Origin of the sequence: Prevotella sp. P6B1, from assembly GCF_000702825.1 — a bacterium.
In the GTDB taxonomy this organism is placed as follows: Bacteria; Bacteroidota; Bacteroidia; order Bacteroidales; family Bacteroidaceae; genus Prevotella.
The window spans coordinates 115,343-173,013 of record NZ_JNKF01000016.1 but is presented as its reverse complement, the minus strand read 5'-3'; the positions used below and the strand labels follow the sequence as shown (position 1 = coordinate 173,013).

Here is a 57,671-nt window from a genome sequence, read left to right as displayed (position 1 = left end):
TGAATGCTGACTTCAGCTTCCAGATTACTGAGATTCGTCACTTCCAGCCTGCAGAGGTTGACCAGAAACTCTTCGACCGTGTATTCGGTGAGGGTGAGGTGAAGGATGAGAAGGCCTTCCGCGCTAAGATTGCCGAGAGTATTGCTCCTCAGTTGCAGCAGAATAGCGACTTTAAGTTCCTGCTCGATGTTCGTAAGCACATGGAGAAGAAGGTTGGTAAACTTGAGTTCCCAGAGGCTCTGCTGAAGCGTGTGATGCTTCAGAATAATCAGGATAAGGGCGCTGATTTCGTTGAGAAGAATTTCGAGGGTAGCATTAAAGAGTTGGCTTGGCACCTGATTAAGGAGCAGCTGGTAGCCGCTCAGAGCATTAAGGTTGAGGAGGCTGATCTGAAGGCTGTTGCCAAGGAGGCTATCCGTGCTCAGTTCGCCCAGTATGGTATGAGCAATGTACCCGATGATGTTTTGGAGAACTATGCTAACGAGCAGATGAAGAAACGTGAGAATGTTGACAATTTCGTGGATCGCGCTGTTGACATGAAGCTGACTGAAGCTCTCAAAAATGTAGTTAAGTTGAATCAAAAAGAGGTTACTTTCGAGGAGTTTAATAAGCTTATGCAAGAAAAATAAGCTTTTTTAGGAAAAAATAACCCCTAAAATAGAAGGGTTATCGACTTTTTTATTATCTTTGTGTCCCAAATGAAGATGAGAAAGGTCGATAACCTTTTCTCTTATGTATAAGAAAGGATATAGAGTATGAATAATGAATTTAGAAAATATGCTACCCGGCATTTAGGTATGAACGGTCTGGTACTTGATGATGTTATCAAGGCTCAGAACCAGTATATGAATCCTTATATTCTTGAGGAACGCCAGTTGAACGTAACTCAGATGGATGTGTTCTCGCGTCTGATGATGGATCGTATCATCTTCCTCGGAACACAGATTGACGACTATACGGCAAATACGCTGCAGGCTCAGTTACTGTTCCTTGATTCGACCGATCCGGGAAAGGATATCTCTATTTATATTAACTCGCCTGGTGGTAGTGTGACTGCTGGCTTGGGTATCTATGATACTATGCAGTTTATTACCAGCGACGTGGCTACAATCTGTACAGGAATGGCTGCTTCAATGGGTGCTGTGCTGCTCGTAGCTGGTGCTGAGGGTAAGCGTTCGGCGCTACCTCATAGCCGAGTCATGATTCACCAGCCTCTGGGTGGTGTTCAGGGGCAGGCGTCGGATATCGAGATTGAAGCTAAGGAGATCCTGAAATTCAAGAAAGAGTTGTATACCATTATCTCAGAACATTCGCATACACCTTATGATAAGGTATATGCAGATTCAGACCGTAACTACTGGATGACGGCTGAAGAGGCCAAGGCCTACGGTATGATTGATGAGGTACTCACCAGGAAGAAGTGATAAGAAGATTAGATGAAGGACGTTTGTAGTTTTTGTGGAAGAAGCGATAAGGAAGTTGCGCTGTTGATAAGTGGTCTGAATGGACATATCTGTAGTGATTGTGTACGTCAGGCTTATCAGATTGTACAGGACAACTTGAAGGAGAACCCTAAGGCTGTTGCCAAGGATAAGAAAGGCGTAGCTGTGCCCGAACCAATGAAGGTGCCTAAACCTAAGGAGATTAAGGCGTATCTGGATCAATATGTGATAGGGCAGGACGATGCCAAGCGCTATTTGTCAGTGGCCGTATATAACCACTATAAGCGTCTGCAGCAGCCTGTCGATGATGATGTGGAAATTGAGAAGAGTAATATTATTATGGTGGGAAGTACTGGCACGGGTAAGACTCTGCTGGCACGCACCATCGCTAAGCTTCTCGATGTGCCTTTTACCATCGTTGATGCCACAGTGTTTACTGAAGCCGGCTATGTGGGTGAGGATGTGGAGAGTATTTTGTCGCGTCTGTTACAGGTAGCCGATTATAATGTAGAGGCTGCTCAGCGCGGTATTGTATTCATTGATGAAATAGATAAGATTGCCCGTAAGAGTGATAATCCCTCTATTACCCGAGACGTTAGTGGCGAGGGCGTGCAGCAAGGATTGCTGAAGTTATTAGAGGGTACCATGGTGAACGTGCCACCCAAGGGGGGGCGTAAGCATCCTGATCAGGATTATATCCATGTGGACACTCGAAATATCCTGTTCGTTTGCGGTGGTGCTTTCGATGGTATCGAGCGTAAGATTGCTCAGCGCATGAATACCCATGTGGTGGGTTATAACTCGGTGACTAACGTCAGAAAGATTGATAAGAACGATCTGATGCAGTATATTGTACCTCAGGATCTGAAGTCGTTCGGACTGATTCCTGAGATTATCGGTCGTCTGCCAGTGCTTACCCACTTGAATCCTTTGGATCGTGAAGCCTTGGAGAAGATTCTTACAGAGCCAAAGAACTCAATTATCCGTCAGTATAAGAAACTTTTCGAGATGGATGGTGTGGAGCTAACCTTTGATAAGGAGGCGCTGGAAACTCTCGTAGATAAGGCCGTTGAGTATAAGCTTGGTGCCCGTGGATTGCGTTCTATCGTTGAGAACGTGATGATGGATGCCATGTTTGATCTGCCATCTAAACGAACAAAGAAATTTAATGTGACTGCCGATTATGTGAAGAAACAGTTGGATAAGTCGCATCTCCAAAGCATGGAAGCCTAACTAACTAATAATATGAACGAAAAATTGAATCTCACTGCAGCCCTGAAGAAGTACTTTGGATTTGATACATTCAAAGGAGATCAGGAGCGTATTATACAGAACCTGATGGCTGGCAACGATACCTTTGTACTGATGCCTACCGGTGGTGGAAAGTCGCTGTGCTACCAATTGCCTTCGCTGCTGATGGAGGGTACGGCTATCGTGATATCACCATTGATTGCGCTGATGAAGAATCAGGTTGACGTCATCACTAGTATGAGCGAGGATGAGGGCACGGCTCACTATCTTAACTCATCGCTGAATAAGGCTGCTATCGATCAGGTGAAGTCTGACGTGCTGTCGGGACGTACGAAGTTGTTGTATGTAGCTCCTGAATCTTTGACAAAGGAAGAGAATGTGGAGTTTTTGCGATCAGTTAAAATTTCATTCTACGCTATCGATGAGGCTCACTGTATTTCAGAATGGGGACATGATTTCCGTCCTGAGTATCGTAAGATTCGTCCTATTGTTAATGAGATTGGGCAGGCGCCGATTATTGCCCTGACAGCTACTGCTACCGATAAGGTACGAACAGATATCAAGAAAAATCTAGGAATTGTTGATGCTGCAGAGTTCAAGAGTTCGTTCAACCGGCCTAACCTTTATTATGAGGTGCGTGCGAAGACCAAGGATGTTGACAAGGATATCATTAAGTTTATTAAACAACATCCAGGCAAGAGTGGTATCATCTATTGTTTGTCGAGAAAGAAGGTAGAAGAATTGGCTGCAATCCTGCGTGCCAATGATATCAAGGCTGCTGCCTATCATGCAGGTTTGGATAGTAATACCCGTTCGAATACACAGGACGAATTCCTGATGGAGAATATCGATGTGATTGTGGCTACCATCGCCTTTGGTATGGGAATCGATAAGCCCGATGTGCGTTTTGTGATTCACTACGATATTCCTAAGTCGCTCGAAGGCTATTATCAGGAGACTGGCCGTGCTGGTCGTGATGGTGGCGAGGGTATCTGTCTGGCTTTCTACTCGAATAAGGACTTGCAGAAACTTGATAAGTTTATGGAAGGTAAGCCTGTGGCAGAACAGGATATAGGTCGTCAGTTGTTGGTTGAGACCGCTGCTTATGCTGAGACGTCGGTTTGTCGCCGTAAGATGTTGTTACACTATTTCGGTGAGACCTACGAGAAGGATAACTGTGGTAACTGCGACAACTGTCTGCATCCAAAGACTAAAATCGAGGCTCAGGAACAGCTGGTTATTGTACTGAAGACGATCCAGGTTATCAAGGAGAACTTCCGCTCGGACTATGTGATTGACTTTATTATTGGCAAACCTACCGAAGAGATTCTGGCTCATCATCATGATGAACAGGAACTTTTTGGTGCAGGAGCTGACGATGATGAAAAGATATGGAATCCAGTGATTCGTCAGGCGTTGATAGCAGGCTACCTGCGTAAGGAGGTGGAAAACTACGGACTTTTGAAACTGACGGCTGCAGGAAAGAAGTTCCTTAAGGCTCCTAAGTCGTTTATGATTGTGAAAGATGCAGAGTTCAATGATGATTATGACTCGGTTGACCATGAAGGTGGTGTTAGTTCACTTGATCCTGTTCTGACTGCCATGCTGCGTGATTTGCGTAAGAAGGTGTCGAAGCAACTCGGCCGTCCACCTTATGTTATTTTCCAGGATGTGTCTATCGATCAGATGGCTACTGACTATCCTATCACCCTTGAAGAGTTGAAGAATATTCAGGGAGTAGGTGAGGGTAAGGTGAAACAACCTTATGCCAAGGAATTTGTTGAGCTGATCAAGACTTATTGTGAGGAGAACAATATAGAGCGTCAGGTTGACATGCGTGTGCGTACTGTGGCTAAGAAGTCGATGCTGAAGGTGAAGATTATTCAGAGTATCGACCGTCAGATAGCTCTCGATGATATCGCGGAGGCTCAGGGTATCGAATTTGAGGAACTGCTTGATGAAGTAGAGGCTATCGTTTATAGCGGTACGAAACTTGATATTGATTACTTCCTCGAGGAAGTGATGGATGAGGATCATGTCGATGATATATACGATTATTTCTCTGAGAGTGAAACAGATAAGCTGAGTGTTGCTGAAGAGGAACTTGGCGAGGATTACTCTGAGGATGAGATCCGACTGGTACGTATCAAGTTTATTTCTGAAATGGCAAATTAAAAATATAAGTAAGGTGAAGAGGATCGTATTAGCATTGTTGGGCATGTCGCTGGTTTGTCAGTCTGCCGACGCACAGTTCTTGAAGAAACTGTTCAAGAAGAAGGCCAAAACGGAGAAAAAGGCATCGAAGAAGTCTGATGCTATTGATGATGATGCTCAGACGGCTATGCTCGATATCGCAGCGTTGACTGATCATTCCAATAACCGTAATGCCTTTTTGGGTATCCCGTTGGGAATTAAAGGTGATCGTTTTGAGAAGTTGTTGCTGGAGAAAGGTTTTACCGAGCGTAAAGCAGAGATGAAGCAGACAGCTAAGGCTTATATTTATGATGGTGATGTATATGGTGTTCGTGCTACGGTGATGCTGGCGGTTTCGGATCTGACAGAACGTGTATATGCTGTCGACGTGACAGACGAGACTATTTATGGTTCTGAAGCAGAAGTCAAGGCGCGTTTTGCTCAGGTAAAGCGTGAATTGCAGAAGGTTTATGGTCTGGGCTATGTGGATAATCAAGGCGAAGCCTATACCATCCAAACTCAATTAGGTACCATCAATCTGCATTACGAGCGTGGTTCTCTTACCAGTAGCTATTCGTTGGGTTTCGCACTCGACGATGCTAAGGCTTACCAGATGGCATATTCGGAGATGGATGATAAGGAGTATGAGGCAGCTCCTCGGAAGATAGAGTCCGGCCTGGCTGCTCCTTGTAATCATACCGATCTGGTCGGGTTGGGTGTGCGCTTGTTACAAAATCGTACCGTTAAAGGTTCTCAGGCCGTATTGCGCAATTATGACTATACCTTAGGTAAGACAACGCTCAAAGTTGTTCCGGCTACCTTTAAGATGAACGACTATCAGGTCATCGCTTCGCTGACACGTCGTAAGCAAGCAATCACAGTCATCTCATTGTCGGCTACCGATGATCAAGAGGCTGTCTGTAAGGATTTGAGGACCTACGGTTTTACATCTGATGACCAGAAAACATGGCGCCAAGGAAAGATGACTGCTGTGGTTACAACCGATAAACAGGGTAAGGTTGTGCTTACACTACGTTAAATCCTATTAATAATAGGATAAAATGCTTGCTGTCTCGGAAAAAATGAGTAATTTTGCACGCAATAAATTTTAAAGGAGTATATTTATGTCATCATTTATTGCAGACAAGATTGTGATGGACGGCCTGACATTCGACGACGTCCTGTTGATTCCAGCTTATTCTGAAGTGCTGCCCAAAACGGTAGAGTTGAAAACCCGCTTTTCGAAGCACATCGAACTGAACGTGCCTTTTGTAACGGCAGCTATGGATACTGTCACCGAGAGCCAGATGGCTATTGCCATTGCCCGTGAGGGAGGTATTGGTGTAATCCATAAGAATATGTCGATTGACAACCAAGCTCGTGAAGTGGCTATTGTTAAGCGTGCCGAGAACGGTATGATTTATGATCCTATCACGATTCCTTTGGGTAGCACTGTAGCTCAGGCTCTTGACATCATGTCGGAGTATCATATCGGTGGTATTCCTGTAGTTGATGATGATAAGCGTCTGGTTGGTATCGTAACCAACCGCGACTTGCGTTTCGAGCGTCGTCTGGATCGTCCCGTTGATGAGATTATGTCAAAGGAGAACCTGGTGACCACCCATCAGCAGACTGATTTGACCGCTGCTGCACAGATCTTGCAGGAAAATAAAATTGAGAAGTTGCCCGTTGTTGATAAGGACAACCGTTTGATAGGTCTGATTACCTATAAAGATATTACGAAGGCTAAGGATAAACCTATGGCTTGCAAGGATGACAAGGGCCGTCTGCGTGTTGCTGCTGGTGTTGGTGTGACATTCGATACTCTCGACCGTATGCAGGCACTGGTGAATGCAGGTGTTGATGCTATTGTCATTGATACAGCTCACGGCCACTCAAAGAGTGTTATTGAAAAACTGCGTGAGGCAAAGGCTTCATTCCCCAATATCGATATCGTTGTCGGAAACATTGCTACAGGTGCTGCCGCAAAGATGTTGGTAGATAATGGTGCAGACGCTGTGAAGGTAGGTATCGGTCCAGGTAGTATCTGTACTACACGTGTAGTTGCAGGTGTGGGCGTTCCTCAGCTCAGTGCCGTTTATGATGTGTACAGCGCACTGAAGGGTACTAATGTACCTCTGATTGCCGATGGTGGTCTGCGTTATTCAGGTGACATTGTGAAGGCACTGGCTGCCGGTGGTAGCAGTGTGATGATAGGTTCGTTAGTGGCTGGAACAGAGGAGAGTCCTGGCGATACTATTATCTACAATGGTCGTAAGTTCAAGAGCTATCGTGGTATGGGATCGCTTGAAGCTATGGAACATGGCTCAAAGGACCGTTACTTCCAGGCCGATACCAAGGATGTGAAGAAACTGGTGCCCGAAGGAATTGCTGGTCGTGTACCTTACAAGGGAACCGTTCAGGAGGTGATTTATCAGATGGTGGGCGGTCTGCGCTCAGGTATGGGATATTGTGGTGCCCAGACCATCGAGAAGTTGCATGATGCCAAGTTCACCCGCATCACCAATGCAGGCGTGAACGAGTCTCATCCACATGATATCACTATCACCAGTGAGGCTCCTAACTACAGTCGTCCTAACGATTAATGATGAGAAAACTCACCATAGCCCTTTCTATGTTTGCAGCGATGACGTCGCAGCCAACATGGGCACAGACTACCGACCCGGTCATTATGACCGTGGCCGGTGTTCCTGTTTTGCGCTCGGAGTTCGAGTATTCGTATAACAAGAATAACGGCGAAGGGGTGATCGATAAGCTATCGGTCGATGAATACGTCAACTTATTTATTAACTACAAGCTAAAAGTGGCTGCGGCTCTTGATGCGAAACTTGATACATTGTCATCGTTCCGTCAGGAATATGTGATGTATCGTGACCAACAAGTGAAGCCTACCATGGTGACCGATGCCGATGTGCTGAAGGAGGCTCGCGAGATGTATGAGCGTACTAAGGCAATGGTTGGCCCACGTGGTCTGGTGCGCCCTGCCCATATCCTGTTGAAGTTGTCAACCAAGGCAACACCTCAGCAGCAGGAACAAATCAAACAGCGTATTGACTCTGTCTATCAAGCTTTGAAGGGTGGAGCCGATTTTGCAGAGATGGCACAAAAGTTGTCCGACGATGTCGGTTCGGGCAAGCACGGTGGTGAGTTGCCTTGGATTGCTCCTTCGCAGACCTTGAAGGAATTTGAGGACGTTGCTTTTGCCCTCGCCCCAGGTGAGATGAGTCAGCCTTTCTTGAGTCCGGTAGGCTACCATATTGTTTTGCTGAAGGAACGTAAGCAGCTGGAACCCTTCGACTCGTTGAAGTCTGCTATTGTAGCCTCATTAGAACGTCGTGGCATTCGTGAGGAGATTGCCGAAATGAAACTGCGTCGGAAAATGAGTATGTCGGCTGGTCAGCAAAATGCCGCGCAGGTTATGCAGCAACAAGCAGATTCGTTGGCTGCAGTTAATCAGGATTTGAAATATCTGTTTCAGGAGTATCACGACGGACTGTTGCTTTATGAAATCAGTAGCCGTGAGGTCTGGGACAAGGCTTCATCCGACGAGGTGGCTTTGAAAACATGGTTTGATACCCACAAGAAGGATTATGCTTGGAATGAACCCCGTTATAGGGGAATGGCCTATCATGTAAAGACAAAGAAAGATGTGAAGGCTGTGAAGAAGTGTGTTAAAAAACTGCCTTTCGATGAATGGACCGAGGCATTGCGCACCACCTTCAATCTGGATTCTGTCATCCGTATCCGTGTGGAGAAAGGATTATTTAAACCTGGTGATAATGCAACCATCGATCGCCTGGTCTTCAAAATTGGCAGTGATGATGCTGTCAGTAATCCTGACTATCCCATCGATGCGGTTTTTGGCAAGAAACTCAAACGTCCAGATAACTATCAGGATGTGCGCGAACGGGTGGTGGAGGACCTGCAAGATTATCTGGAGAAAGAGTGGGTGGATAGTCTGCGTCGACGTTATCAAGTAGAGATAAATCAAGATATATTGAAAACAGTAAATAAACATCTATGAGTATTATAAAAAAGGTAATGACACTGGCTCTTTTCGCGTTGCCCATGATGGCAAATGCCGAGAAGAAAGATTCTATTGGCACCATCGTTGATGAGGTGGTGTGGGTAGTTGGTGATGAGGCTATTCTTCGTTCTGATGTCGAAACCATGCGTATGCAGGCAGCGATGGAAGGCGTGAAGTGGAGTGGTAATCCTGACTGTACCATCCCAGAGCAGATTGCTGTTCAGAAACTGTTCAAGCATCAGGCTCAGATCGATAGTATCGAGGTGACTGATGCTGATGTGGCTCAGGAAGTCGAGCAGCAGATTAACTACTGGCTCGAGATGGTTGATGGTTCTCGTGAGCGTCTGGAGGAATATAAGCATCAGCCTCTGTCTCAGATCCGTGCTGATTTGCGCGAGGAAATGAAAGATCGTCAGATGGTGCAGAAGATGCGTCAGAAACTTGTCGAAGATATCACTGTGACCCCTGCTGAGGTACGTCGCTATTTTGCTGCATTACCACAGGATAGTTTGCCGTTCGTGCCCACCGAGGTCGAAGTGCAGATTGTGCAGTTGACCCCGAAGATTGATGCCGAGGAGTTGAACCGCGTCAAGGACGAGCTCCGTAATTATACCGAACGTGTGAACAAAGGTGAGACTCGTTTTCAGACTTTGGCTCAGTTGTATTCTGAGGATCCAGGCTCTGCCCGTCGTGGTGGAGAGTTAGGACTGATGGGGCGAGGTACCCTTGATCCTGCTTTTGCTCAGGTGGCTTTTAACCTTACGGATCCCAAGAAGGTGTCGAAGATTGTTGAGTCTGAGTTCGGCTTCCATATCATACAGTTGATTGAGAAGCGTGGTGATAAGGTGAATGTCCGCCATATTCTACGTAAGCCTGTAGTTTCTGACGAGGCTGTTGACCGTGCTTTGGGACGTTTGGACTCTATTGCCGACGATTTGCGAGCCGAGAAGTTTACTTTCGAGGATGCTGCATCGCTTATTTCGGATGATAAAGATACCCGTAATGCCAAGGGATTGCTGTCTACAGATATGATGAAGACTGGTAAAACCTCTTCTAAGTTCCGCATGCAGGACCTCCCACCAGAGATTGCTAAGGTGGTTGATACGATGAAGGTGGGACAGATTTCTAAATCGTTCAAGATGATTAACCAGCGTGGCAAAACCGTCTGTGTTATTGCTAAACTTAAGAATCGTATAGATGGTCATAAAGCTACAGTAACAGAGGACTTCCAGATTCTGAAGGATGTGGTGTTAAACAAACGTCGTGAGGATCGTATTCATCAGTGGGTGGTTGATAAGATCAAGAGTACCTATACCCGTTTGAACGATGATTACAAGGATTGTCAATTCGAATTCGAAGGTTGGATTAAGTGAGGAAATCGTTTACTATAGCCCTTTCGCTCGCCCTTTTGGTGGGTTTGGCGTCTGCTTTTGCACAACAAAAGCAGCAACGCCGTCGTCCTGCTGTCCGGAAAACTGCAAAAACTAAGGATTCGCGCGTTTATCTGGTGCATGCCGATGTGCTGCATTATGACCAACTGAAGAATCCTGATGCCACCATCCTGAATGGTAAGGTGCACTTCACCCATCAGGGTGCTCGCTTGTATTGCGACAGTGCCTACTTCTACGAGGCCAGTAACTCGTTCGAGGCTTTCGGGCACGTGAAGATGTATCAGGGCGACACTCTCTCGTTGTTCAGCGACTATGCCTATTACGATGGTAATGAGCAGATGGCTCGTGCTCGTTATAATGTGATTTTAAAGCATAAGAAGACCACCCTTTATACAGATAGCCTGGATTTTGATCGTCTATACGATAATGCTTATTTCTTCGAGGGTGGTAAGATGATTGATGGTAAGACCACGCTTACCTCTGACTGGGGAGAGTATAACACTAAAAGCAAGATGTCGGTGTTCAACTACGATGTGAAGATGAAGAGCCCTAAGTTCTTCCTCACTACCGATACTCTTTATTACGATACCCGTCTTTCGATGGCTCATATTGTAGGACCTTCGAATATCACTTCTGGCGAGAGTCATATTTACTCCGAACAAGGTTATTACGATACAAAGAATGACCGTGCCCGCCTGATGAACCGTTCGGTTCTTACCAATCAAGGCAAGATGATGGTGGGTGATAGTGTTTACTATGATAGTAAAGATGGTTTCTCGCAGGCTTTCCGTAATGTGGTATATGTTGACTCGGTTAACAAGAATAAGCTGACAGGCAACTATGGCGAATACTGGGAGCACACCGGCTATGCGCTGTGTACTGATAGTGCGTTGGCTATTGACTATTCACAGGGCGACTCGCTCTTTATGCATGCCGACACTTTCAAAGTGGTGACGTATAATATTGAGACCGACTCTGTTTATCGTAAGATATATGCTTTTCATCATGTGCGTGCGTACCGTACTGATGTGCAAGCTGTATGCGACTCGCTTATCTATAACTCTCTCGACTCCTGCATGACCCTTTACCACGAGCCGATTGTATGGAATAATAACCAACAATTATTGGGCGACCGTATCGACGTGTTCATGAAGGATTCTGTCGTTGACCATGCCCATGTCATTGATAACTGTTTCTCCATCCAGCAACTCCGTAGCGATACCACCTTATTTAATCAGGTGTCGGCGAAAGAGATGTTTGCCTATTTTGTTGATGGTGCCATTCGGGAGACGCAGGCCAAGGGTAATGTGCTGATTGGCTATTACTTCGAGGAAGGCGACAGTGTGGCAATTATCTATAATTATCAGGAAACTTCTGAACTGCGTATGTATCTGAAGGACCGCAAACTACAGAAAGTGTGGACGCCTAAGAGCAGTGGAACCATGTACCCGCTCAACCAGATACCGCATGACCGCAAGCATCTGCCCAACTTTGCTTGGTATGATGATGTGCGTCCAACTGACCGTTATGACATTTTTAATTGGCGATCCAAGAAATGAGTGATATCATCCATCTTCTTCCCGATAGTGTTGCCAACCAGATAGCTGCTGGTGAGGTGATACAACGTCCTGCTTCTGTCATCAAGGAGTTGGTCGAGAATTCTGTTGATGCCGGTGCCACTACCATCCACGTGATTGTGGTTGATGCGGGGCGTACCTCTATTCAGGTTGTCGACGATGGTAAGGGTATGAGTCCTACTGATGCCCGTTTGTCGTTTGAGCGTCATGCGACTTCGAAGATCTCGCAGGCTGACGATCTGTTTGCCTTGCGTACGATGGGATTCCGCGGTGAGGCACTGGCCTCGATAGCTGCTGTCGCTCAGGTAGAGCTGCAGTCACGTCGGCAGGAAGATGAGGTTGGTACTAAGCTCACTATTGCGGGATCGAGGGTTACCGGGCAGGAACCAGTGTCGTGTCCGGTGGGTAGTAATTTCAAGGTTGATAACCTGTTCTTCAATGTGCCTGCCCGTCGTAAGTTCCTCAAGACCAATGCTACCGAGCTTAATAATATCCTCACGGCATTTGAGCGTATCGTGCTTGTCTATCCTGATATCCATTTTACCTTGCATCACAATGGAGTAGAGATGCTGAATCTGCGTGCAGGCAGTCTGCGCCAGCGTATTGCAGATGTGTTTGGTAAGCAGTATAGTCAGGATTTGTTGCCCGTTGAAGTGCATACAGCCATGTGTGATGTCAGCGGTTTTGTGGGTAAGCCCGAGGCTGCACGTAAGAAGAGTGGCTGTGACTATTTTTTCGTCAATGGTCGTTTCATGAGGCATGCTTATTTCCACAAGGCGGTGATGAAAGCTTATGATCGCCTGGTGCCCGAGGGTATGTCTATACCTTATTTCTTATATATAAAGGTAGAACCTAGTGAGATTGATGTTAACATCCATCCTACCAAAACTGAGATTAAGTTCGAGAATGAACAGGCCATCTGGCAGATATTGGCAGCTGCTGTGCGTGATGGTATTGGGAAGTTCTGCGAGGTTCCTTCAATAGACTTTGATACCCAAGGACAGCCCGATATTCCAGTCTTCGACAATTCTAATGTGCATGAGAGCTATTCGTCACCTCGTGTCAATTATAATCCAGAGTACAACCCATTCAAGCAGAGTAGTGGTGGTAGTAGAACTGTGGCTTCTCAGTGGGAAACACTTTATGATGGGTTGGAACATGGAAGTTTCCGCGAAGAACCTGCCCAGCAGTCCTTGATGTTCGAGGATGATAATACGGTAGAGCCGCAGTCGGCCACTGAGATTCTCTCTGAGAAGTCGCCTGCCCATTATCAGTATAAAGGCAAGTATCTGATGACTGCCGTTAAGTCTGGACTGATGATTATTGACCAGCATCGTGCCAGTGTGCGCGTACTCTACGATCGTTATATGAGTCAGTTCGATAGTCGTGTTATCAGCACGCAGAAGCTGCTTTTCCCAGAGACTATTCAGTTTTCACCAGCCGATGCGGTAACTATGCAGCAACTACTTCCTGAGTTGTCGGCTATTGGATTTGATCTGAGTGATCTTGGTGGTAATACTTATGCAGTGAATGGTATGCCTTCAGGACTTGAAGGACTCAGTCCCCAATCGTTACTTCACGAAATGGTTTCGGGTACAAATGCTAACGAGTCGTTATCATCTATTCACTCGTCATTAGCATTGCGGTTGGCACAGAGTGCTGCCATTCCTTATGGCCAGATTCTGAATAACGACGAGATGGAAGGTATGATTAATGATCTTTTTACCTGCTCGAATGTGAATTATACACCCGACGGAAAAGCTATTCTTTGCATCCTTCCGCAAGGTGATATCGAACATTTATTGGGCTAAATGGTGAACGAGTGTTAAATTTTAGCAGTTTTTTGATAAAACATGCGGCGGTCTCAAAAAATCTTCTTACCTTTGCACCCGCTTACAAGAAATGAGGGCGTTTAGCTCAGCTGGTTTAGAGCATCTGCCTTACAAGCAGAGGGTCGGCGGTTCGAATCCGTCAACGCCCACGAAAACAGAGTTAGGATGTGAGAAATCACATCCTTTTTTAGTTTAAGAAAGTCTGTATGAAGAAGGTTAAGAACAGCGAACTGCTGCTTTCGTACATACGCGAGGGCCGAACGATGACCCAAAGGGAGAAGCTTTGGTTAATCGTTAGTTTAAGTATACCTTCTATTTTAGCACAGATTTCCGCAACGGTCATGTTTTTTATTGATGCCTCAATGGTGGGCCATCTGGGGGCTAATGCGTCGGCATCTATCGGATTGGTTGAGACCACTGGTTGGTTGTTGGGCGGTTTGGCCTCTGCTGCTAACATGGGATTCTCGGTTCAGGTGGCACATTTTATCGGTGCCAACGATTTTGAAGCTGCGCGCCGGGTGTTACGACAGGCTTTAGTGTGTTGTTTGCTTTGGGCGTTGTTCATATCCCTCACCTCGCTTGCCATTAGTCCTTTTCTGCCTTACTGGATGGGAGGAACTGCCGAAATAGCGCGCGATGCTTCGCTCTATTTTGCTATTTTCGGTGCCTGCGGTATCTTCTTCCAGATGGAAGGTCTGGCCGGATCCATGTTAAAGTGTTCTGGCAACATGAAGATACCCTCCGTGCTGAATATAGGAATGTGTGTGATGGATGTTGTTTTTAACTTCCTCTTTATATATATTTTAGGTTTGGGGGTAATGGGGGCTGCTATCGGTACGGGTATGGCTATGCTGGTTACAGCCAGTCTGATGCTGTATTTCCTGCTGGTCAAGTCGAAGATGTTATCGTTGGTGGGGCGTCCTGGATCATTCAAGCCTAAGGCTGACACTATTGGTAATGCTTTTAGGATCGGTGCTCCCATGGGGCTGCAACACCTTCTGATGGGATCGGCTCAGATGGTAAGCACGCTCATTGTGGCCCCTTTGGGTACGATAGCTATCGCTGCCCACTCATTGGGTATCACGGTCGAGAGTCTCTGCTATATGCCAGGCTTTGGCATTGCTGAGGCTGCCACCACGCTGGTAGGACAGGGGATTGGTGCTGGTCAGCGTCAGCTCACTCGCTCGTTTGCCCGCATGTCTGTGGGCTTGGGTATTGCCGTTATGTCACTGATGGGTGTGATGATGTGGGTTTTTGCTCCTCAACTGATGGCTATCATGTCGCCTGTCGACGAGGTAATTGCTTTAGGGGTACAGGTGCTGCGCATTGAGGCTTGGGCCGAACCCATGTTTGCGGCTGCCATCGTAATCAACGGCATCTTTGTGGGAGCGGGCGATACCATCATCCCTGCCATCATGAGTCTGGCTTCGATGTGGGGCGTCAGGCTCACATTAGCAGCCTCTCTGGCACCTAAGTGGGGGTTACGCGGTGTATGGACGGCTATGGCCATCGAACTGACATTCCGTGGCATGATTTTCCTGGTACGACTATTCCGTGGTAGCTGGGCCGATAAGTTGAAATTAAAAACCAAATAGTATAAGATTTATAGTGTATAGACATAAAAAAAGCCGCTCAAGGGTCATCAACGACTCGAGGGCGGCACCAACAATCTATGAATAACTAAAAACCTTTTTCTGAGAAAAAACGGAGTGTCACCACTGCGTCTTTGTTATCCTTACTAACAAATCTTTTCTAACACCTTAGAAATACCTATCTCCAATTTAACTAACTAATAAACCTAAAACCAAATTCTAACTAACTATTAACTCTAACTAAAACCTAAATCAATCAATCTTTATTTTACCTTAACTAATACCTCTGTATTATCTTTCTATGCTTCTATTGAAGAACTCTTGTTGTCTTTTGACGTTGCAAAGGTACGACGATTTTTGCAATCTCGCAATACTTATGCTCTATTTTCCTAAAAAAAGTGCCCTTCTTTTGATATACATCAAGTCGTTGTGCGCGAACACAATCAAATTGTGTGCGAAAACGGGTAGTTTTGACACTTCTTCACAAAAGTCTTAAAAACACCTACGTATTCTATTATACCTATTTATATATAGAATACACCTTTAGATTGTATTGTGGGTATTCATTTTGTATATTGGAAATTATTGTGTATCTTTGCAGCCAAAATGGTTTAGAGTGTATGGCAAAGCAACAATCGGCTACAAAAGAACGGCAGCGCACTGATCTGCGTGAGCCTCAGCGATATAAGGTGACCATCTATAATGATGACTTCACGACGATGGAGTTTGTGGTGAAGATTCTGACCCAGGTGTTTTTCAAGAGTGAGGCTGAGGCCGAGGCGCTGATGTTGCAGGTGCATCATTCTGATAAAGCAGTGGTGGGCATTTATAGTTACGATGTGGCAACCTCGAAGGTGCGCAAGGCCAGCAATATGGCTCGCAAAGAGGGATTCCCGCTTAGACTGACAGTAGAACCAGAGGAGGCATAAATATGGCAGAAATACAGCAATCACCTCGCGCTATCAAACTGTTGCATAACAGTCTGAAGTGCTGTAAGGGCTATCGTCATGAGTTCCTGATGCCAGAGCATCTGTTGATGGTGCTGTTGGATGATTATGAGTTCAATCAAACCTTCGATACCTATTACTCGGCCGATCTGTTTCAGGACCGTTTAGAGGATCGTTTGGAGAAAATCGAGATGGTGCCCGAGGAATGTGATTATGAGCCAGAGACTTCTGTACAAATGGGCCAGCTGCTGGAGTTGGCCTGTTTACAGGTTGTCAATAGCTCAGCCACAGCCCTCGATGCTCCACATCTGACCATGGGACTGTTACAACTCAAGGAGTCATGGGCAGCCTATCTGCTAAAAGATGCGTTGGGTGATAACGAGAGTGATTTTATGAGCGAACTGATTAGCGCCTACGAGGTGGCTGACCATCTGGAACTTGAGACTGGTGCGAACCGGCAAGAAGGTGCATGGCGACGTCTCGTGACCTGTATGAACGATCTGTATCATCAGCACAATCCGTTGATAGGACGTGAGTCTGAACTGCAGCGCACTATCCAGGTGCTGTGTCGCAAGGATAAGAATAACCCGTTGCATGTTGGCGAACCTGGTGTTGGCAAGACCGCTCTGGTTTGGGGACTGGCCAGACTGATAGCCGAAGGTAACGTGCCTGACAGACTGAAGGGTAGCCGGATCTACCAGCTCGATATAGGAACCCTGTTGGCTGGTACACAGTATCGTGGTGATTTTGAGAATCGAATCAAGCTCATTATGGATGGCATTCAGGAAGAGTCTGATCGAAATATCGTGTACATCGACGAGATACATACGCTGGTAGGAGCGGGCGCTATCGGTGATAGTTCTATGGATGCCTCGAATATGTTGAAACCCTATCTGGAGAGTGGTAGTATCCGTTTTATCGGGTCGACTACCTACGAGGAATACAATCGTCATTTCTCTCGCTCGAAAGGATTGGTACGTCGTTTCCAGCAGATTGACATCACTGAGCCTACACCCGAGGAGACCAAGTACATCCTACGACAGCTGCGCGGACAGTACGAAACGTTTCATCATGTGATCTACGATGAGGCGGCACTCGACTTTGCCGTGGATGCCAGCTTTAAATATGTAAACGACCGCTATCTGCCCGACAAGGCTATCGACCTCATTGACGAGGCTGGTGCTATGGCAGAAGTAAGAAGTAATACTAATGAGGGGCGTGTCACGAAGACTGATATCTCGGATGTGTTGGCAAAGACCTGCAAGGTTGAAGCGATGGTAATGACTGAGGATGACGATAATAGTCAGTTGGAGACGTTGGCTCCACGTCTGTTATCGAAGATTTATGGTCAAGATGAGGCTATCCGTCAGGTGGTAGAGTCGGTACAGCTATCGAAGGCTGGACTGCTCGACGACAATAAACCCTTGGCATCGCTGCTGTTTGTAGGACCTACCGGTGTGGGTAAGACTGAGGTGGCTCGTGTTCTGGCTACGGAGTTAGGTATCGCCCTGCTACGATTCGACATGAGTGAATATACTGAGAAGCACACCGTGGCTAAGCTGATAGGCTCGCCAGCAGGCTATGTGGGCTACGAGGACGGTGGATTGCTGACCGATGCTATCCGTAAGACGCCTAATTGTGTGCTACTGCTCGACGAAATTGAAAAGGCCCATCAGGACATCTACAATATTCTGTTGCAGGTAATGGATTATGCCCGGCTGACAGACAACAAGGGACGTAAGGTCGACTTCCGTAATGTCATTTTGATTATGACCTCGAATGCCGGTGCCCAATATGCTGGTCAGGCCAATATCGGCTTTGTTGGCAGTACCACGCGCGGCGAAGCTATGTTGAAGCAGGTGAAGCGGTTGTTCAAACCTGAATTCATCAATCGCTTGACCGGAACTGTGGTGTTCAACGATATGGATCGTGAAATGGCGATCCTGATTCTGCGTAAGAAACTGGGTGAACTACAGGAGAAACTGACTGCCAAGCAGGTGGAGATGACGCTGAGCGACGACGCCTTCCAGTTGTTACTCAAAGAAGGCTATACCCGCGAGTATGGTGCTCGCGAGATGGATCGTGTGATAGCCCAGCGGCTGAAACCGTTGCTAATGCGCGAGATACTGTTTGGCAGTCTGAAACAAGGTGGCTCAATTATAATTGGTACGCGCGATGGCAGTTTATCAATTGGATAACGATTTGTGGTTCCCTGACCCGCATTTGGGTGAGGAAGATGGACTGGTGGCTATTGGCGGCGACTTATCGGTCGATCGCCTGATATTGGCCTATTCCAATGGTTTCTTCCCTTGGTTTTCGTTTAAACATCAAGACGAGCCTCTATGGTATTGTCCGTTGCAACGCTTCGTGATCTTCCCCAACGAGGTGCACGTCAGCCACTCTATGCGTCAGTTGATAAACAAAGGCGACTATCGTATAACGATTAATCAGGATTTTGAGAGTGTGATACGCGGTTGTGCTACCGCCCAGAACCGCAACCAGGACGAAGGTGCCTGGTTGGGTGCTGAGATGATTGAGGCCTATACCGAGATGTATCGGCAGGGGTTTGCTGCCAGTGTGGAGGTATGGAACGATTCGCAGTTGGTGGGCGGACTGTACGGCATCAATCTTGGTACGGCCTTTTTTGGTGAGAGCATGTTCTCGCTTGTTCCCAATGCTTCGAAACTCGCTTTGATTCATCTGGCGCAAACATTCGGCTCATTGGGTGGTAAGTTCATCGACTGCCAGTTCGAAACACCCCACCTGAAGTCGATGGGCGGACGCTTTATCTCCTATGAGGAATACATCCAAACCATAAAGAACTCATAGTCTGGCGATGGAAGAAAGGGCAATGAGTCGGAAGTGAACTATTTATATATCATGGTCGACCATTGCTGCTACACATGAGTCGCTCCATACGTTTTCTGCTGTTTCAATCATGTCGATAATGGTGTAAATGGGCAGGATGATGCCCAAAACGGCTACTGGTGCGCCGATGCCAGACATTAATGATAACGTGAGGAAAAAGCACCCCATGGGTACACCTGCATTACCGATAGCCGAGACTACCGAGATGATTATCCACATCAGTATAGTGCTTAGGGTGAGTGGCGTGCCGCCTTGCTGCATGACAAACAGCGAAGTGACAAGGATAAAGGCTGCGCAACCATTCATGTTGATGGTGGTACATATGGGGAGTACGAAGCGGCTGATGTTCTGACGGATACCCAGACGCTTTTCTGCGGTATCCATGGTGACAGGTAGGGTTGCGGCGCTGCTCTTGGTGAAGAGTGCCATGAGCACAGCAGGCATCATTTTGCTAAGCACATGGATGGGGTTCAGCCCGCGAGCTAATAGGAATAGTGGTAGCACTACGAAGAACTGGATGACATTCCCCCCTAATACCACTAATACATATTTGCCAATAGAGTCGGCCACCACACCTGCTGACACCTGTGCCGACAGTTGGGCAGAGAATGCCACGATCCCCAAGGGAAGAGTCCGGATAAGGCCGCGAATCAATAAAAACAATAATTCTTGCAAACCAATCAGCCCCCTAACGACTGTCGTCTTGTTTTCAGATTCGGGTAGTTTAGACAGACCGAAACCGATGGCAAAAGCTAATAAAAGCAATGACAGTACGTTACCATCAATAAATGGACGTACGATATTGTTAGGAATGATGCTCACGACATGATCTATATATGAGGTCTGAGGGGCGAGATCGGAAGTCAAAGTAGCATTGACCAACGAATCAAGGGGCAGTTTGCCCGGGGCAATGAGTACATAGAGGACGGCCCCTATACTTGCGGCTGCTAAAGTTGTGAGTAGGGTGTAGGTAAGCGTATGACCAAAGATGCGTCCAGACCCCTTAGAACCGAACGTGGAAAATGTGGTAATGACAGCCAATACAATGGTTGGCACCGCCAATAATTGAAACAAGCGTGTATATACGGTAGCTACAAAATTCATCGAAGCATCGAGCCATTCCAGCCCGAGCCATCCTAATACTGCACCCACGACGAGGGCACCAATCCAAATAAATGATGTTTTCATATTCATATGCAAAGGTACGGAATTCCAGTGAGAATTCCGTACCATTTTCGATTATTCTTACTTTGAAACACGATAATCGAGGGCTGGTTTACGATTACCTAATAACGGAACATATTTAAAATCAGGTCCTACTTCTTTTTTAAATTCCTCTTTGACAGCGTTTAGCAATTTGGAATCGGTAAACAAGTCAACAGCGGTTAATGCAAACACACGGCTGGCATTTAATAGTCCTTTTGTGCCGATTGTGGTTCCATCGGTCGCTACATTCTGCCAACTATGTCCCGGACTGCCAGGAACAAAGGTGGCCGCTCCGAAACTGGCTAAAGGTACAACCCAAGATACATCGCCGACATCGCTTGAACCGCCACTCCCTTCTTTGGGAAATTCAGCCAAGGGCAGAACCTTTGCTGCCATATTGACAAGTGAATCTGGATTGCCGCTGGCTTTGTTGAGGGCTTCGGCAAACTTACGCTCTCGTTCGTCGTAGATGACGCCACCTACTGTTTCCAGATTTTTCTGAATCACACGCGATAATGTTTTGTTGTGCAATCGCTCATAAGTTCCGGCTACAATCTCCTTTTCTACTCTGGTTTGGGTGCCCTTGGCTGCACCTACGGCAGCCGAATCAATCCACTCTGTCAGCGTATTCAAGATGTCTCTCTTGGGGCTGCGGATATAGTAGCTTACACGGGCGTATTCTGGTACTACATTGGGTGCAAAGCCACCATCGGGAATGACATAATGGATACGTGATGAAGTGGGGACATGTTCTCGAAGCAGGTTGACCATGTAGTCGAATGCCTCAACGGCATCCAACGCCGAACGTCCTTTCCATGGATTTCCTGCAGCATGGGCTGGCTTACCATAGAACTTATAGTCGACCATTACCATGGCTGTTCCTCCATTAGTACTTACGGCATTGACTGATGAGGGGTGCCAATCGAGTACGACATCAACGCCCTTAAACAAGCCTTCTCGAACAAGATATACCTTACCTGCACCACCCTCCTCGGCTGGCGAACCATACACCTTGATCGTTCCTTTCTGATTGTTGGATGCCAGCCATTTACTCAGTGATACAGCAGCAGCGCTTGAAGCAACACCAAATGTGTTATGACCACACCCCTGACCAGGAGCATTCTCTTTGATAGGCTTGCGATAGGGGACAGTGTCTTGGGAGAGACCAGGTAGAGCATCAAACTCAGCCAGAAAACCGATTACAGGTTCGCCGCTGCCATAAGTTGCTACAAAAGCCGTTGGCATACCAGCCACACCTTCCTCAATGCTAAAACCGTTCTCACGGAGATGCTGCTTTAACAGCCCACTACTATTAGTCTCGAGAAACCCTAACTCAGGATTGGCCCAAATGGTCTTTTGCAATTTGTCGTAGGTGGCGAAATTGTTGTTTATATAGTCCAGGGCAACCTTTGCTTTCTGATTTTCCTTTGTATTCTTTTTTGCTGCTGAGCTGCTGCTAACTACCAGTGTGGCCAACAGTAATAATCCAATAGTTCTTTTCATTATTTCAAGTATTTATTAAACCAGTTTGTAATTTCTTGAAGTCGTTTGATTCGATTGAGCGGTCGGCCGCTACGAGATAACTCGTGGTTCTCACCTTTGAAGATGACGATGCGTGAAGCTACACCAAAATATTGCAATGCACTGTACATCTGTAATCCTTCGGGCAGAGGACAACGGTAGTCCTCATCGCTATGGATGAAAAGAGTTGGTGTCTTGACCTTGTTTGCATAAGCAAGGGGAGACTTTTTCCATAGTTCTTGATTGTTTGTCCAAGGATCTGCACCTATATATCCCCAACCAAAATTGTAGCCGATATCGCTGAGGGCTTCGAGTGATACCCAGTTGCTGATACTGCGTTGGGAGGCTGCCGCACGGAAACGGTCTGTATGGCCGATAATCCAATTGGTCATCACGCCACCATATGATCCGCCTGTTACGCCAAGACGATCTTTGTCTATATAGTCGAACTGTGCAATGGCAGCATCAACAAATGCCATGATATCATCGTAGTCGCGACCACCGAAGTCGCCTTTCAGTTGGGCATAGTCAGAGCCTTGACCACTTCCTCCCCGAGGATTAGCAAAGATGACTGCATATCCCTGATTGGCCCAATACTGCATCTCGTGAAAGAATCCTGCACCATAGGCTGCACGAGGGCCACCATGGATGTCGAGAATCGTGGGATACTTCTTTCCTGACTCGAAATTGGTTGGCGGTAGGATATATCCACGTTGCTCTTGTCCAGCCCCATTGATGTATTTGATTTCCTGTGGGGTGACAACTTGATGGGATGCGAACGTTGACGTATTGATATCGCTGATTCGTTTGGGTTCATTTTTGCCGTCGAACAAATAGAATTCCTGACCGTTTTGTCCTTCTGAAGCCAACAGGAGAAATCCCTTCTGATAACGCAGATAGGCGTCGACATCATAATTCAGAGGAGTTAGCGGGGTAACAGTCTCGTCTTTCCAAGATAGTCTGACAAGGGGAAGTCTGTCAATGGCGGTGGTGTTGAAGATGATGCCATCCTTATCAATAAGTGGCTCTGAGTGATTGCCGCCTTTGGTATCTGTGGCGAGTCCACCGCCCAGCTCGTATGGTTCGCCATTGTAGACCTGCTTGAACTGACCGCTATGAATGGATAAGTGGTAGAACTGACTGTTGGCCTGAGGGTTATCTGCACGATGCGTCTTGGCGGTTAGGAAAAGACGCTGTCCATCGATAAACTGCAGGGAACCATAGCTGGTGCTATCTTTTATACCCACTTGTTTGGATGTCTGCTCAGCAATCGAGTAGATGTGAAGTTGATTGCTGTGGATACGGAAACTCTTCTTGTCAGAAACCGTATATGCCAAATAGCGGTGATCAGGACTTAATGCAAGACCTCCGGCATTCTGTAGGGAGTCGGTCAGCGCCTTAACCTGTCCGTTCTTATACTCATACAGTACCTGACGTGAGCCATTGATGTCGCCACGTCCGTTCGACCAAAATGGTAGCTCGTCGAAGATTCGGTAGCGTTTGTTGGCGTCCTTGGCTTTCAGGGAATCGGGCAATCTGTCGTTTGTTTGATGTAGCTTATAGGATGCCGTGAAGAAGAAATGCTGACGACTGATATATTTCACCTGTCCTACTGAGTATGGCAGACGCAACCATTCTGTGGCTTCACCATAACCTTTTGTAAGTTCAAGGAACATCGTCTGTCCCTTATCCCGTTTTTTCAGGATGATGGCGTCTGCAAGCACATCATATCCTCCAACGGTACCTGAGGTGGTTAGCGCTTTGGCACGGCCATCTACTAATTGGTATAAATCGCTTGTGTACTTGTCGTCCTTAATATTGGCTTTGCGGATAACAAAGAAGATATCGTTGCCAATGGTCTTGACATCGGATATGGCCTGGACTTTCGAGAAGAAGTCGATGCCTATCGGCTGCTTCTGTGTATTGGTCTGAGCTGTCGTTTCCAGATGAGTGCCCCCCAGCAAGAGTGCAATAATCGAAAGTGATATATTTCGTTTCATCATCTTATGTTATTTTTTATTTTGATAAATACTTGTCTATTGTGTTAACCAACGACTGGAACTCTTCCTGATTGAAAAGACGTGTGCGCTTGATGATTTTTCCATTGCGGTCAATCAGGATGTTACGAGTGATTCCTGATTGACGCAATGCGTATTTAGCGTAGATGTCAGCACCGGGATCAAGTGCCAGGGGATAGGTGATGCCGGTTTTCTGGGCGAAGGCTTTGACCTTATCTATGGGCTCGTCGCGATCGATGCCAATCAATACAAAATTAGGATCGTCTTTGTGTTTCTGCCAGATATCACTCTCGATGAATGGCATCTCCTTACGGCATACCCCACACCAGCTGGCGGTGAACTGTATCATCACTAACTTGCCTCGCAGGTCGGACAGTCTTACCTGTTGGCCGTCGGTCAGGGTGGCAACAAAATCGGGAGCCTTATCGCCATCAAAGACTATATAACCATTGGAATCGGCTTTCTCCTCTAATGTGCCGGTTTGGGCGTAAGCGCCGTATCCCCATGTGAGCAGGCATATGAGGCTCAAAAACTTGTATCTGATATTCATATGATTTATTCTCTATGTTGTTATGATTCCATTATTCTGAAGCTTTCCAACCAGTGTCGTAAGCAGTAGCCAACTCGCCGAAGATGCCTTTTTCGCCGATGTACTCTTTTCCACCGAAGCTATATAGCTCCTCGCCGATAAGTTCGAGTTGTTTCTGAGGGATCGGATACTCTGTAGGCGTGCCTCCTATCAACAGGTTGTTGCGGCGCATGAAGGTGAATGGTACAGTGACGCCACCTGCGGCATCAATCTCTATGGCGTACTCATAGTGGATAGCCTGACGGATGGCATCCTCGTTGGCTGCGATATTGCCCAGATGACCTTGTGACTTACGGGCTGCATCAGCAGCATTCAGCAAGGCGGCAGCTCCCTCATAATCCTGAAGCCAGAGCTTGGCCTCTGCTTTTAACAACCTGATTTCTTCAGCCAGGAAATAAGGGTTGATGGAGCCTACTTCAGCCAGACTATTACTGCTATTAGTCCAACGTTCGCGGATATAGTTTGAGAAGAGTCCTCGACCGCGTGATTCCATCAGGATGCCAAAGTTGGGCGTATATGAGAAATACTGGTAAAAGCGGTCGTCATCTGTTGTGATAGGACCTAAGATGGTATCGTCTGTGGGATAGTAATTAGGGTAGGTATGTGTATTGTCTGCCAGATAAGGCACTTTGACATCGACAGGGCGATTGCTATTACCCTTGAAATTCAGGTTGTTAAGCAATGCATTGTAGTAGCCGCCCGAGGTTGTAGTAATCAGGAAATCATTGGTGAATCCCTTTTCTGCAAACGCCAAGACCTTCTGCCAATAAGCTGCACCCAAGGATTCTGCCTCAGATTTATCACGTGCTATAGACGACAAGATACGGGCTGCGATGGAATTGGCAAGTTTCAGAAAATCGTCCTTGCTGATGGTGATGCCTCTGAGAAAATCGAACTGCAAAGCATTTGAGCCTTGGGCGAGTTCAATCGCTTTCTCGAGGTGCTTGACACCATTCAGGGTCAAGTCCTTGTAAGAATCGGGATAGCCTTTTTCTGTCAGTGAAATGTTATCTACTATGATGCCACGATCATAAAGATTGCCAAGATAGCCCTGAGCAACACCTTTAGCATAGTAGGCTCCTACAAGACAGTCGCTTGTTCGGTCCTTACCGGCATCATCATAAGCTTTACCTCCTTGATTCTCAATGATGTCGATAACTTTCGTCGCATCCAGGTTAGCCTGATAAAAACTGCTGTAGAGTGCGTTGAGCGAGGCACTATAGGAACGCTCAGAACTGCTATTGATAATCCTCATGCGCGGCTCCTGGGCGTAATACCACCAGTTGGAGTTACCATTGGTATTGGTGGTCTGGTCGGCCAGCAAACTGAAATGGACGCCTGCTGTGCTGGTAGTTGTATTGAATACCGTTTGCACACTACTGGTTACGAGCGAATAGCTAAAACTCTTGATGATGCTAACAGCTTCCTCGTTGGTAAGAGTGCTTGGATCGTCGAAATCTGTTTTCTCGCATGCTGTGAACAAGACAACAGCTGCGATATATGGTAGGATATTCTTTTTCATTGTAATCTGCATTTAAAAATCAATCGTTAACTTAGCTGAGAGTGTACGGTATGATGGATAGTTAAAGAAATCGGATGTACCGGCACTGCCATCATAGTTGTCACCATCAACATTGACACCAGTGAACTTAGTCAGGATGAAGAGGTTACGTCCGAGTAAGGCAAAGCGCGCTTTCTTTATCCACTGTCCAAGACCAAGGCGTGCTACTGGGATATTGTACGAGAGTGATAGCTCGCGTAGTGACACATAGCCTGCATCCTCAACCCAATAGTCGGTGGGCAACTCAGCATTGAATACCTGTGTTGCAAAAGTGAGTGGAAGACCGGCTTGTGCAGCTTTATCGTCGAATTCCGAGCGTGACACATAAGCCAGATACTGTACCGTTTCGTTATACTTCTGACCACCCTTCTTCCAGTCGAGCGAAGCGTAGAGAGAGAACGGACCATAAGTGAAAGTATTGCTGAAACCTACAGTGAAGTCGGGCTGTGCATCACCAATCACTTTGGTGTTTCCTGTTTTCTCATCTACATAGAAGACTGGTGCTTCGTTCTTGGTGCCTAATGCAGCTTTCTCTACTACAAAGCCTAATGAGTTAACTGTGTAATCGTTCAATGTCTTTGTTCCGTCGCCGGCATTTGTTACATAGCCAGCCTCGTTAGTCTTTAACTGCCTCAAATCCGTAAAGATACCATATCCCCAGATGGTAGAGGTGCTTAAACCCTTGTCGCGACGATAGTCACCGTCTGTAAAGGCAGGGATATCTCCCATGTCGGTGATTTCACTGCGGACACGGCTGAACGTCAAGCCTGCATCCCAAGAGAAATTCTTGGTATTGATGATACGACCAGAGAGCTCTAACTCCAAAGAGTTTGACTTAACCTTACCTAGATTATCATAGATGGTGGCAGAACCCTGTGAAGGCGTAAATGAGGGAACTGAGATAAAGTCGTTCTTACTTCTTGCGAAGGCATAGTTGAACTGTACGTTCAACCAGTTCCAGATAACGGCATCGAATCCGAACTCTGTCTCTGCTGTGATGGCACGTTTCAGATCTGTATTGGCGTTTTGGGTAAAGCTGACACCACCCGAATTCGTCAGTGTTACACGGCTGTCCTTTGCACCATAAGGTGGCAGACTACCAGCCTCACCATAGGCAACACGCAGTTTCAATTCATTGACAGGACCTAACTTAAAGTCTTGAGTGAGTCGATAAGCCACTGACGCACGAGGGAAGAATGCCCAGCTGACGTTGCTGCCAAAACGTGAGCTTTTGTCAAGACGTCCTAATACATCCAAGAACCACTTGTCTTTCCAGCTGCCTTTGAAATTCAGGAAATAACCGTAGTTGACCGTTTTCTGCCATGTAGAAGAAATGCTACGGGTTGAAGCATCTGTGATGTTTAGTGATTTTACAGGTGCAGTCAGATTGTAACCATTAGTACTGAACCCGTCTATCTGCTCATATTCGTAGACACTTTTGAAAGCTGCGCTCAGATCAAAGTCACCAACCTTTTGGTTATAGTTCAGCTGGAACTGGGCGTTTCTTGTATTGGTCTGTCTGGTTGTCTTCTCATAATAACCATTGTTTTTGGTCGCGTCTACTGACAGTGTCTCATAACCAATAGGGTAATAGTTCTCTGTCAGATAGTCTGTACGCTGGATAGAGTAGGCTGCCTCGGCACTGAATGCTTTGGATATCTGGTATCTGGCTTTCCATCCAAGCAACAGGTTCTTAGTCGTGTAATCGTACTGTCGATTGGTAAACTCATAGAGTGGGTTACTGAATTGGCTCGATACCAGATTCAGACCATCGGGGGCAACCAAATATTTGCCTGATTCATCTTTCTGTGCCAGGTTAATGAACGGCTCCAGCAACAGGGCTGAATACACCAGTCCGTTGGCACTTGAGTTGTTGGCAACATACGAGGGATTATTGCTCACACTGTATTGGGCGGTGAACTCGGTTGTCAGTCCTTTGACGGGCTTATATCCTAAGTTAAACAGGAAACTCTGCTTCTTATCAGCATCGATGGCACTGGTAACACCACCTTTCGACTGGTTCTGGAAAGATGCATAGATATTGTACTGCTCGCCTGAGGCACCGAGTGAAACGGTATTGTTGTAAAAGGGCTGGTCGCTCAGCAGGTTGCTGATGTTATCGACAGGATTGATGTAGGGATGAAGGTTAACAGAATATCCATTCTCCTGGTAATCGATAACGCGACCACCCTGATTCAGTGCAAACGATCCATCGCTATTCACCTTGTAGTGATGATATTGTGAAGTTTTAGGAATATTGATGGCATGGCTGAATCCTAACTCGTTGTCGAGTGTAACGCTCAGTTTGTTACCTCTTCCTTTTTTGGTGATGATCTGAATGACACCACCTTCACCACGGGTACCATAAAGTGCTGATGCTGCGGCACCTTTGACAATCTCGATAGTCTCGATATCTGTTGGGTTTATGTCAGATAATGACAGTGAGGTTACAAAACCGTCAATCACAATCAGTGGCTCAATATTGCCGTTGATGGATTTTGCTCCACGAAGATATACCTTTGCGCCAGAATTACCATCGGATTGTTCTATTCTGATACCGGCCACTTTTCCACGTAGGGTGGTTGAGGCATCGGTTTGAGGAACAGCGCTGATTAACTCGTCGCTCACCTTTGTCAAGGCAAAGGAAAGCCCTTTTCTGGAGGTGCCTTGTGCTACACCTGTTACAACGATACCTTCCAAGCTGTTAGAGTTCTCAATGAGTTGTATCTGAACAGGCTCGTCGAAGTCATATACATCTACATCGAGGGCACGATAGCCTACATATTCCACTCTTAGGGTCAGGGGGGCTTCAACCTTTGTCTGTAGACTGAAGTTTCCGTCTATATCGGTTACTACACCTTTTCCCTTTTCACTCTTGACAATCACCGAGGCGCCTATCAACGGTTCACCTGTTCGGACATCGGTGATATGGCCAGTAACCAGGCCCTGTGCGAGGGCCGCTAAGGGCCCTATTGCAACGAGTGTTGCAATAAACAATCTTTTTACCATAAGTATGTGCTGTGTTTTACTTAAGATTCAACAATCCAAATTCGTGGTTGTATTTTGTGCCATTGGCCAGTACCCATTCCAGGAATTTGTTTACTTCATCGTCGGCATGGTTCACGCTGATGCCGACTTTCTCAATAGCCACTTCGGCAATCTTACTGCTTTCAAGAGCAGTCAGTAACTTGTCGAGTGTACTGTTATCGTTAAAGTTGTCGGCCAGATCCTTCTTGATGTCCAATCCTATCAATGAAAGTTCGCTCTTGAGCTGACGACTTTCCAGGTCGAAGATGTTGGGTAATGCGTTGAACGACACGCCAAGAGGATCCTTGGCAAGTGCGCTGTTTAAGAATAAATCGTCGCCAGAGATGCGTTTGCCACGGAAATTACTGCTTTCTTCGCCGAAATTGTGGGCGAACGATGAGGCTACCGATGTGGCATTGCTTCCGCTATAGATGGTGAGACTCTCAAAGGTCTTGTTCTTCTTGACATCCTCTTCGAAATCGTCGTTCAAGAAGAAGAGCTGCTTAAGTTTCTTATTATTCAGATGTTTTCCTTCGAGCAGTCGAGCTGCCTCAGAGCTACGTGCAGTGATAGGCAGCACGGCAGTCTCTCCGAAATAAACAACGTGGCTAATATTTTGTGTATTGTTGTCCTGATTGCCAAACGTGACAAGCAGGTCTATACTGTTCAGACTGCCTGAGCCTTTTGCAAGTTGGAAGGTTACGCCTGGCTCAGTTTTGGCGTACTCTTCTATCCATTTCTCTACCAGTGGTCGTGCAAAGCGGGGACTCTTGATGGTGCGTATGTTATTTTTTGCGTTGGTCTCGTTGATGGCGTTACCTTCTGCCCAGATATTGTTCAGACCAAGGCTTAATACTGCTGCTATAACTAATACTATTCTTTTCATAATCTTTACGTTTTGTTTGATTTATACCTATTATATATACACTCCCTTTCATTGTCATTGCCATCATACAACAGCAACAACAGCTTTCTTGCATTTGCATTCGATTCATTGTTTTCATACGTTTATTCATTTTTATAATTACTAATTGTTTCTGGGTGCAAAGGTACGGCGATTTTAGTACCCCTGCAATCCCAACGATGGGGCATTTGGCATACCATAAGTATGGTATTTCGCCAAATGCCCCACTAAAAGGGCTTATTTTGCAGCTGTATTGACCAGTATTTCGTAGGATGGAAGTGACCAGCAGTAGGCTGTGCGGTTGCTGGGCGTTGCTACTACAACGGTATCCCATTTGCCGTTGGTACGGGTGGCGGCAGGATGGATGAAGTCTTCTGCGCGACGGCTGATGTCAAGGCCACGTATACCTTCACCGATAAACTCTGCACGGCGCTCGAGATAGATGGCCTGTCGCAGTTCTTCGCCTGTGAGTGACTGGACATCAAGGATATCGCCTGTCGGGATGGAACGGCTGCGCACCTGATGAAGCAGCTCGGCGGCTTTCGCTTCGTTGCCGATATTGAAATAGCTCTCAGAGAGGTTGAGCAGGGTTTCGGCATAGCGGAAGATATGAATCCACTCCAATGGGGTAGAGTACTCATCATACTTTTCGTACCATGTCTCGCGTCCGTTAGCAGGATCTACCTTGATGAACGAAGTGCGACTGTCGGCAGCCAGACGATAAGCAGGGATGGTGACGATACCTGTGCGTACGTTGAGGGTATCAATATAACCGGCACCGCTCGAGATATAGCTGGCTGGGTTGCCGCCGCCACGCTCGGTGTTGGTGAAAGGCAGCGAGTAGATGTTCTCTGAAGTATGATAAGGAGCATCAAACATATCGCGTACGCTGTTACTCAAGGTAAAGCCCGTCACCTTCTCACCTTCGTCAATGGCTTTCTGCCATTCTTCCTTGGCCATGTAGATACGCTGTAGAAGCATGTGGGCGGCAGCCTGTGAGGGAATGGTAGGATCAATCGAAGAACCGCCTCCTGCTGGTAAGGCTGCAATGGCACTTGCATTCAGGTCATTGATAATCTGCTCGTATACTTCTGAGATCGTCCATAGTGGCGCTTCGTTATGACCAGGCCCTGTGACGGCTTCGGTATGGATAGGGATGGCCTTCGAATTGGGATCGTAGGCATAGGGAAGCGAATAGACCTGTGCCAGATAGTACCAGCTGATGTCGCGTATGAATAAGCAGCTGGCTATATACTGCTGGCGCTTGGCTTCAGATATTGGCAGGTTATCTCTGTTTTCGAGATTCTCTTTCAGAGTGTTGGCGGCATTGATGGCCAGATAGCCAGCCTGAAAGAAGCCCGGGTTCATGATACTGGTTTGCCCTACCGTCATGTTATAGGTGTCGGAATGGGCATACGTGTTGTTGCCTGTATTCACAAAGTCATCGCCACGGTTATCGAATATCACTGCAATGTTTCCACCAGCGAAGTTGCTGGTCTTGAATCGGGTATAGACGCCAGCCATGGTGGCATCGATGAGCTTTTCTGAGGCAAAGATGTCGGCCTCTGTTACATCGAGTTTTGGATTCTTGTCAAGGAATTCATCGCCGCAAGCTGTCAGCACAAAGGCTGACAGAAGGGCTATGGACATAGATTTGATGGATATTTTGTTCATAATCGTTCTTCTTTGGGTTTAGAATGTGACATTAGCACCGAAGGTAATTGTACGAGTCAACGGTGTTGTGTTTGAATCGATTCCTGAGCGAAGGTTCGTATCATTGTAATACGAGTTGATCTCTGGGTCGAAACCTGAATAGCCTGTGAGGCAGAAGAGGTTATGTGCCTGGGCATACAGTCTGACCGAGGTGATGCCCAGTTCTTTGCTCCACTTCTTGGTATCGAACTGATAGCCGATAGACAAGCTTTGCAGACGGATAAAGTCGCCTTTCTCAATCAGGTCGCTGATGGGGTTGGCTGTACCGTTCGAGTAGTTGTCGTTGTATGAAGCCTTGGCATACTTGGCATTGTCGCCAGGCTGCTGCCAGATATTGTTATAGTACTCATCTGTACCGCTCCACATGCGTCCATCGGAAAGTGTGGCACGCATAGAGTTAAGAATCTTGTTACCACCCGAGAAGTGGAAGTTTACTTTGGCATCCCAGTTCTTGTAGCGGAATGTATTGCTCCATCCACCATAGTAGGTAGGTTTGGTGTTGCCTGAGATTTCGGGCTTCCAGTCGCTCATGGTGTACTTCGAGGGAGTCTCGCCATCAAACTCATAGAGCTGAGCGCCGCCTTTACCGTATTTATAGATGAGTAGAGCACGATCGTATGTACCATCTTCTTTCTTGATCTTCACGATGCGGCGACCGGTTTGTGGGTCAACGCCATCTGAAGGATAGGTGTAAAGCTGAGCCATTGAGTAGCCTTCGGTGGTGATATTCGAACCAGAGATGATATTGTCGGCCAGCTCCAGTACCTTGTTCTTAACAAATGAGATGTTGAAACTGCTGGTCCAGATAAAGTCCTTCTTTCTGATCAGGTCGCCACTTACGCTGATTTCTATTCCCTGGTTGAGGGTCTTGCCGAGGTTGGTAGATACAGAGGCGCCCACGATACCAGTGGAGTAGGCCTGTGAAGCATCCAGAATCAGGTCCTTCGATTTGGCATAGAAATAGTCGATATCCACATTAAATCTTCCCTTCAGCAGTGATGCACTGATACCGATATCGGTGGTTCCTGTCTGTTCCCAGCCTAAGTTTGGGTCGTTGATGCCTGATGAGATATAGGATACATCGCCATTATAGGTCGATGCAGAGTAGACACTCTTCGAGGCATACCAGCCTACATTGGCGTTTCCTACCACACCATAGCTGGCTTTCACTTTCAGGTCGTCGATGACACGGCGCAACGGACGGAAGAAATACTCGTCGGAGATGCGCCAAGCACCGCTGACACCGTAGAAGTTACCCCATTTGCGTCCCAGTTTCGAAAGACCATCGCGGCGCCAGTTGGCTGTCAGGTAATAGCGATTCTTCCAGTCGTAGGTGAAACGGCTGATATAGCTGAACAGACTGCTCTCCAGAATACTGCCTGAACCGCCATAAGTGAGGTAGGCTGCCTCGACGTACATCTGGTCAGGATTACTCAGTGTAGTGCCTGTGCGGGTGACGACGTGACGATTACTTTCAGAAGCCTCTATACCAAGCAGGATGTCGAAATGATGCTTCTTGACGTCGAACTGATAGTTGGCCGTATTGGTCCAGGTCCAGCTTCTCAGGCTTGAGGTGCCGGTACGGCTACTGCCGTTAGGATAGCTGCCGCCATGCAGTGGGGTTCCGAACGACTCGTTCTGGATCAGTGTCCAGTCGATACCATAAAGCGATTTCAAGGTGAGTCCCTTAATAGGCTGTATGTCTACATAGCCATTGGCAAGGATACGGTTAGTCTTCGACTCGCCATATTGTCCACCTTCAATCAGTCCTAATGCATTATAGTAGAATACCTCGATGGCATTGTTACCCTTACCAAGATTGCGTGGTGCCAGTTCTGAGGCGTAGAACGAACCGTCCTCATTGTGAGCAGGTACGTTAGGCAGGTCGACATAAGCCAAACGTGTGAGACCCCCCATGGCGCTAAGTGAACCGCCGCGAGAGTCATCGGCTGTGTGAATCTTACTATAGGTATAGCCGGTGTTGAAACCTACCTTTACATATTTGTTGAGTTTATAGGTACCATTGCCTTTGAACGAGAAACGGTCGTATTTCGAATCAATGGTGATACCTTCCTGTGTGGTGTAGCTACCCGAAAGATAGTAGGTGGCCTTGTCGTTTCCGCCCTGCAAGTTCAGGTTGTGGTTCTGTGATACACCTGTGCGGAATATCAGATCTACCCAGTTGGTGCTGACGATGTTACCGTTCTTGTCGGTCATCGTTGCATAGGGCAGGTTGTTGGGATCGCCGCCGTTGTTCAGCCAGCCTCGGTTTTTGATGTCAGTGTACTGGACGGCATCCATGGGCTTGAACAGTTTGGTGGCCGAGTTGAAGCCGATATTATAGTCGTAGGTCAGTTTTGATTTGCCAGCGCTTCCTGAGTTTGTGGTGATCAGTACGACACCTGCTGCGGCTCTCGAACCGTACATGGCGCTGGCGGCGGCATCCTTCAGGATATCAATCGATTTGATGTCGGCTGGGTTGATATCTGAGATAGGGTTGTAGTCGGTGTTCGAGGCAATGTTGCTCGAGTTGATGGGCACACCGTCAACTACGTAGAGCGGTGTGACGCTCGAGGTGATGGAGGCTACGCCTCGGATATTGATGACTGGGGCAGAACCTACCTGTGAGCCTGAGGTGGAAATCATCACACCAGCGGCATGTCCTTCCAGAATCTGGTCGATACTATTACCAGTTACGCCTTTCAGCGATTCTTTGTTGATAGAGGTAATCGAGGCGGTCAGGTCGCGAAGCTTGGCTGTACCATAACCTACTACGACAACTTCGTTCAGCAGTCTGGAATTCTCTCTCAGGAAGATGTCAACAGGCTCGCTGGTGTCGTAAACCTCAATCTCCTGCGACAGATAGCCAACGTATGAAATGTCGAGCGTATAGGGTTCCTTGCCTGCTATCTGGAGTGAGAACTGACCATCGATGTCGCTCACGGTGTTGTTGCGTGTTCCTCTGATCTGAACGGCTGCTCCGATGATGGGCTCCTGGGTACGGGCATCGAGTACCCGTCCCTGAAGCACCTCCTGAGCTGCCACATCGAGGGCTGCAATCAGAAAACAAATATATATTATCAGTCTTTTCATATGATGATGTTTTTTTCTGTTTCTACTTACTGTTTCTGGTTTTGATTATGGACGAAAGCGCGATGCACCCGACACGTTCTTGCCGAAGAAGAGGGCATTGGTCAGTATACGACCGGTGCTGAGCCAGTAGCCGCGATAAGTGGGCGACTCGCTGAACAGTACTACGGTTCCTGCTCCTACATTGTCGAAGGCAATCACTGTGGCATCTTTCAGCAGTTTCTGGTTCTGCTTTGTCAGATAGCCGCCTAACTGCTTGTCACCCTTCAGCTGTAACAGTGAGGCATAGGGACTCTGCGGACGGGGCAGGATGTAATTGCCCGACTTCATGGTGTAAAGCTGACGGTTATGAATACCGAATGCCAACGGATTGGTGATGTCCAGGTCGGCAGCATAGAGCACGCCGCCGATTCGGTTCGGACCGTTCTGCTCGCGCTGCGAAGCATAATCCAGGCGCTTGTAGTCTTGTTTTTCGTCCTTCTTGCCTTCCTCCAGCTTCTTGTCATGAGAGGCGAAATGGGTGGTGATGCCTTTCTCGATGGCCCACTGTGAGGCACGCTGCGATGTGATGAGTACACCACCGTTGGCCACCCAGTTCTTCAGACGCTCAACAAACTTGTTGGAGAACTGCTGATAGGAACCATCTACCAGGATGATGGCTGTGTAACGGTCGAGCGGTGCTCTGTCGGCATTGTCGGCAAAGATCTTTGTCAGAGGAATATGGTGATGATTGCCTAAGAGCTGCCATGTCTCACCGATGGCTGTCCAGTTGATGCCGCCGTAGCCGCCAGTGCTCACAAATGTGGCTACTACAGGCTTCTTCACTTCCAGAATATTGTCGCTACCCAGATCGATACCCTCGCTGCTGGCGCTGGTTGATACACTATAGACCTTCACGTCAGTCTGGGCAACTGCTTTCTGGATGACGTGATATACACTATCGGCAGGGATTGTCTGATACACCAGGGGGATGACCAGACTTCCTGTAGCGAAATGCTGGGCGCCGGCTTCTGCTGTCGAGGCAGTGAATGCCTTAAAGGCGGCCTTGACATAAACATCATTGTTGAGCAGTTCGTAGAGCACACGTGGCGCATAGAAGTCAGCGTAATCAATCACGTAGGCGAACTGTGATTTGCTGAAGCTGTTTGTTGCAGGAGTTGGCACTTCCTTTACCACCTCGCCGAGGCTCACGCCGGTAGCGTTCTTAACGAATGGGAAACCATAGCCGTGGGCTGTACTCCAGGCTGTGATGTCCATGAAGATACTATCTACAAACTCTGTGTGCTCCTCGAAGGCAGCATTCACCAATCGGTATTGGGCCTGTGCCAGAGGAATTACATAGGCGTTACCAGCCTTGAACTGCTTGTTGCCCTGCGTATAGTCCTTTGCCAGTTTGTGTACCTCAATCTTGTGGCGCAGCAGATTGTCGAGGAAGAGGTTGGTGGCTCCTTTGTTCTCCTGGTCGCCAAATACGATGAAGCCCTTTCCGCCTTTCTGTACGGCGCTCTTGAAGAACTCCTGCTGGTGGCGCAGGAATACGTTCTTCTTATCTGTACCTGCTTTCAGGGCACCAATGCTGGTGCGTACGTTGTCGCGGATATTCTTGGCAAAGCGGTGCAGACCGAGTGCCGACTCTACCTGTACGCCTTGCGAGCTGCCTACCTCGAGTGTGGTGCCCACACCGCCTTGGAAGTCAGGATAGGTTGAACCATAGATGGGCGAGATGTTGTCGTAATTCTCCTTGGTGAAATAAAGTGAACCGATCTTGTCGAGTTCGGCTCCGAAATAGTCGGCCAGAATCACGTTCAGCTCTGTATAGGTACTTTCAGGAATCGTATAGTTCCATGTGCTGCGTACGGGCGATGGCTCGAAATAGTAGCTGCTGTTCTTGCCCATCTCGTGATAGTCGGCATAGATGTTGGGATACCACTGATGGTAGTAGGCCGCACGTGCTCTGCTCTCAGGATGTACCAGTGCGAACCAGTCGCGGTTCAGGTCGGCATAGAAATGGTTACCACGAAGTGGGGTGAAACTCTGGGTGTGCTCAATGTCCAATGCGTCGTCGACGGGAGGAATAGAGTGGAATGAGTTAAAGTATTGTGCCGCGCGCTCACGTCCGTCGGGATTCAGTGCCGGCTCAATCAGGATAACGGCATCGCCCAGACGTTTCACGATGTCGGCATCCTGGGTTGCTACGAAGTAGTAGGCTGCCAGTACCGATGCATCGGTGCCTGCCAACTCGCCGCCATGCACGTTATAGCCCAACTGGATAATGACCTTCTGGTCGTCGTATGTGGCAGGATAGCCATAGTTAGGGTCTACCAGTTTAACGTGGTTCTGACGGATGTTCTCCAGATTCTTGATGTTCTCTGGTGTTGAAATGTGTAAAATGACGTATTCGCGTTTTTCATGTGATTGCCCGATGACCTTCAGTTGTGCGCGGTCTGATAGCTTGTCAAGCAGGCGGAAATACTCAACTACCTTATCGTATCTTACGAGTTCCGAACCAATGGGGAAACCGAAGAAGTCCTCAGGTGTGGGTATCGATTTGTCGAAGTTGTTGTTACTGCCGAAATAATACTCGGAACTGTTACCCTTAGCCCAGGCTGCGTTCAATGCCAGGCTGAATACCAATGTTAATGCTAATACCAATCTTTTCATATCCTTTATGTTTTGTTTGATTTATACCTATTATATATACACTCCCTTTCATTGTCATTGCCATCATGTCGCAATCGCGCATGCTTGTCATGCAGGTGTTCATAGAACGGCTACGCATTCGATTCATTGTCTTCATAACTTTTCTCCTTTTTAATTGATAAATATTTCTGGGTGCAAAGGTACGGCGATTTCCTTGTTCCCACAATCCCTACCATGCGGCATTCGATATACCATAGACGTGGTATATCAATAGTTAATAAAGATATAATGCGCGATTAATTCATTTTTTATGCATAACTTTGCGCCCGAAATGAAGAAAAGACGATACTATACTGGACTGATAGTCATTCAAATGGCGATTTCGGGAGTTTACGCACAGACTCCCATGGATACAGATTCCTTGCAGATGCTTGAAGGTGAGCATCTGAAAGAAGTGCGTGTGACGGCTCATAGCCATCGTGCCAAAACCAAAGGGCTAAGTAATACCGACTTTATCAGTAGTGGCGATTTGCTACGGGCAGCTTGCTGTAACCTTGGTGAGAGTTTTACTACTAATCCATCGGTGGATGTGAACTATGCCGATGCTGCAACGGGCGCTCAGCAAATCAGGTTGCTGGGACTGAGTGGCACTTATGTGCAGATGCTGACGGAGAATATCCCCAACTATCGTGGCGCTGCGGCTCCTTATTCGTTGGGCTATATTCCTGGTCCTTGGATGCAGAGCATTCAGGTGTCGAAAGGGGCTTCATCGGTAAAGAACGGCTATGAGTCGATAACGGGTCAGATTAACGTGGAGTTCAAGAAACCGCAGGCCTCGCCCTTTGCCGATGCAAACCTGTTTTATAATACAAAGGGAAAACTGGAAGCCAACCTTGGGGCTAATCTCAAACTGTCAGAACGCTGGAGTACGACGTTGTTGGGGCACTACGAGATACTCGACAAGGCACACGACGAAAACGGTGATGGTTTTGTGGACATGCCAAAGGTACGACAAGGTTCGCTCATGAGTCGCTGGGCTTATCTGAGCGACGGCTATATTTTCCAAGCGGCTATAAAGGGGCTGAAGGAACATCGTGAGGGCGGGCAGATCGGGCATCATGTGGCTGCTATGCATCCCTATCTTATCGACATCACTAACGAGCGTTACGAGGCTTTCGCTAAAAATGCCTTTATCTTCGATCCGGAACACGGCTCGAACATTGCCTTGATTCTATCTGGTTCGTTGCACCATCAGAATGCCATCTATGGACAAAAAACATATCATACAGACCAGCGCAATGGATATGCCTCGCTGATGTTTGAAACGGATTTTGATGAACATCATAGTCTTTCTACAGGTGTTAGCTTGAACCACGATCGTTTCGATGTTGACGAGACTACCCCTGGAGTTTACGCTCAATACACCTATAAGGTAGGCGAGCGTTTTACCCTGATGGGCGGCCTGCGATGGGACCATAGTAACATCTATGGTGGCTTCCTGACACCTCGCATGCACCTGAAGTATTCACCTAATGATGTTCTGACCTTTCGTGGCTCTATTGGTAAGGGATATCGCACCAATCACGTGATGGCGGAGTATAACAATCTGCTGGCCAGCAGTCGTCAGATTATTATCGACGACAATCTTGATCAGGAGGAGGCATGGAACTATGGTCTCAGCGCTAATCTCAACATTCCTATAGGCGAGCGGAAGCTGGAAATAAATGCTGAGTATTATTATACCACCTTCCAACATCAGTTGTTGGTGGATATGGACAGTAATCCTCATGCCATCCACTTCACCAATCTTGTGGGCGATAGCTACTCGCATACCTGGCAGATGGAGGCTACCTACCCATTGCTCGAGAGCCTGACAATGACAGCTACCTATCGTCGTACCAATGTGAAATCGACCTATGGTGGTGTGCTTCGTGAAAAACCGCTTACCAATCGCTACAAGGCCCTCTTCACTGCCCAGTACAAGCCCGGCTTGGGCAAATGGCAGTTTGATGCCACTCTGCAGCTGAATGGCGGCGGACGAATGCCTGATGCCTACACAACTACTGGTGGCCAGCCTGCCTGGGAGAGCAGTTATAAGGGCTATGAGCAACTGAACGCCCAGATTACCCGTTTCTTCCGTCACTGGAGTATCTATGCGGGAGGCGAGAATATTACCGGTCGCCGACAGCAGAACCCTATCATTGCTGCCAGCAATCCCTGGGGGCAGGATTTCGATGCCACGATGGTATGGGGCCCTATGCATGGCGCTATATATTATATAGGTATAAGATTGAACTGGATTAAAATATAAAACGTTATGAGAACAAAAGCATTATTCATCGCAATGGCATTCGCAAGCATTTGCCTGGCAAAAGACATCAAGACCGTTGTGCTGACTACCAATCCGCAGATGCACTGCATCAGTTGTGAGAAGAAGATTAAGGACAACATCCGCTTTGAAAAGGGAATTAAGAGCATCAAGACTGATCTTGACAACAAGACCGTTACCATCGAATACGATGCCGATAAGACATCTGTAGCCGATATCATCGAGGGATTCAAGAAAATCAAGTACGATGCCACTGAAGTAAAGTCTGCTCCCAAGAAGGTTGATGCTGAAACAGGAGCCACTCCCCGAAAGTAGCAGAAACAAAACTTAATGGTATCACTAACTTGTCATCCTCACCCCATGAAGGGTGAGGACGAATCCCATTTCCATCAGTCTTTAAATCAGGCATAGACCACTAAACAAAGAATATCATTCTAAAACACCTGCCTTTTCAAGGGGTTTTTAGAATAATTATAAAGTTATTGTCCGATTATTAGGAATATCTTCCGCATTTTGTGTAAGTTTTGGAGGATAATTCTAATCATCGTACCTTTGCACCCAACAAAGGGATAATAAAAAATGAAGAGACAGACAATTGCTATCCATACCCCCTATGTGCGACCCGATGCCTACGGTGCATTGGCAGTACCCATATATAATAATGTGTCGTTCGAGTTTAATAATGCACAGGAGATGTCGGATGCCTTCTGCAATCGTATCAAGGCTCCCGACTATGCGAGAATTGCAAACCCTACGGTGACGCAGTTTGAGCAGCGTGTGAAGGCGCTGACTGAGGCCGCCCACGTAACGGCGTTCAATTCAGGTATGGCAGCTGTCAGCACCGCATTGCTGGCAGTTGTAGCGCAGGGCAAAAACGTTGTTACCTCGCGCCACTTGTTTGGCAATACATTAGCATTTATCAGTGGTTCATTGCTCCGTTTAGGTATCAAACCCCGTTTGCGCGACCTTACTGATCTGGAGGCTGTTGAGAAGGCTATCGACGATCAGACGGCTTGTGTGTTCTTGGAAATCGTCACGAATCCACAGTTGGAGGTAGCCGACCTGAAAGCGATTGCAGAGATTGCGCACAGAAAAGGGGTGCCCGTTATTGCCGACTCGACTGTGATTCCCTTTACAGAGACGAACCTCAAGGCATTAGGTGTTGACGTGGAGGTGGTATCGAGTACGAAGTATATCTCTGGAGGTGGCACGTCGCTGGGCGGATTGATTATCGACTATGGTACGTTCCCGGATATCAATAAACGTGTGAAGTACGACTTGCTGATAAATCTTGGTGTGTATATGACGCCGCAGACGGCCTATATACAGACGCTCGGACTTGAGACTCTCGACGTGCGTTATCAGCGTCAGGCTGCCAATGCACAATGGCTGGCTGAGGCGTTAAGAGATGTTCCCGAAATTACCCGTGTGAACTACGTCGGACTCGAGGATAATCCCTATCACGAACTGGCGCAACTACAATTCGGTTCTACGGCTGGTGCTATGCTTACCATCGATCTGGCATCGAAGGAGGCATGCTTTGAGTTCCTCAATCATCTGAAACTCGTACATCGTGCTACTAACCTCTTCGACAGTCGTACGCTGGCCATCCATCCTGCATCTACTATTTTCGGCTTGTTCCCCGACCGACAGTTAGAGCAGATGGATGTGCGCCAGACCACCATCCGTCTTTCAGTAGGGCTTGAAGCGCCTGAAGATATCTTAACAGACATTCAACAAGCAATCAATCAGTAAGAAATATGGCAGAACAAAGAAAACTAAGCATCATCGCCTTCAGTGGCGATTTCGATAAGCTGACGGCAGTATTCACATTAGGTACAGGCGCAGCGGCAGTGGGTTACGAAGTGAACATCTTCTTCACCTTCTGGGGGCTCGATGCCATCAAACAGAAACAGGGGCGCTCGTTTACGGGTGGCAACTGGCTTACCAAGCTGTTCGGCTTTATGATGGGGGGCTTGAAAGTGACGCCCACCAGTCGTTTCAACTTCCTCGGCGCTGGTCCGAAGATATTCCGTTACCTGATGCGTAAGAACAACGTGGCAACGCTTGAGGAACTGGTTGAGGCAGCTAAGGTGCTCGGCATCAACCTCTATGCCTGCGAGATGGCAATGCACGTGCTCGGTCTGAAGAAGGAGGACTTCATCCCCGAGGTGAAGGATGTGCTTGGGGTAGCTTCGTTCTTGAAGCTCTCTGATGGCGGACAAACATTGTTTATTTAAAGGTAAGGATATGGCAACAAAGGTATTAGACATCACGAAGGAACATTGCCCCATGACCTTCGTCAAGACAAAGATTGAGCTGTCAAAGCTCAACGAGGGCGACATCCTGGAAGTGCTGCTTGCGGAGGGCGAACCTCTCGACAATGTGCCCCGCAACGCCAAGGAGCAGGGCTACAATGTTCTCGCTGTAGAACACGTAGAAGGAACAACACATAAAGTAATAATTAAAAAGTAAGAAAAAGATTATGGCAGATTCTAATTTACAGCGCAGTGTGACCACTGCTACCGCCAGACGACTGGCAACCACCACCAAGACTGCCCCGCAGATGGGCTCCATCACTCCAAGACTACTCCTCAAACTGCTGCCTTGGGTGCAGGTATCGGGTGGTACATTCCGTGTGAACCGTACAAAGGTCGAACTCCGTAAGAACGATCGTCTGCCCATTATATTCCAGAATGGCGTCCCTTCGTTCACTGCTAAGGATTTGAAGGTCATCCCTCTGTTCTCTGAGTTCGACGATGAGATCCTGCACCGTTTGGTAAGTTCGTTCGAGGCTAAAGAGGTTGATGTAGATAAGTTCTTTGTTGAAGAGGGTAAGGACAAGCAGCGTTTCTTTATCGTTGCTTCTGGTCAGGCCGAAGTTATCAGTAAGGGCCCTCACGGTGAGGATCTTCGGATTGCACTGCTGGGCGATGGTGAGTACTTCGGCGAGGCCGATCTGCTTGACGAACAGGAGTCAACGGTATCTGTTCGCGCCATCACACCAACCATCTTCCTTGGTTTGAAACTGAAGGAACTGATCCGGTTTATCAAAGATGTGCCCGATTTCCGCGAGACTTTCGATAAGGCTGTTGACAAGCAGTTGCGCCTGAAGGCATCAGTCAACGATAATGGCGAGAAGCACATCGATCTCGTCAGTGGCCATGAGGAGGACAATATCATCCCTGAGACCTATATTGATTACGAGGAGAATCCAACGGAGTACCCCCTGAACACACTGCAGACCGTGGTTCGTGTACACACCCGCGTGAGCGACCTCTACAATAACCCCTATAACCAGTTGGAGGAACAGCTGCGCCTGTCAATCGAGAGCATCAAAGAACGTCAGGAGTGGGAACTTATTAATAACAAGCAGTTCGGACTGCTTTCTGCTGTAAACCCAGCCTATCGCATCACCACGCGCTATGGTTCACCCACCCCCGACGACCTCGACGAACTGCTGTCGTTAGTCTGGAAAGAGCCCACATTCTTTATTGCTCATCCTCGTGCTATTGCAGCTTTTGAGCGTGAATGTACATGGCGCGGTGTACCACCTGTAACCACCGACTTGTTTGGCACAAGAGTTATCCTGTGGCGTGGCGTTCCCATCATTCCATCGGATAAGGTAGAGGTAGAAGGTCAGTATCTGACTGGTCGTGGCGTTGGTACCACAAAGATTATTCTGGTACGTGTAGGCGAGAAGAATCAGGGTGTTGTAGGATTGCACCAGAGTGGTATTCCTGGTGAGATTGCTCCTTCGTTGAGTGCACGACTGATGGGACTCGACAAGTTTGGTGTGGCATCATATCTGCTTACCAAGTACTTCTCGCTGGCCGCTCTTACCGGCGATGCTATTGCCGTACTCGAGAATGTAGAGGTGGGTTATTATCACGACTATCAGCATAGAAATAAAGTAGAAAAGTAAATGATAAATATATCAGAACTTAATAATTTTCCAACAGAAGATGGTGCTACGCTGGCTCTACTGAAGGAAGTCGCACAAAAGTATTGCCCAGAGGAATTGCAGGCTGAGCGACAGGCTATTCTGCCTGACGAAAGTCTCAATCTCTCAGAGCTGGAAGCTGGTTTCAAACAGCTTCTGGCTGGGGGTAATGGCTATGGCGAATTGCCTTACATCGGAGATGCTGACGTGCAGACTTCGTCATTGCCGAAGGACAATGGCTTTGGTATCGGTATACCTGAGACACAGAAGCTACGCGACCTGCACTATGAGGAGGTTGATACGCTGAACTCCGACCAGATCAAGAGCGACTTTCCTGTACTGCACCAGAAAGTGAACGGTCACGATCTGGTATGGCTCGACAATGGTGCTACTACACAGAAACCTAATCAGGTCATCGATAAGATCTCTGACTACTACCGTACGTACAATTCAAACATCCATCGTGGAGCGCATACCTTGGCGGCTCGTGCTACGGATGCCTATGAAGAGGCGCGCGAGAAGGTACAGCGTTTTATCAATGCTGCCACAAGCGAAGAGATTATCTTTGTACGTGGAACCACCGAGGGTATTAACCTGGTGGCACAGACTTATGGACGCCAGTTCCTGACGCCTGGTGATGAGGTTATTGTATCGGAGTTGGACCATCATGCGAACATTGTGCCTTGGCAACGTGTATGTCAGGAGAAGGGAGCCACACTACGTGCCATCCCTACAGACCAGAATGGTGATTTGATCTTATCGGAGTTCGAACGACTGATCACGCCTCGCACACGTTTTGTCTCAGTTGGACATGTAAACAATACCTTCGGCACCATCAACGACGTGAAGCGTATCATTGAGATAGCCCATGCCCATCAGATACCTGTACTGATAGATGGCGCGCAGTCCATTGCCCATACACCTGTGGATGTGCAGGCGCTTGGCACTGACTTCTTCGTGTTCAGCGGACATAAGATCTATGGTCCAAATGGTATCGGCGTAGTGTATGGACGCAAGGAACTGCTCGATAAGATGCAGCCCTGGCAAGGTGGTGGCAATATGATTAAGGATGTAACCATTGAGCGTACGGAATATAATGAGCCACCTGCTCGCTTTGAGGCTGGCACGCCTAATGTGGCCGATGCCATTGGATTAGGGGCTGCACTCGATTATGTGAGTCACCTTGGCATCCGTAATATCGAGCACCACGAGCATCAGCTTACTGAGTATGCCCGTGAACAGCTTAGTCAGATTTCTGGACTTACGCTTCTCGGCAATCCTAAGAACCGTGTGTCGGTAGTGAGCTTTGTACTCGATGGTATTCCCGTTCCAGAGGTGGGTACGCTGCTCGATAAAGAGGGAATAGCAGTGCGTGCTGGTCATCATTGTGCTCAACCTGCCTTGCGCGCTTTAGGCTATGAGATGAGTGTCCGCCCCACCTTTGCGCTTTATAACACCCGCGAGGATGTGGACAAGTTAGTAATTGCAGTTAAAAAGATAATTGGTAGATAAATATGGCAAAGATAACAGTTAATGGAGAGACACAGGACGTGCAGCTGCCACTCAACTTGACAGAGCTGATCAAGCAGAATAATGTGCAACAGCCCGAAATGGTGAGTGTACAAGTAAACGATGATTTTGTGGACCGTACCGAATGGGATGGCCTGCAGATCAAGGAAGGCGATGTGGTTGATTTCCTTTACTTTATGGGAGGAGGCACGTTATGATTGACTTTACCGAAGAACAAATCCAGCGTTACTCTCGTCATATCTTGTTGCAGGATGTTGGCGTAGAGGGGCAGGAGAAAATTATGAATGCCCGTGTGCTGGTTGTGGGAGCAGGTGGCCTTGGAGCGCCTGTGTCGCTCTATTTGGCTGCTGCGGGCATAGGCACCATCGGTATTGTGGATGCCGACGTGGTAGATCTGAGTAATCTGCAGCGTCAGGTTATTCACTTTACCAAGGATGTCAACGTGCCAAAGGTGCAGAGTGCCAAGGAGAAGATACAGGCTATTAATCCCGATGTAAAGGTGGATACCTATTACGAGTTCCTTGATTCATCGAATGCGCTCGACATCATAAAGGAGTACGACTTCGTGGTTGACGGCACTGATAATTTCCCTGTGAAATTCCTTATCAACGATGCGTGTGTGATGGCTGGAAAACCATTCTCGCATGGTGGCATCCTACGCTTTAATGGTCAGACATTTACCCATCTGCCTGGTACGGCTTGCTATCGTTGTATCTTTAAGGAACCACCTCCAGCAGGAGCTGTTCCTACATGTAGTCAGGCTGGCGTTCTGGGTGCTATTGCAGGAATGCTTGGCACTATTCAGGCAGCTGAAACTCTGAAGTACTTTACAGGGATAGGTGAGTTGCTTACCAATCGCCTGCTCACCTTCGACGCTAAAACCATGCAGTTCCGCACCATCAATGTCAAACATCGTGATTCGTGCGAAATATGCGGCACCAACCCTACAATCGACCACCTGATAGATTACGAACAGGCGGCATGCGACTTAAAAAACCACTAAATAATGAAAATAGAGAAAAAGATTGTTGATGAGTTGATTACCCAAGCCCAGCAGGATGCACCCAACGAAACGTGCGGCTATCTGCTGGGCATTAGCTCTGAGGATGGCGATGTGGTGACAGAGAACTACTGGATGGAGAATATTGATCACTCGCCAGAACACTTTGCTTTCGCACCGAAAGATCAGTTCGCAGCATTAAAGTATGCCCGAGGCAAGGGACTGAGGATTCTTGCCAACTGGCATAGTCATCCAGCTTCGCCCTCGCGCCCTTCGCAGGAGGATCTTCGTTTAGCCAACGACCCTACTATCCGTTATGCCATCCTATCGCTACACGAAGGTATTCATCTGAACTCCTTTAAGATACTGAATGGAGAGGTAGTTGATAAAGAGGTACATTTATAAAATAGAATAAATTAATGATTTGACATATGAAGAAAGTTATCAGTACATCGAAAGCACCTGCTGCTATCGGACCGTATAGTCAGGCCATTCAAGTAGGTAACCTTGTTTATACATCAGGTCAGATTCCTATCGACCCTGCTACAGGTAGTTTTGTAGAGGGGGGCGTTAAGGAACAGGCCCGACAGTCGCTTATCAATGTAAAAGCCATCCTGGAAGAGGCTGGACTGACATTGGATAACGTTGTGAAGACCACGGTGTTCCTGGCCGATATGAACGACTTTTCCGATGTGAACGCAATTTATGCCGAATTCTTTGCTGAGCCTTATCCTGCCCGTTCAGCTGTAGCGGTGAAAACACTGCCGAAAGGTGCCTTAGTAGAAATTGAAGTGATAGCAGCTCAGTAGCTCTTAGAAACCAAATTCAGTGTATTTGATGAACAAATTCAGTGAATTTGATGCACAAATACACTGAATTTGGTATTGATGCTCCGTGTTATTTTAATTCTTTCAGCAGCTTCTCAACCTTCTGATACTGTACGGTTGAGAGCAGAATCTTGCCTTCGGGTGATACCACTATCATAGAAGGAATCCATTGTACACCGTAGGCTTTGGAGATATCTGTTTCCTTAAACTTCTTCAGTTCGCTCACCTGAGGATAGCTGATGCCATACTGTTTGATGGCCTTCTGCCATGCTTCAACGTTGGTATCCATCGATACGCCAACGAACTCAACCTTATCAGAGTGGTACTCATTGTATAGGCGTACCACCTCAGGAGCATCCTTGCGACAGTCGGGGCACCACGAGGCCCAGAAATCCAGCACTACGGTCTTGCCTTTCAGCGAACTGAGGCTGAGGGGTTTGCCATCGGGCGTATTCATCGTAAAGTCGGGTGCCACAATGCCTGGCTGTATCAGGTTGGTGGCGTACTTGGCATCCAGATCATCGTCGGCCGTCTGGGCTTTTGTGTGTATGGCGAAACCTGCTAATAGCAGGACTGCCAATGCTGTTTTCATTTTGTTCATGAGTCTTTTGTCTGTTTTGTTCTATATTTCGGTTGCAAAGTTAATGGAAAAATCTTAAATTGGTACGTTGATTGGCAAATTTCTTGCATAAAATACCATAGATTAGGTAAGAATTTCGTACCTTTGCAGCCAAAAATTCAGACGATGGCTATAGAACAAGCAATTTTCCGTAGAAGTGAGCTGTTGCTCGGTAATGAAACGATGGACTGTATCTCGCAGAAGCGCGTGATCATCTTTGGTGTTGGAGGGGTAGGCTCGTGGTGTGCCGAGAGTCTGGTACGCAGTGGTATCCGTCAGTTGACGATTGTGGATAGTGACCGCGTATGTATCACAAACATCAACCGACAGCTGATGGCAACAACTAAGACCGTCGGGCAGGTGAAGGTTGATGCACTGAAGGAACGCTTGCTCAGCATTAATCCATCGGCAGAGATAACAGCCCTGCAGAAGATCTTTACAGCAGAGACCGCTGATGAGTTTGCACTTGATACTTACGACTATATCATCGATGCCATCGACTCGTTGAAAGACAAGGCAGCGCTTATCCTCTTAGCCTGTCGTACCAATGCCAAACTGTTCTCATCAATGGGGGCTGCACTGAAACTTGATCCTACACGTATCAAGGTTACAGAGTTCTGGAAGGTACAGGGCGACCCACTGGCGCGTGCACTAAGGAAAAAATTCAAGAGTCAGAAACAGTTCCCTAAGTGCAAGTTCCAGTGTGTTTATAGCGATGAACTCCTTGAGAATCGTGGGCAGAATGCTACTTGTGGTACAGAGCAGTGTATGTGCCCCAAAGCAAAAAATGGTCCAGGTGACCAGAGTCTCCTGAACCATGAGTGGTGTTCGTCGAAAGCGCAAATAAATGGTACACTGGCTCACATCACTGCTATCTTCGGTTTCATGTTGGCTGGATTGGTTGTTGAGGATATCAATAACCGCTGATTAGTCTTCTTCGCCAGTCTCTGCTTTCTTCATCTCCGAAAGGATGTAGTAGCTTCCATTAAGAGCGAACTGAGTATTAGTGACAGACTCGTTAAGACGTACAATCTCTACAAAGCCCTTTTCTTCGCGTCCCTTGGTCACCTCAACAGGATGGAATGTCCAGATGCCTTTTTCGTGTGTAGCGGTAAAGGCATAGGTCTTGCCTGCATTGTCAACTAATCCCTCCGTACTGAGTGCTTTCGTCAGCTGCGAATCAGATGCAATCTTGCCGCACAGATAGAAACCCTCGGCAAATTCGTGTTCCCCCCCTTCGATGGTAGCGCGAACATGTGTGGCTTTTGGGGTGTCATTGAAAATCTTGCCGATAGAGGTTATTCTACCTGTAAACTTGTCGCCGCAAGCCGATTTTAACTCAAATACTACTTGCTGACCAACTTTAATTTTTGGCAGATCCTTTTCGAATACCAGCAAGTCGGCATATATATCATTGAAATTTACGATATGAAACAACGTCGTTTGACTGTCAACATACTGTCCTGTTACAGCATTAATCTGCTCTATTGTACCTGTAATAGGTGCACGCAAAGCTACCGATGTGAAGGTTTTCCCGTTAGCGATGCTTGTGGGGTTGATGCCCATCATCTGGAGTTGAGCACTTGTAGTGCGAAGTTGACCCTGCAGCAGACGGTATTCTGATAATATCTGCTGGTAATCTTTGCCTGAGCCCACATGCTCCTGATAGAGCTTCTTTTGTCGTTCGTATTCGGAAGCCACGTATATCAGACGATTGTGGGCTTCGAGATATCGACTTTGAACATCAAGCAGATCCGGATGCGAGATCCATGCCAGTAGCTGACCCTTGTTTACCTTCTGACCTTCGTGAACCAGAATCTGTTTAACGTTTCCACCTATGCAAGGTGATACGGATGCCTGACTCTGAGGAGCTACTGCTAACTTTCCATTGGCTTCAATCTCACCCGAGAACTCATGGTTAGGCATTTCACCGAAGCTGATGCCCAGTTTCTTTACTTGTTCATCGGTTAGGGTAACGTCTGTTACTTCTTCCTCAACTTCTGTTGTATATTCTGGCTCTTTATCAGTGTGATTGCATGCCGTAAACGTAAAGGCTGCAAAACATATTATTACGATCTTTTTCATCCTAAAAATAAATTAAGTTCATTCTGTTGTTAAGATATTCGCTATAGACGTCCCAAAAGTTAAGTTGCACTTGGGTAGCCTCTTTCATGTTGTTTATGAATTCTATGTAATCGGTAGCACCCTGATAATACGATTGGATGGTTACGCGTTCTTGTTCGGCTGCTAATGGCAGTTCAACTTCGCGATAGTACTTCAGTTGCTCGCTCCATTTTCTGTCTGTCGCACTGAGACGTTTTAGTTTGTGGTACAATTGTGATCGGGTATGGTCTTGGCGAGCCTGCTCAGCAGCCAGTTGTAGCTTACCTGATTTTGCTTTGGCACCACGGGCCATGCTGAATAATGGCATACTCATTCCCACTTCATAGGTCCAGAACCCCGATTTGTTACCAATCTTCTGTGAGCCTCCCTGTAGGTAGAACTTAGGTAGATAATCTGCTTTTTCTGCTTTATTCTGTCGCTCAGTCAACTTCACTTTCTCGTTGGCCAACAGTAGTGCAGGATGATTCTCAATAGTAATTGGTTCGTCATCTATGATTAATTGGTATTCTGGTACATATTGGGTGTCATCGCCCAGCCATCGGTTAAGGTTCTGCAAGGCTATTGCCTCATCCTGTCGTGCCTGCTGGAGTGATAATATAGCACGATGCCACTGCTGCTGCGCACTGAGATATTCAAGTTTGGATGCTGCCTCTGTTTCATATCTTAACTTGGCTGCCTTCTCAAAATCACGATAGATAGAGTCTAAATGTTCATAGACCTCTGTACGCTGATGAGCTACGATGGCATTGGCATAATCGATGCCGACTTCATGCATCAGCTCGCGCTCTGCCACTTTGGTTTCTGCCTCAGCTGTTTTTGTCTGTTGACTCAGAAATCCTTTCTTGGCGCCAATACTCAGGATGTCGAAGTTCTGACGGACGGCAATGAGTGTGTATGTTGCCTCGTTACCATTACCGATTTCCTCGCCACCAGTAGATATCTCTGTTTCGCCTATATCAAAAGCTGACTGATTAAGTGCTTGTTGACTTTCGGCGTTGAGACGTGCTGCTCGCATGGTGGGATAGTTCTGGATGGCCTTCTGTTGAGCCTCTTGCAGACTGATGGTTTGTGCGCCTGCTGTTGAAGGCATTATCAGCATACATGCTAACAGAATGGCTGTTATAGCTTTCTTTGTCATCTTTTTTGGGTTTGTTCTTTCTTCAAATGCATATAATATGGGTACAACAATCAATGTCAGAATGGTGGCGGAAAAGAGGCCGCCGATGACCACTGTGGCCAATGGGCGTTGCACTTCGGCACCTGCTGAACCCGAAACGGCCATGGGCAGAAATCCAAGCATGGCGGCAGTTGCAGTGAGTAAAATAGGACGTAAGCGCTCACGTGTGCCTTTGATAATGCACTCGCGGACATCACTAATTCCTATTTCCCGTAACGAGTTGAAACGGTTGATCAGCACCAATCCGTTGAGTACTGCCACGCCGAAGAGTACGATAAATCCAATACCTGCTGATATGCTGAATGGCATACCTCTCAGGGCTAAAGCTAATACACCGCCAATGCTGGCCAATGGTACTGCCATATAAATCATGAGTGCTTGGCGTACGGACTTGAGAGCTAAGTACAGTAGCACAAATATCAGTAACAGGGCTATGGGCATCACGATGGTCATGCGGTTTCGTGCATCCTGCAGGTTTTGGAATTCACCGCCATAAGTGATATGATAGCCTGTAGGCATCTTCAACTGCTGGTCAAGTCGCTGTTGTATCTCATCAACCAGTGATTGTACATCCCTGCCACGTACATTCACTCCTACATAGATGCGGCGTGAAGCCCGGTCACGACTAATCTGCATGGGACCGTACTCATAGTCGATTTCGGCCACCTCCTTCAGGGGTATTAATGAGCCATCGGGCAGGTCAACATAGAGATTCTGTATATCCTCAATGCTCTGACGTTCTTTTTGATCAAGTCGGATAACCATGTCGAAACGCTTTTCGCCTTCGAAGATGACGCCAGCCTTGGCACCTGCAAAAGCGGCCGATATGTGATTGTTGAGTTTGTCAATGTCAAGACCATATCGGGCTACCCGTTCGCGGTCATACTTTGCGGTAATAAGGGGCAGTCCTGCTGTGCGTTCCAAGGCCACATCCTCTGCACCGTTTATCCTGCTGATGATATTCACCATCTTCTCACCGATAGCGTTCAGTGTGTCAAGGTCTTCACCATACACTTTCACGGCAATATCCTCACGAACACCTGTCAGGAGCTCGTTGAAGCGCAGAGCTACAGGTTGTGAGAAAGAGAAATTCAAACCTGGCAGGGTGTTCAGTTTTTCGAGCATCCTTTCGATAAGTTCTTCCTTTGTCTGGGCATTCTTCCATTTGCTTTTGTCCTTCTCAAGGATGATAAATGAGTCAGTATAGTCAAAACCCATCGGGTCGGTTGGTATATCGGCTACACCGATGCGAGCACAAACAGTCTTGATTTCAGGAAAGTTTTTCAGTAGCAGACGTTCAACTTCCTCCTCGCGTTTGATGGTCTCATCCAGCGAACTGCCTGGACGTAGGAATGTCTGCATAGCAATATCGCCTTCATCAAGTTCGGGTATAAACTCGCCACCCATCCGGCTGAAGATGATGCCTGTAATGATGAACAAAACAACTGCCATCGCAACAATCCAACGTTTATGTGTTAGTGAGTAGGTCAGTAGCGGTTGGTAGCCTGACTGTATAGCCTGCATCATTTTTCCACTCCATCTTTCTAATGCTGATTCATATTTTGCTATCCTATTATGGGGATTCTTTATTGGACGCAGTAATAAATCAGAAACTACGGGAACGTAAACCAGACAGAGAATGAGAGCGCCCAATACCGCAAAGGCAAAGGTATAGGCCATGGGTTGGAACATTTTCCCGCTGACACCAGAGAGAAAGAGAATGGGTGTGAACACTATCAGGATAATTAGCTGTCCGAAGAAGGCTGAATCCATCATCGTTGAAGCACTCTCGTAACTGATACGATCCATATCTGTTGCCGTTTGTCCTGTACGCTTGTCGTAAATCAGGCGCTCCACCTTGTGTACGATGCCTTCGACTATGATGACTGCACCATCTACAATGATTCCAAAGTCGATAGCACCAAGGCTCATCAGATTTGCTGATACATTGAATAATCTCATCATGATGAAGGCAAAGAGCAAAGCCAACGGGATGACCGATGCTGCGATAATGCCGCCACGTACACTTCCCAGGAGTAGCACCAGTACGAAGATGACTATCAAAGCTCCCTCAATCAGGTTGCGGGCAATGGTGCTGGTGGTACGTTCTATGAGATTGCTGCGGTCGAGGAATGGCTTGATTTCGATATCGGCAGGGATGCTTTTCTGTACTTCCTGTATACGCTCTTTGACGGCGGTTACCACCTTGTCGGCGTTTGCTCCCTTTAACATCAGTATCATACCACCCACTGCTTCGTGGCCGTTCTGGGTAAAGGCTCCGTAACGTACCTGATGACCAAAGCGCACATCCTCTGCTACATCACTGATGAGTACGGGTACGCCGCCCTCGTTCTTCACTACAATAGCCTTGATGTCATCAACAGACTTGACTAATCCCTCGCCTCGGATAAAGCTTGCCATGTGGTTCTTCTCGATATAGGCACCACCTGTATTCACATTGTTTTTGCTAAGGGCATTGAAGACCTCCTGCATGGTCACATGTCGCGAGAATAGCTGCTCCGAACTGAGTGCAATTTCATATTGTTTGATACTGCCGCCAAATGAGTTGACATCTACTACACCAGGAATCATCGATAGCTGACGCTTTACTACCCAATCCTGCATGGTGCGTAGCTCCTGAGGTGTGTATTTCGAAGGATTCTTAGGTTGTAACGTGTACTGGTAAATTTCGCCAAGCCCCGTAGTGATAGGACCCATTTCCGGCTTACCAAAGCCTTCCGGAATCTGTTCCTCCACCTCGTCCAGTTTTTCCTTTACCAACTGCCGAGGCAGGTAAGTTCCCATATCCTCCTTGAACACCACTGTAACAACCGACAGACCGAAACGTGATACAGAACGGATATCTTCAACACCTGGTAGATTCGACATAGCCAGTTCTACGGGATAAGTAATAAACTGCTCGATATCGAGCGTTGAAAGATTTGGTGACGACGTAATCACTTGTACCTGATTATCTGTGATATCAGGTGTCGAGTCAACATTGATCGTGTTCATACTGTAAAGGCCGCCACCAATAATAATCACCAATAGTAGTAGCACAATAAACTTGTGACTGATGGAATAGTATATTATCTTATTAATCATACTTTTAGTTTAATTTCGGCTGCAAAGGTATTACAATAAGAATGCAACTCGGTTGCAAAGTGGTGCCTTTTGTGTGCATATAGAATATTATTCTACTACCCCGATTATTATGCTCTGAAATTAAAAAAACAATCTAATATTTCTCCGATCAAAGATATATTCTCTAAATATCGATAGATATTTGGATGTATTATCTATTCTTTGTACCTTTGCACTCAAAATCAGAACAGTTATGGCAAAGTATATTATAGCAGATAATCAAGAGATAACAAGGTTCGCTATCGACAGCCTGCTGCGTAAGGATGAGGCGAACCAGATATATCGGGCGTCAGACAAAACTAGTCTGATAGCTCAGTTAAAGGAGCATGAGCATGCCGTGGTGATACTTGACTACACGTTGTTTGATTTTGCCGATGAGGACCAGTTGTTGATTGTCAGCGAGAGGTTTGCTCTCTCACAGTGGCTACTGATCAGTGATGAGCTGACGCCACAGTTCCTGCGTCGCGTCATCTATTCCTCGCATCAGTTCAGCATAGTGTTCAAGGATGGTTCGATGAAGGATCTGCGTGATGCTTTGCATGCCATTAGTCGTCATGAGCGTTTTATCAGTCAGCGCGCACTCGAAGTTATCATCACTCAGCAGAATGAAGAAGAGAAACCCGATATTCTGACAGCAACCGAATCCGAGATTGTAAAAGCCATCGCCCAGGGTAAAACAACCAAAGAGATTGCCGAGGAACGATTCTCAAGCATCCATACCATTACCACCCATCGTAAGAATATCTTCCGAAAGTTAGGGGTTAATACGGCTCACGAGGTTATTAAGTATGCCATCCGTGCTGGCCTTGTTGATCCATCGGAGTTCTATATTTAATGTAACGATTAGCCCCAGGCCTTTGTCAGCAAATGGCGTCTGACGTTGGTCTGGGGCTCGCGTCTGCAGTTGGCGTTTTTTTCGTTCCATATAACAACTGCGACATTGTCAAAAGGATAATTGATTATTAGGTTATATTTTATTGATAAAGAAAGGACGTTTCAACTTTCCGAGTGCAAAGGTATAGCAAAAAATCCGTTCCCACAAGAGCTTAGACAAATGGTCGGGCGGTTTCAGACAAATCGTCGGATAAAGCAGACAATCGGTCGGATAAAACGACAGGTTGTCGGACGATTCGTAGGCATTTTTGTCGTCTACGTCAAGAAAACATGGGTAAAAAGTGCAATAAAACTTGGGTTTATTTTAAGGTTTTTAAAATATTGTGTACCTTTGCACCCGTAAAACTATAGATGATGAGAAATATTAAGTATATATATATAATAGGTGTAGTTACTCTTCTTACTATGCTCGTAGCTTGTGGCAGTAAGCGCACTGAGAAACAGGGCCGCATTCCTGAAAATATTATTCGCACACATGGCGATAGTATTGCGCTGGCTGCCAGGTTTTCCGGCGACTTTAAGCATTTCCTTGCTGTTACAGATAGTCTGGCAGCTATTGGTGAACTCTCGCCGATACGCGCCGAAGGCTATCGTGGCGTAGCCTATTTCCAGATGGGGCAGATGGATAAGTGCATCGAGTGTTTCCGTCGTGTCGTTGCAATCGAGAATCCTCCTGCCGAGGATTTCTGGGAGTATATCCACGCCGGAACCAACCTCGTCATCATGCTGACTACCGATCGCGATTACGACAACGCCATGCGTACAGCTCTCCGCCTTATCGACAAGTTGAAGAGTGTGGACGGTTCTAATCGTCCATCCGAATTACAGACACTCTACCTGAGTCTTGGCGACACGCAGATGATGCTTGAGCGTCATGATGAGGCTGCTAAAAGCTATGCCGAGGCGTACAAGTGGGTATTGCAAACGCCTAACGACTCAACGAACCGTGGAATAGCTGCCAGCATACAAACCCTTGAGAATATTGCTGTTACACATCTCCATCATAAACTTGATGAGGCTGGTGTGTGGGTCGACCGTATGGACTCGCTGGTTACTCTCTATGAGAAGCAGCCTAAGCCGATTGAAAAAGAGGTGAAGACGCTGCGTGCCTTGGTATTGCTCCATCGTGCAGAGGTGTGCCAGATGCGTGGTCAGATAGCCGATGCCTACCACAATTATGCCGCCTATTCTAGTACCGACTTCGGACAGAGTATCGAAGGTCGCATTAATGGTTGCGATTATCTGGTGGCAGCCCGTCGCTATTCCGAGGCAGCTGATAACTATATGCATTTAGATCAGTTTATTAGGGATTGGGGCTATGAGTACGATCTGGAAACTATCGCTAATAATCTCTTGCCCAAGTTACGTGCTAACTACCACGCCGGACGTCGTGACTCTGCCCTCCGAGTGGCTATGCAGATATCCGAGGTTTACGATTCTGCCCTCGTACATCAGAAGCGTAGTGAATCGGCTGAGCTCGCTACCATCTATGACACCCAGGGAAAGGAGCGCCAGATAGCAGAGCAGCGTGCCCAGAACCGTATCGTCACAACTATCAGTATGGCTGTCACTACAGCGTCGTTGCTTATTCTGGCCTTAGGGCTCTATGCCTTTCTGCAGTGGCGCATCACCAAGCGTCGCAACCGTATTCTGGCCCGTCAGATTACCGAGGCGGTAGAGTATAAGGAGAAGTACAGGGCTTTGAAACAGGCCCAGCAGGAGAGTAAGGAGCAAGAAGTTGAGCTATCTGATCCTCCTGCTCAAAACAGCCGAATTGCTGATCCGGCAGAACAGGCTGAAACCACCACTATTGGAGCGGGACTCAGCATCTCTGATTTTACCACGCTTACCGATGAACAACTGTTTTTGTGTCTGCGCGATCTGATTGAGAATGAAAAGCTGTTCCTGCAGCCAGAGTTCGGACGCCAGTCGCTCATCGATCGTACCGGGTTGTCGAAGGAACGTATCGGAACTGCCTTCTCGCAGGGGAGCGATAGTGTGTCGTTGCCGGCATACATCCGTGAACTGCGTCTTGATTATGCTGTAAGTTTGATGAACAGTCAGCCCGAACTGAACGTTGAACAAGTGAGTCAGGCCAGCGGATTTACCAGTGCCGACACCTTCACCCGCAACTTCCGCGCTAAGTATGGCATGACGCCAACAACCTATAAACAAACGAATTACAACCCGTAGAACCATCCGACGTCATGTCGTTTGGTCCGATAATTCGTCGTTTTATCCGACGATTTGTCTGAAAGCGTCCGACCATTTGTCTGTGCTCTTGTGGGCACAGACTTTTTGTTTTATCTTTGCACCCGGAAATGTGAAACTCGTAATTGCATATGGAAACAACTCTGATGATATTGGTGTTCTTCACCTTAGTGGTACTTGTCATGGCTATACAGTTGATGACACTCGACGAACCCCGTAGTAATAGAAGGTATAACAAGTGATACAATAAATGTTGAGAGTATGGAAATAGTTCTGATAATGCTGTTGGCCATAGCAATAGTGTTGTTTGTTATTGTTGTGGGAATGTTAGTGCACGATATGAGTACTTAGCATGGCGAACTGTCATATTCGCAATGGTCTATGAAGAAAAATATGTTTATTAAACAGATACAGTCATGAAAAAGTTCTTTTTAATGGTGGTAGCTGTCATGATGGCTACGAT

At 47.2% G+C, this 57,671-nt stretch carries 42 protein-coding genes and 1 tRNA gene (2 of these 43 running past the window's edge); 30 read left to right on the top strand and 13 right to left on the bottom strand.

What is annotated here, in order from left to right:
• The 15 genes from tig to aat all read left to right on the top strand — a co-directional run.
• Window positions 1-629: the 3' portion of a trigger factor gene (gene tig / locus T495_RS0113870; RefSeq protein ID WP_033149102.1), read on the top strand. 733 nt of this gene lie to the left of the window's left edge; only the last 629 of its 1,362 coding nucleotides appear in the window; its start codon lies beyond the left edge, outside the window; its stop codon occupies window positions 627-629.
• A 126-nt stretch (window positions 630-755) separates the two neighbouring features.
• Window positions 756-1,424: an ATP-dependent Clp endopeptidase proteolytic subunit ClpP gene (gene clpP, locus T495_RS0113865; protein ID WP_028902479.1), complete on the top strand. Its 669-nt coding sequence runs from the start codon at window positions 756-758 to the stop codon at window positions 1,422-1,424.
• 12 nt (window positions 1,425-1,436) lie between these two features.
• Window positions 1,437-2,675, top strand: a complete 1,239-nt coding sequence (gene clpX, locus T495_RS0113860) for an ATP-dependent Clp protease ATP-binding subunit ClpX (RefSeq protein WP_028902480.1) — start codon at window positions 1,437-1,439, stop codon at window positions 2,673-2,675.
• Between the two features lie 12 nt (window positions 2,676-2,687).
• The gene (gene recQ / locus T495_RS0113855) at window positions 2,688-4,868 is read left to right on the top strand and encodes a DNA helicase RecQ (RefSeq protein WP_033149101.1); all 2,181 of its coding nucleotides are present in this window, start codon (window positions 2,688-2,690) and stop codon (window positions 4,866-4,868) included.
• Between the two features lie 13 nt (window positions 4,869-4,881).
• Window positions 4,882-5,925 (top strand): hypothetical protein, encoded by a 1,044-nt coding sequence (locus tag T495_RS0113850; protein WP_155993705.1) that lies wholly within the window; start codon window positions 4,882-4,884, stop codon window positions 5,923-5,925.
• 85 nt (window positions 5,926-6,010) lie between these two features.
• Window positions 6,011-7,492 carry an IMP dehydrogenase gene (gene guaB / locus T495_RS0113845; protein WP_028902483.1) on the top strand — a complete coding sequence of 494 codons (1,482 nt, stop codon included), beginning with the start codon at window positions 6,011-6,013 and terminating at the stop codon, window positions 7,490-7,492.
• Between the two features lie 2 nt (window positions 7,493-7,494).
• On the top strand, window positions 7,495-8,931 hold the full coding sequence (locus T495_RS0113840) for a peptidylprolyl isomerase (protein WP_033149136.1): 1,437 nt from the start codon (window positions 7,495-7,497) through the stop codon (window positions 8,929-8,931).
• A gap of 44 nt (window positions 8,932-8,975) precedes the next feature.
• Entirely contained in the window at window positions 8,976-10,307 is a 1,332-nt protein-coding gene (locus tag T495_RS0113835) for a peptidylprolyl isomerase (protein ID WP_231495121.1), read from the top strand.
• On the top strand, window positions 10,304-11,884 hold the full coding sequence (locus tag T495_RS0113830; protein ID WP_231480164.1) for an OstA-like protein: 1,581 nt from the start codon (window positions 10,304-10,306) through the stop codon (window positions 11,882-11,884). Before T495_RS0113835 ends, T495_RS0113830 begins: the two co-directional genes overlap by 4 nt.
• Entirely contained in the window at window positions 11,881-13,713 is a 1,833-nt protein-coding gene (mutL, locus tag T495_RS0113825) for a DNA mismatch repair endonuclease MutL (RefSeq protein WP_033149099.1), read from the top strand. Before T495_RS0113830 ends, mutL begins: the two co-directional genes overlap by 4 nt.
• A 95-nt stretch (window positions 13,714-13,808) precedes the next feature.
• Window positions 13,809-13,883: transfer RNA gene (locus T495_RS0113820), tRNA-Val, on the top strand.
• 57 nt (window positions 13,884-13,940) lie between these two features.
• Window positions 13,941-15,329 (top strand): MATE family efflux transporter, encoded by a 1,389-nt coding sequence (locus T495_RS0113815; protein ID WP_033149098.1) that lies wholly within the window; start codon window positions 13,941-13,943, stop codon window positions 15,327-15,329.
• A gap of 617 nt (window positions 15,330-15,946) precedes the next feature.
• A complete protein-coding gene (locus tag T495_RS0113810; protein ID WP_033149097.1) occupies window positions 15,947-16,255 on the top strand; it encodes an ATP-dependent Clp protease adaptor ClpS in 309 nt (102 codons plus the stop codon).
• A gap of 2 nt (window positions 16,256-16,257) precedes the next feature.
• Window positions 16,258-18,471 carry an ATP-dependent Clp protease ATP-binding subunit ClpA gene (gene clpA, locus T495_RS0113805; RefSeq protein WP_051652074.1) on the top strand — a complete coding sequence of 738 codons (2,214 nt, stop codon included), beginning with the start codon at window positions 16,258-16,260 and terminating at the stop codon, window positions 18,469-18,471.
• Window positions 18,449-19,102 (top strand): leucyl/phenylalanyl-tRNA--protein transferase, encoded by a 654-nt coding sequence (gene aat, locus T495_RS0113800; RefSeq protein WP_033149096.1) that lies wholly within the window; start codon window positions 18,449-18,451, stop codon window positions 19,100-19,102. The genes clpA and aat overlap by 23 nt, the downstream gene beginning before the upstream one ends.
• Before the next feature lie 42 nt (window positions 19,103-19,144).
• Here the strand turns inward: aat and T495_RS0113795 are convergent, their stop codons facing one another.
• From T495_RS0113795 to T495_RS0113750, 10 genes are all read right to left on the bottom strand, one after another.
• Window positions 19,145-20,329, bottom strand: coding sequence for a dicarboxylate/amino acid:cation symporter (locus T495_RS0113795; protein ID WP_231495118.1), 1,185 nt, complete (start codon window positions 20,327-20,329; stop codon window positions 19,145-19,147).
• Window positions 20,330-20,386: 57 nt separating this feature from the next.
• Window positions 20,387-21,850: an amidohydrolase gene (locus tag T495_RS0113790; protein ID WP_033149094.1), complete on the bottom strand. Its 1,464-nt coding sequence runs from the start codon at window positions 21,848-21,850 to the stop codon at window positions 20,387-20,389.
• Window positions 21,850-23,871 carry a S9 family peptidase gene (locus tag T495_RS0113785; protein ID WP_081832146.1) on the bottom strand — a complete coding sequence of 674 codons (2,022 nt, stop codon included), beginning with the start codon at window positions 23,869-23,871 and terminating at the stop codon, window positions 21,850-21,852. Before T495_RS0113785 ends, T495_RS0113790 begins: the two co-directional genes overlap by 1 nt.
• A gap of 13 nt (window positions 23,872-23,884) precedes the next feature.
• Window positions 23,885-24,436, bottom strand: a complete 552-nt coding sequence (locus tag T495_RS0113780; protein ID WP_081832145.1) for a TlpA disulfide reductase family protein — start codon at window positions 24,434-24,436, stop codon at window positions 23,885-23,887.
• A 31-nt stretch (window positions 24,437-24,467) separates the two neighbouring features.
• Window positions 24,468-25,997, bottom strand: a complete 1,530-nt coding sequence (locus tag T495_RS0113775) for a hypothetical protein (RefSeq protein ID WP_155950000.1) — start codon at window positions 25,995-25,997, stop codon at window positions 24,468-24,470.
• A gap of 12 nt (window positions 25,998-26,009) precedes the next feature.
• The gene (locus T495_RS0113770; protein WP_033149092.1) at window positions 26,010-29,045 is read right to left on the bottom strand and encodes a SusC/RagA family TonB-linked outer membrane protein; all 3,036 of its coding nucleotides are present in this window, start codon (window positions 29,043-29,045) and stop codon (window positions 26,010-26,012) included.
• Window positions 29,046-29,061: 16 nt separating this feature from the next.
• Entirely contained in the window at window positions 29,062-29,949 is an 888-nt protein-coding gene (locus T495_RS0113765) for a hypothetical protein (protein ID WP_028902497.1), read from the bottom strand.
• Between the two features lie 255 nt (window positions 29,950-30,204).
• A complete protein-coding gene (locus tag T495_RS0113760; protein WP_081832144.1) occupies window positions 30,205-31,641 on the bottom strand; it encodes a RagB/SusD family nutrient uptake outer membrane protein in 1,437 nt (478 codons plus the stop codon).
• 18 nt (window positions 31,642-31,659) lie between these two features.
• Window positions 31,660-34,773 (bottom strand): TonB-dependent receptor, encoded by a 3,114-nt coding sequence (locus tag T495_RS0113755; RefSeq protein WP_081832143.1) that lies wholly within the window; start codon window positions 34,771-34,773, stop codon window positions 31,660-31,662.
• A 45-nt stretch (window positions 34,774-34,818) separates the two neighbouring features.
• Entirely contained in the window at window positions 34,819-37,431 is a 2,613-nt protein-coding gene (locus T495_RS0113750) for a M14 family zinc carboxypeptidase (RefSeq protein WP_081832142.1), read from the bottom strand.
• A 352-nt stretch (window positions 37,432-37,783) separates the two neighbouring features.
• On the opposite strand from T495_RS0113750, the gene T495_RS0113745 reads away from it, so the two are divergent.
• From T495_RS0113745 to T495_RS0113695, 11 genes are all read left to right on the top strand, one after another.
• A complete protein-coding gene (locus T495_RS0113745) occupies window positions 37,784-39,721 on the top strand; it encodes a TonB-dependent siderophore receptor (RefSeq protein ID WP_231495120.1) in 1,938 nt (645 codons plus the stop codon).
• A 6-nt stretch (window positions 39,722-39,727) separates the two neighbouring features.
• Complete coding sequence (locus T495_RS0113740; protein ID WP_028902500.1) at window positions 39,728-40,054, top strand: heavy-metal-associated domain-containing protein; 327 nt, start codon at window positions 39,728-39,730, stop codon at window positions 40,052-40,054.
• A gap of 264 nt (window positions 40,055-40,318) precedes the next feature.
• Entirely contained in the window at window positions 40,319-41,494 is a 1,176-nt protein-coding gene (locus T495_RS0113735; RefSeq protein WP_033149090.1) for a PLP-dependent aspartate aminotransferase family protein, read from the top strand.
• A 5-nt stretch (window positions 41,495-41,499) separates the two neighbouring features.
• The gene (locus T495_RS0113730) at window positions 41,500-41,979 is read left to right on the top strand and encodes a DsrE/DsrF/DrsH-like family protein (RefSeq protein ID WP_028902502.1); all 480 of its coding nucleotides are present in this window, start codon (window positions 41,500-41,502) and stop codon (window positions 41,977-41,979) included.
• A 10-nt stretch (window positions 41,980-41,989) separates the two neighbouring features.
• Window positions 41,990-42,214, top strand: coding sequence for a sulfurtransferase TusA family protein (locus tag T495_RS0113725; protein ID WP_028902503.1), 225 nt, complete (start codon window positions 41,990-41,992; stop codon window positions 42,212-42,214).
• Window positions 42,215-42,224: 10 nt separating this feature from the next.
• Window positions 42,225-43,664 (top strand): family 2B encapsulin nanocompartment shell protein, encoded by a 1,440-nt coding sequence (locus T495_RS0113720; protein WP_028902504.1) that lies wholly within the window; start codon window positions 42,225-42,227, stop codon window positions 43,662-43,664.
• Window positions 43,665-45,194 (top strand): cysteine desulfurase, encoded by a 1,530-nt coding sequence (locus T495_RS0113715; protein WP_033149089.1) that lies wholly within the window; start codon window positions 43,665-43,667, stop codon window positions 45,192-45,194.
• Between the two features lie 2 nt (window positions 45,195-45,196).
• Window positions 45,197-45,409, top strand: a complete 213-nt coding sequence (thiS, locus tag T495_RS0113710; protein ID WP_028902506.1) for a sulfur carrier protein ThiS — start codon at window positions 45,197-45,199, stop codon at window positions 45,407-45,409.
• Window positions 45,406-46,215: a molybdopterin-synthase adenylyltransferase MoeB gene (locus T495_RS0113705; RefSeq protein ID WP_197020403.1), complete on the top strand. Its 810-nt coding sequence runs from the start codon at window positions 45,406-45,408 to the stop codon at window positions 46,213-46,215. The genes thiS and T495_RS0113705 overlap by 4 nt, the downstream gene beginning before the upstream one ends.
• A gap of 3 nt (window positions 46,216-46,218) precedes the next feature.
• The gene (locus T495_RS0113700; RefSeq protein ID WP_033149088.1) at window positions 46,219-46,617 is read left to right on the top strand and encodes a M67 family metallopeptidase; all 399 of its coding nucleotides are present in this window, start codon (window positions 46,219-46,221) and stop codon (window positions 46,615-46,617) included.
• Window positions 46,618-46,643: 26 nt separating this feature from the next.
• Window positions 46,644-47,021: a RidA family protein gene (locus T495_RS0113695; protein ID WP_033149087.1), complete on the top strand. Its 378-nt coding sequence runs from the start codon at window positions 46,644-46,646 to the stop codon at window positions 47,019-47,021.
• Between the two features lie 88 nt (window positions 47,022-47,109).
• Here T495_RS0113695 and T495_RS0113690 read toward each other — a convergent pair whose 3' ends face one another.
• Complete coding sequence (locus tag T495_RS0113690; protein ID WP_231495117.1) at window positions 47,110-47,631, bottom strand: peroxiredoxin; 522 nt, start codon at window positions 47,629-47,631, stop codon at window positions 47,110-47,112.
• Between the two features lie 153 nt (window positions 47,632-47,784).
• Here T495_RS0113690 and T495_RS0113685 point away from each other — a divergent pair, with 153 nt between their 5' ends.
• A complete protein-coding gene (locus T495_RS0113685) occupies window positions 47,785-48,585 on the top strand; it encodes a ThiF family adenylyltransferase (protein ID WP_028902511.1) in 801 nt (266 codons plus the stop codon).
• Here T495_RS0113685 and T495_RS0113680 read toward each other — a convergent pair whose 3' ends face one another.
• A complete protein-coding gene (locus T495_RS0113680; protein WP_033149085.1) occupies window positions 48,586-49,743 on the bottom strand; it encodes an efflux RND transporter periplasmic adaptor subunit in 1,158 nt (385 codons plus the stop codon).
• 1 nt (window position 49,744) lies between these two features.
• A complete protein-coding gene (locus T495_RS0113675; RefSeq protein ID WP_033149084.1) occupies window positions 49,745-54,064 on the bottom strand; it encodes a CusA/CzcA family heavy metal efflux RND transporter in 4,320 nt (1,439 codons plus the stop codon).
• A gap of 232 nt (window positions 54,065-54,296) precedes the next feature.
• Between T495_RS0113675 and T495_RS0113670 the strand changes: the two genes are divergently transcribed.
• From T495_RS0113670 to T495_RS0113660, 3 genes are all read left to right on the top strand, one after another.
• Window positions 54,297-54,938 carry a response regulator transcription factor gene (locus T495_RS0113670; RefSeq protein ID WP_033149083.1) on the top strand — a complete coding sequence of 214 codons (642 nt, stop codon included), beginning with the start codon at window positions 54,297-54,299 and terminating at the stop codon, window positions 54,936-54,938.
• 410 nt (window positions 54,939-55,348) lie between these two features.
• Window positions 55,349-57,190, top strand: coding sequence for a helix-turn-helix domain-containing protein (locus T495_RS0113665; protein ID WP_033149082.1), 1,842 nt, complete (start codon window positions 55,349-55,351; stop codon window positions 57,188-57,190).
• A 434-nt stretch (window positions 57,191-57,624) separates the two neighbouring features.
• A protein-coding gene (locus T495_RS0113660) for a hypothetical protein (RefSeq protein ID WP_155950002.1) crosses the window boundary here: on the top strand, window positions 57,625-57,671 show its 5' portion. Its footprint extends 526 nt past the window's final position; only the first 47 of its 573 coding nucleotides appear in the window; it begins with the start codon at window positions 57,625-57,627; the stop codon falls past the right edge of the window.

Coding starts and splice junctions, on each gene's coding strand:
- T495_RS0113780 (WP_081832145.1), bottom strand. CDS start 24,436: ATGAATATCAGATACAAGTTTTTGAGCCTCATATGCCTGCTCACATGG.
- T495_RS0113685 (WP_028902511.1), top strand. CDS start 47,785: ATGGCTATAGAACAAGCAATTTTCCGTAGAAGTGAGCTGTTGCTCGGT.
- T495_RS0113730 (WP_028902502.1), top strand. CDS start 41,500: ATGGCAGAACAAAGAAAACTAAGCATCATCGCCTTCAGTGGCGATTTC.
- T495_RS0113695 (WP_033149087.1), top strand. CDS start 46,644: ATGAAGAAAGTTATCAGTACATCGAAAGCACCTGCTGCTATCGGACCG.
- T495_RS0113720 (WP_028902504.1), top strand. CDS start 42,225: ATGGCAGATTCTAATTTACAGCGCAGTGTGACCACTGCTACCGCCAGA.
- T495_RS0113840 (WP_033149136.1), top strand. CDS start 7,495: ATGAGAAAACTCACCATAGCCCTTTCTATGTTTGCAGCGATGACGTCG.
- mutL (WP_033149099.1), top strand. CDS start 11,881: ATGAGTGATATCATCCATCTTCTTCCCGATAGTGTTGCCAACCAGATA.
- thiS (WP_028902506.1), top strand. CDS start 45,197: ATGGCAAAGATAACAGTTAATGGAGAGACACAGGACGTGCAGCTGCCA.
- T495_RS0113735 (WP_033149090.1), top strand. CDS start 40,319: ATGAAGAGACAGACAATTGCTATCCATACCCCCTATGTGCGACCCGAT.
- clpA (WP_051652074.1), top strand. CDS start 16,258: ATGGCAGAAATACAGCAATCACCTCGCGCTATCAAACTGTTGCATAAC.
- T495_RS0113760 (WP_081832144.1), bottom strand. CDS start 31,641: ATGAACAAAATATCCATCAAATCTATGTCCATAGCCCTTCTGTCAGCC.
- clpP (WP_028902479.1), top strand. CDS start 756: ATGAATAATGAATTTAGAAAATATGCTACCCGGCATTTAGGTATGAAC.
- T495_RS0113740 (WP_028902500.1), top strand. CDS start 39,728: ATGAGAACAAAAGCATTATTCATCGCAATGGCATTCGCAAGCATTTGC.
- guaB (WP_028902483.1), top strand. CDS start 6,011: ATGTCATCATTTATTGCAGACAAGATTGTGATGGACGGCCTGACATTC.
- aat (WP_033149096.1), top strand. CDS start 18,449: ATGGCAGTTTATCAATTGGATAACGATTTGTGGTTCCCTGACCCGCAT.
- T495_RS0113715 (WP_033149089.1), top strand. CDS start 43,665: ATGATAAATATATCAGAACTTAATAATTTTCCAACAGAAGATGGTGCT.
- T495_RS0113680 (WP_033149085.1), bottom strand. CDS start 49,743: ATGAAAAAGATCGTAATAATATGTTTTGCAGCCTTTACGTTTACGGCA.
- T495_RS0113670 (WP_033149083.1), top strand. CDS start 54,297: ATGGCAAAGTATATTATAGCAGATAATCAAGAGATAACAAGGTTCGCT.
- T495_RS0113790 (WP_033149094.1), bottom strand. CDS start 21,850: ATGAAAAGAACTATTGGATTATTACTGTTGGCCACACTGGTAGTTAGC.
- T495_RS0113675 (WP_033149084.1), bottom strand. CDS start 54,064: ATGATTAATAAGATAATATACTATTCCATCAGTCACAAGTTTATTGTG.
- T495_RS0113815 (WP_033149098.1), top strand. CDS start 13,941: ATGAAGAAGGTTAAGAACAGCGAACTGCTGCTTTCGTACATACGCGAG.
- T495_RS0113725 (WP_028902503.1), top strand. CDS start 41,990: ATGGCAACAAAGGTATTAGACATCACGAAGGAACATTGCCCCATGACC.
- T495_RS0113665 (WP_033149082.1), top strand. CDS start 55,349: ATGATGAGAAATATTAAGTATATATATATAATAGGTGTAGTTACTCTT.
- T495_RS0113810 (WP_033149097.1), top strand. CDS start 15,947: ATGGCAAAGCAACAATCGGCTACAAAAGAACGGCAGCGCACTGATCTG.
- T495_RS0113755 (WP_081832143.1), bottom strand. CDS start 34,773: ATGAAAAGACTGATAATATATATTTGTTTTCTGATTGCAGCCCTCGAT.
- recQ (WP_033149101.1), top strand. CDS start 2,688: ATGAACGAAAAATTGAATCTCACTGCAGCCCTGAAGAAGTACTTTGGA.
- T495_RS0113700 (WP_033149088.1), top strand. CDS start 46,219: ATGAAAATAGAGAAAAAGATTGTTGATGAGTTGATTACCCAAGCCCAG.
- T495_RS0113835 (WP_231495121.1), top strand. CDS start 8,976: ATGATGGCAAATGCCGAGAAGAAAGATTCTATTGGCACCATCGTTGAT.
- clpX (WP_028902480.1), top strand. CDS start 1,437: ATGAAGGACGTTTGTAGTTTTTGTGGAAGAAGCGATAAGGAAGTTGCG.
- T495_RS0113705 (WP_197020403.1), top strand. CDS start 45,406: ATGATTGACTTTACCGAAGAACAAATCCAGCGTTACTCTCGTCATATC.
- T495_RS0113690 (WP_231495117.1), bottom strand. CDS start 47,631: ATGAAAACAGCATTGGCAGTCCTGCTATTAGCAGGTTTCGCCATACAC.
- T495_RS0113775 (WP_155950000.1), bottom strand. CDS start 25,997: ATGAAAAAGAATATCCTACCATATATCGCAGCTGTTGTCTTGTTCACA.
- T495_RS0113750 (WP_081832142.1), bottom strand. CDS start 37,431: ATGAAAAGATTGGTATTAGCATTAACATTGGTATTCAGCCTGGCATTG.
- T495_RS0113745 (WP_231495120.1), top strand. CDS start 37,784: ATGGCGATTTCGGGAGTTTACGCACAGACTCCCATGGATACAGATTCC.
- T495_RS0113785 (WP_081832146.1), bottom strand. CDS start 23,871: ATGATGAAACGAAATATATCACTTTCGATTATTGCACTCTTGCTGGGG.
- T495_RS0113770 (WP_033149092.1), bottom strand. CDS start 29,045: ATGGTAAAAAGATTGTTTATTGCAACACTCGTTGCAATAGGGCCCTTA.
- T495_RS0113795 (WP_231495118.1), bottom strand. CDS start 20,329: ATGAAAACATCATTTATTTGGATTGGTGCCCTCGTCGTGGGTGCAGTA.
- T495_RS0113765 (WP_028902497.1), bottom strand. CDS start 29,949: ATGAAAAGAATAGTATTAGTTATAGCAGCAGTATTAAGCCTTGGTCTG.